The organism is Maricaulis sp., assembly GCF_048270265.1.
Lineage (GTDB): Bacteria > Pseudomonadota > Alphaproteobacteria > Caulobacterales > Maricaulaceae > Maricaulis.
Window position 1 is genome coordinate 1 of record NZ_JBLWTD010000014.1, and the last position, 55,433, is coordinate 55,433.

The window sequence follows — 55,433 nt, forward strand, 5'->3', positions numbered from 1 at the left end:
AGCTCGATGCGCCCGCCGATCCTGTCAGCGAGACGGTATCGTATTGATTGACGGTATTGGTCGGCTCGTCAGTGCGCACCGAGTTGGCGCTGTCGAAGTCCCAGCTCTCGCTGGCACCGGCGGCGGACCGGTTGCGTGTGTCCCGATTGTTTCAACCCTGCCTGTCCACCCCTTGCCGGGCTCGGCTATATTGGTGGCATCGGATGCGATGCGGGAGGTGCGGGTATCGTCAAAGCAGGGTCAAAGCCGGGTGAGGAATCGATATGCGATTGTTTTCACAGCGAGTTTTCAAGTGATTCGGGCGAATCTGCGGCAATGGAAGCGCACAGGAGGGCATCACCCGCGCCATATGAAGGTCATCCAGCAGCCACTCAAAGGCAGATCAGGGGCAACAGGGCGATCACTGCCGGCCGGCGCAGGCTCGATCACGCACGGCCGCTTGTGCAGCAGGTCCGGGACCGGTGCGGGGTGTCGAGATCGGGGATAGTGGCGGAGAGGAAGGGATTCGAACCCTCGGTACGCTTTTGGCGTACACTCCCTTAGCAGGGGAGCGCCTTCGACCACTCGGCCACCTCTCCACCTGCGGGTTTAGAATGCCCCGGCGGGGCTATCAAGCGCGAGTTGCGGCGATTTGCGATCCGATTGCAGGGGCGGGGTCCGCGAGACCCGCAATGGCTTGCCTGGCGACGGGCCTGGCGGCGCGCCGCCAGGGGCGGACGGGGTGGGGGCCGGACGGGTTCATCTTATTTTCGCCAGCTTTTGATTGACTCACACGCAAAGGTGGTGAAGCGTGGTTTTGTTCAATCTATGGGTAAAGGGGAAATGATATGATTTCAGGAAAATCGATACTCATCGCAGGCATTGCTGCCGCCCTCTCAATGGTCGCCGGGCCATCGGCGATTGCCGGCGCGGGCGATGCTGCGGCCATCCAGGATGTCGCCCAGCCGAGAATGCTCAGCGCGGCCGAGCTTGAGGCCTACCGCACGGGGCGGGTCCAGGAAGTGCCCGATGGCTGCTGGGTGTATTACAACCACTTCACGGGCGAATGCGGTGCAGTGATCTGCATTGCCCCCGGCGGCTGGCAATCAGTGCATGAATGCAGCGAGTTCGGCCTCTAGCCGAAGCCCCTGCCAGCCCGGCAAAAAGACACCCGGCTCGAGGATCGAGCCGGGTGTTTTCATTGATGGCCGGGACAGTCGCGGGAATTGATCCACGCCCGGCTCCTGCCGGGCCAGACCATCCCGCTTCCTGGCCTAGAAAAACGCCTGCAGACCGGTCTGGGCACGGCCCAGGATCAGGGCGTGGACGTCATGGGCGCCTTCATAGGTATTGACGGTTTCCAGATTGACCATGTGGCGCATGATCTGGAATTCCTCGGAAATGCCGTTGCCGCCGTGCATGTCGCGGGCCTGGCGGGCGATATCGAGGGCCTTGCCGCAATTATTGCGTTTGACGATCGAGATCATTTCCGGCGCGGCCTTGGCCTCATCCATCAGACGGCCAACGCGCAAGGAAGCCTGCAGGCCCAGCGCGATCTCGGTCTGCATGTCGGCGAGCTTTTTCTGGAACAGCTGGGTCTGGGCGAGGGGGCGTCCGAACTGCTTGCGGTCGAGCCCGTATTGCCGTGCCGCATGCCAGCAGAATTCCGCCGCCCCGAGCGCGCCCCAGGAAATGCCGTAACGGGCGCGGTTGAGACAGCCGAACGGGCCTTTCAGGCCGGAGACATTCGGCAGCAGCGCGTCTTCGGAGACCTCGACATTGTCCATCACGATCTCGCCGGTGATCGAGGCGCGCAGCGAGAGCTTGCCGCCGATCTTGGGGGCGGAGAGGCCCTTCATGCCCTTTTCCAGCACGAAGCCGCGGATCTTGCCGTCATGGGCATCCGATTTGGCCCAGACCACGAAGACATCGGCGATCGGCGAGTTGGAGATCCACATTTTCGAACCGTTGAGGCGATAGCCGTCAGCGGTCTTGGTGGCGCGGGTCTTCATGCCGCCGGGATCGGAGCCGGCATCGGGCTCGGTCAGGCCGAAACAGCCGATATATTCACCGCTGGCAAGCTTGGGCAGATATTTCATCCGCTGTTCTTCCGAGCCATAGGCATAGATCGGATACATCACCAGCGAGGACTGGACCGACATCATCGAGCGATAGCCCGAATCAACGCGCTCGACCTCGCGGGCGACCAGGCCATAGGCGACATAGCCCAGCTCGGCGCCGCCATAGGCTTCCGGAATGGTCGAGCCCAGCAGGCCCAGCTCGCCCATTTCGCGGAAAATGTCCGGATCGGTCCTTTCCTCGCGGAAGGCTTCGATGACGCGCGGCTGCAGCTTGTCCTGGGCATAGGAGCGGGCGGCATCGCGAACCAGGCGTTCTTCCTCGGTCAGCTGGTCGTCGAGGCGGAAGGCATCCTCCCAGTCGAAGGCTCCGAGATCCGGTGCATCCTTGGCTTTGAGCTTGGTCATTGATTGGTCGTCCCCGTGCCTGGTGCCGGATTGGCTTGCGTAAAATCCGGCTTCCGCTTGTCGAGAAAGGCGCGATAGCCTTCGTTGAAATCTGCGTGCGTGAAAGCCCCGGCGAACAGGGCCTTCGTGCTGTCATCGTCCGTGTCCTGGCCCGCCAGGACGCGCGCGATCATCTGTTTGGTGAATTCGGCCGAATGCGGTGACATGTCCAGCAATTGATCCACATATTCGTTGACCAGACGCTCGAGGCTGGCAGGCGCCGTGACCCGGTTGGCAAGGCCGCAGGCCAGCGCCTCGGCGGCGTCAAGCGTACGGGCCGAGAACAGCATGTCGCGGGCCATCGGCGCGCCGACCGTATCGACGAGGCGCTTGGTGTCGTTGAACGGGTAGATGAGCCCCATCTTGGCCGGCGTGATGGCGAAGCGGGCGCTTTCATCGGCAAAGCGCAGGTCGCAGGCCAGCGCCAGGCCGCAACCTCCGCCGACGCAGGCGCCGCGGACCATGGCCAGGGTCGGGTGCGGGAAGGCGGCCAGGGCGTCGAGCGCGGCAGCAATCTGGCGCGAATAGGCCTCGCCGCGTTCGGGGGTGGCGTAAACTTCTTCGAATTCCGAGATGTCCGCGCCCGAGGCAAAGGCATCGCCGGCGCCGCGCACGACCAGGACACGGCAGTCCTTGGCGATCCCGGCCAGCAGGCCGGGCAGGGCGGCCCACATCGCCTGGGTGAAGGCATTGCGCTTGTGCGGGCGATTGAGCACCAGTTCGGCAATGGCGCCGCGGCGTTGCAGCAGAAGCGTGTCGTCGAGCGGTTCGGTCATCGGCGCAAGATTTCTCATTCCGGAAGCGGTCAGACGCAGCGAGACATTGGTACCGCCGGGAAAACCAGCATAAACCTGTGGCATCGGTTGAGAGAAGCGCAGCGCTGCGTTTCTCGTGAAGACGGGCGGGGGAGAGCCTTATGAACCAGCAGACAGTCATCGTCCTGATCACGCTGGTGATCTATAATCTGGTTCTGGTCGGCGTTGGCGTCTGGGCCAGCCGCCGCAACAAGAATGAATCGGATTTCTTCGTCGCGAGCCAGGGGCTCGGCGCCTGGGTGGCCGGCCTGTCCTATGCCGCCTCGACGTCGTCGGCCTGGGTGCTGCTGGGCTTTACCGGCTTTGTCTACGCCACCGGCCTGTCGGCCCTGTGGATGGTGCCGGGGATCTGGGGCGGCTATGTCGCCGTCTGGCTCTGGTTCGGCAAGCGCCTGCGCGAGGAAACCGCGGCCGAGGGCCATGTCACCCTGACCGATTTCCTGGCCGCGAAATCGACTGGCCGCACGCGGGTCATGATCACGGGGCTGGCCTCGCTCTTCATCGTCTTCTGTTTCGTCTTCTATATCGCGGCCCAGTTCGGCGCCGCTGCCGCGGCCTTCGAAACCCAATTCCCCCTCAACCAGACCGAGGCGGTGATGATCGGCGCGGCGGTGATCCTGATCTATTCCCTGCTTGGCGGTTTCTGGGCGGTGAGCGTCACCGACATGCTGCAGGGCTTCATGATGGTGCTGGTGGCGCTGACCCTGCCGGTCGCCGCCCTGATCGCGGCCGGTGGTCCGGCGCAGGTCTTCGCCACCCTCGCGGCCGAGGCGCCGCCGGAATATCTCCAGTTCACCGGGGGGCGCGCCGGCCTGATGCTTGGCGGTTTCGTGCTCGGGGTCTGGGGCGTCGGCATCGGCGCGCTGGGACAGCCGCAATTGATGTCGCGCCTGATGGCGGTCAAGGACGAGGCGGCGCGCTATCGCGGCTTCGCCATCGCCATCGTCTGGGCCGTGATCATGTTCACCGGCATGACGGTTCTGGCCCTGGCCGGCCGCGCCCTGGTCGGCGGGGCAGAGAATGGCGAGAACCTCTTCTACCTCCTGGCCGGCGATCTCCTGCCGCCCATCCTGGCCGGCATCGTGCTCGCCGCCGTGCTGTCTGCGGTGATGTCGACGGTGGATTCCATCCTGCTCGTCGCCGCCGCCGCCATCGCCCATGATATGGGCCTGTCGCGGCGTTTTCCCGGCAGCGAGCTGACGGTGTCGCGTTTCGTGATGCTCGCCATCGCCCTGGTGGCGATCTGGATGACGCTGGCATTGCCGAGCACGATCTTCGCCCGCGTCCTGTTCGCCTGGGCGGCGCTGGGTGCCGCCTTTGGCCCGATCATCATCATGCGGGTGATGCGGCTGGAGCCGGGCGGCCGCGCCACGCTGGCGGCGATGGCGAGCGGCTTCGCCCTGACGGTTTTCTTCAACGCCATGGGTGCGGTCGATCCGGCGGGGCTGGATGGCGTGATGCTTGTGCTGTCCGACCTGTCTCGCCTGCCAGGCGACCCCTTCGAGCGCGTGGTGCCCTGGATACCGCCGCTGCTGATCCTGTGGCTGGGACGCCAGCGGGCCGGGTGAGGCGCGCCAGGCAGGCCCGGAGGCTGTGACGCGCTGCGTGGTGCGGTCGGTTTGCCATTCGCCTGCTACGCGAAACGCGGAACAAACAGCCCGTTTGGATTGTTGGTAAACCCGGCCAGTTTTATGGTTTTAGGGGGGATTTTTGTTTACCGGCTCGTTAACAACTGGTAATCGGTAAGGAAAGGTGCCGACTAATTACTGGTTTGTACAAGGCTAATTTTTATCAAAACGAAAGTTCCCAGGGGGCGTATATGTCATACCGATTTAAACTTCTTGCCGCGACGATTGTCAGCGGCACCTTGCTGGCAGGGGCTGCCGCGCCGGCATTCGCACAGTCGAGTGCCGATATGGCCCGCGAGCTGGCGAACGCCAATGCACGTATCCGTGACCTCGAGAATCAGATCAACAGCTCGGCCGATTATCCGCCGGCCCTGGCCGACGGCCAGTGCTTTGCGCGGGTTCTTGTCCCTGTTTCGACCCAGCCGGTGACCGAACAGGTCCTGATCCAGGCCGAAGCGACCCAGACTGTCGTGATCCCGGCGACCTATGAAACCGTGACCGACACGGTTCTGCTCGAGCCGGAGCGTGTTGAGCTGCGGATCATCCCGGCGACCTACACCACCGTCTATGACACCGTCGTCGTTGAGCCGGAACGCGTTACGCGCCGGATCATTCCTGCGACCTACCGCACGGTTACCGAAACGGTCGTGCTTGAGCCGGAACGCGTTGAGCGTCAGGTCATGCCGGTTGGCCGCCAGACGGTCACCGAAACGGTCGTCCTGCAGGCCGAGCGCATTGAACAGGTCGTTATCCCGGCCGTTTATGAGTCCTACACCGAACAGGTCCTGGTCCGTGATGCCTACACGACCTGGCATCCGTCGGCGCCGCTTTATGCGCGTGCCCGTGATGCCGGTGCCGCTCGTGCAGACGAGACTCCGGAAGAATATGCACGTCGCAACTTCTCCCGTTCGGAACTGCGCGAGCTGCCAACGGGTGAAATTCTCTGCCGGGTCGAAATTCCGGCTGAGTACGAAACCATTACCCGCCAGCGTCTGGTCCAGGCCGAGCGCGTCGAACAGCGCGTGATCCCTGCGGTCACCGAGCTGGTCGAAAAGAGCGTCTATGAGTCGACCATCCCGGGTGCACCAGGCACCGGCACCGGTACACGTGAAGATGCCTATTCGCGTGTTGTCGAGCGGGTCATTCCTGCCGTCACCGAGACGGTGACCCGTCAGGTCATCGATACGCCTGAACAGGTTGTCGAAGATGTCATCCCGGCGGTTACCCGCCAGGTCGCCCGCCAGGTTGTCGATACACCTGAGCAGGTGGTCGAGGATGTGATCCCGGCCCGTTATGAATCTGTCCGCGTCCAGCGCGTCGCCGTGCCGGGCCGCACCGAAACCCGCACCGTTCCGGCCGTGTACGAAACCCGTACCCGCCAGGTCGTTGTTGGTGGCGGCAATCTCGATTGGCGCGAAGTTCTCTGTGAGATCAACGCCACGCCTGAAGCCATCCGTCAGATCCAGATCGCGCTTCGCGATCGCGGTTACAACCCGGGTCCAATCGACGGCGTCATCAATGAGCGCACCTTCTCGGCGCTTGAGCGTTACCAGACCGACAACAACCTGATCGTTGGTCAGATCACCCGTGAATCGGTTGAGCATCTGGGCGTTCCTTACGCGCCTCTGACGGTCAATCTGTATTCGCCGGGCGTAGAATAAGACATTGGTCTCCGGTCGTATTTGCGGCCGGAGACCGATGACGGTTTGAAGAACACCGCTTTCGTGCGCCCCCGGGCGGCCGGGAGCGGTGTTTTTTTATGGGGTGAGGACGCGCGTGTTTCATCGAGGCATCATGATCGGGGCCAGACGCCCGCGTGCGGTGGCCGCGTTGTTGGGCCTGACCTTGAGCCTTCTGTCCGGCCTGCTGACTTCGCCGGCTGCGGCCGAGGATCCGGACCTCGTCTACGGCATCTATTTCCGCTCCGACTGGTGCCCCAATTGCGCGATCCTTGAACCCTCGCTCGAGCGCGCGCGGGCAAGGTCGCAGGGTCTCCCGCTGAAGCTTCTCGTTATCGACCTGTCGGCCAGCGAAGCGGACTTCCGGCTCGCCCTCGGCGAGGTGCTCGATCGGGGCCTGGCGCGCCATTACAACCAGTATTTCGGTCTGACCGGTTTTGTCCTCTATGCGGCTGCAGACACGGGCGAGGTGCTCGACTGTGTCACGCGGCTGCATGATGCCGACGCGATCGTTCGCGTGGAAAATCATGTTGTTGAGGCTGTTCGATCCCGGCCGCCCTATGATCGCGCGCCCGGCGGCGCCGCGCTGTGTCCCCCGCCCATGCGGGCGCCCCCGCCGCCGCTTCCCTGACCGGGTCACTCATCACTCCTCGCCAGCGCATTGCGGGGCGGGCCGTGTCTTGCCGGTGACGGGCCGCGCCGCTAGGATTGGTTTCATGAGCACGTTCATGCCTTTCCTGCGTCCGGCACGGCCAACAGGGCGAATTACGGGCCCGGTTCCGCATTGCGGACCGGGTGACCCGATTCCGTCCTGACCCGGGCGCGTGATGGCGTCCGTCACGCCATGGAGTGTTCATGCCTGCCCAACCGAAACTGCATCTCGTCTGCGGCAAGATAGCCGCCGGAAAATCGACCCTTTGCGAAGAACTGACCCGCGAGCCCGCCACGGTCCTCCTCCGCGAGGATGACTGGCTCTCGACCCTCTGGCCTGGCGAAGTCGCCTCGCTTGAGGACTATGCCCGCTGCTCGGCGCGGCTGCGCGCCGTGATTGGCCCGCACGTGGCGGAGCTGCTGCGTGCCGGTATCAGCGTGGTGCTGGACTTTCCGGCCAACACGCTCCCCGCACGGGCCTGGATGCGATCCATCATTGATGAGGCGGGCGCCGCCCATACGCTGCACTGGCTCGATCTCGACGACGAGACCTGCAAGGCGCGGCTGCGCCAGCGCAATGCGGCGGGCGAGCATGCCTACGCGGCCAGCGAGGCCGAGTTCGACCTGTTCACACGCTATTTCGTCCCGCCGGGACCGGAGGAGGGGTTTGATGTGGTGGTGCGTCGCGAGTGAGCGCCGCCCCCTGCGACACCCAGCCCCTTGACGTGGGGCTCGTCCCGTAACACCAAGCCGGAATGATCGCTGAACTCGGCCAGGCCGCCCTCATTCTCGCTTTTGTCGTCGCGCTGTTGCAGGCCGTGCTCGGTTTTACCGGCGTGGCGGTGCGTGACCCGGTGTTTCATCGCTTTGCGCGCTCAGGGGCGATTGTCCAGTTCGTGCTGGTGGCCTCGGCCTTTGCCTGTCTGACGGCGCTGTTTGCGGTGTCGGATTTCTCGGTTCTGGTGGTGGCGCAGAATTCGCACACGCTCAAACCGCTGATCTACAAGCTCTCCGGCGTCTGGGGCAATCATGAGGGCTCGATGCTGTTATGGGCCCTGATCCTGACGGCCTATACCGCTGCCCTGTCACTGTTTGCACGCCATGTGGCGCCGCGCCTGATCACGCTGACCTTTTCGGTGCAATCGCTGGTCACGGCCGCCTTCCTGGCTTTCCTGATCTTCACCTCCAATCCGTTTGCGCGGCTATGGCCGGTGCCGCTTGACGGTGCCGATCTCAATCCGCTGCTGCAGGACCCTGGCCTCGCGACGCATCCGCCCATGCTCTATGCCGGCTATGTCGGTTTCTCGATCACCTTCTCCTTTGCGGTTGCGGCGCTGATCGAGGGCCGCGTCGATGCGCGCTGGGCCCGGATCGTGCGGCCCTGGGCGCTGACCGCCTGGACCTTCCTCACCATCGGCATCGCGCTCGGTGCCAGCTGGGCCTATTACGAACTGGGCTGGGGTGGCTGGTGGGCCTGGGATCCGGTCGAAAACGCCTCCCTGATGCCCTGGCTGGCCGGCACCGCCTTCATCCATTCCCTGCGGGTGATGGAGAAGCGCGATACGCTCAAGGCCTGGACCATCCTGCTGGCGCTGGTCACCTTCTCGCTCTCGCTGGTGGGGACCTTCCTGGTGCGCTCCGGCGTCATCACATCGGTGCACGCCTTCGCCGTCGATCCGCAGCGCGGCGTGTTCATTCTCGGTATCCTGCTGCTGGTCATCGGCGGATCGCTGGCGCTGTACGGCCTGCGCGCCGGTCACCTCAAGCCGACCGGCGTGTTCGCCGAAGTCAGCCGCGAAAGCACCCTGCTGGTCAATAATCTCTTCCTTGCCGCAGCTTGCGCCCTGGTTTTCTTCGGCACTTTCTATCCGCTCTTCATCACCACGGTTTCGGATGAAACCATCTCGATCGGGGCGCCGTTTTACCACGCGACCTTCATCCCGATGATGGCGGTTCTGTTCGTCCTGATCCCGGTCAGCGCCATGCTGGCCTGGAAGCGCGGCAAGCTCGGGCCCATCGCGCGCAAGCTCACCCCCGCCTTCATCGCCGCCATTGCGGCCGGACTGATCGCGCTCTGGGTTGCCGAACGCGAGGCCGTGGCCGGCGCGATCGGCACGGCGCTCGCCGTCTGGGTCGGACTGGGCGTCCTGCTCGACCTGAAATCGCGGCTGAAACTGTTCGAGGTCGATTTCGCCGCCAGCTGGGCGCGCGCCAAACGCCTGCCAGCGGCGATCTGGGGCATGACCGTGGCCCATCTCGGCATCGCCGTCCTGATCTTTGCCGTGACCGGTGTGAGCGCCTGGAAGGATGAGGGCAGCGCCTTCCTGATGCCGGGCCAGTCGATGGAGCTGGACGGCTATGTGATCGAACTGGTCGATGTCGTGCGCAGCGACCGCGAGAATTTCGTCTCCCAGGCCGGCACGCTGGCCATTTCGCGCGACGGGCGCGAGCTGGGCCATATGGTCGCCGAACGGCGCTTCTATCCCGTGCGCGAGATGGCGACGACGGAATCGGCGATCCGCGCCCGGCTCGACGGCGACCTCTATGTCACGATCGGCGAGGGCGTCGAGGGCCGCGGCTGGGCCGTACACGCCTATATCTATCCCTTGGCCGTCTGGTTGTGGATTGGCGCCGCCTTGCTGGCGCTGGGCGGATTGCTGGCGCTCGGTGACCGTGGCCGCCGCGCCCTGAGCGCCCGCGCCCCGGTGGCGCGAGAGGCGGAGGCGCCGTGATGGGACGCTGGCTCGCCTTCATGCCGCTGGTCTTGTTTGCCGTCCTGGCCGTCTATTTCGGCCTGGGACTGCGCGAGGACCCCGGCGCGATCCCGTCACAGCTGATCGATGAACCGCTGCCGGCTTTCGAGCTTGCTCCGGTCGTCGGCGCCGAGGCGGGCCTGGCCAATACCGATCTGGCCGGTCATGTAAGCCTGCTCAATGTGTTCGGCTCCTGGTGTCCGCCCTGCGCCATCGAGCACCCGATGCTGATGCAGATCGCGCGCTCGGGCATCGTGCCCATCTACGGCATCGACTGGCGCGATACGCCGGAAGCCGGCGCCGCCTGGCTGGAACGGCATGGCAATCCCTACACCGCTGTCGGGCTTGATCCGGACAGTCATCTGGCGATCGATCTGGGTATTACCGGCGCGCCGGAGAGCTTTCTGATCGATCGCGACGGGCGTGTGCGCTATCGCCATGTCGGCATCATCACCGACACCGACTGGACGCAGACCCTGCTGCCCCTGATCCGGGAGCTGGAGGCCGAATGATGCGTATCCTGATCGCCTGCCTCGCCCTGGTGCTGACGCCCGCCGCATTGGCCGCGCCATCGCCCGACGAGGCCTATGCCGACGCGCAGATGGAACATCGCGCCCGCTCGCTTTACACGCAATTGCGCTGCGTGGTTTGTCAGAGCCAGAGCATTGACGAGTCCAATGCCTCGCTGGCGCAGGACATGCGGGTCGTGGTGCGTGAGCGGCTCGATGCCGGTGACAGCGATGCCGAAATTCTCGCCTATATGCAGGCGCGCTACGGCGATTACGTGCTGATGCTGCCGCCACTGCAAGCCAATACGCTGGTGCTCTGGGGACTGCCGATCTTCATCCTGCTGGCTGGTGGCCTGCTGGTGTTTGTCTTCATCCGGCGGCAAGCCCGTGCGCTGCCGGCCGAATTGACGTCCGAGGAAGAGGCGCAACTGGCCGCCCTGATGGAAGAGGAAGGCCAATGATGTTGTGGATCCTGATCGCGCTGATGGCCAGCCTCACGGTGGCGGCGCTGGTGATGCCCTTCATGCGCCGGTCCGGCGCGGAGGAAGGCGACGGGATGGGCGCGTTTTCCGGGCAGCTGGACGAATTGGCGCGTGACCGCGAACTCGGTCTGATCGATCCCGACCAGGCCCGCGCTGCCGAGATCGATATCAAGCGCCGCCGTCTGGCCGCTTCGGCGCGTGATGACCGGGAGGGCGAGGGCGCCGCGAACCCGCTGGTACGGCAGATGGCGATCATCGCCTGCGGGCTCGGCGGCATCGCGGCCGTCGCGATCTACATGGTCATCGGCAGCCCGCTCCTGACCGGCGCCGTCGAGCCGGAGCCTGTTGAAGTGTCCGAGGACATGCGCGCCGTGATCGACCAGGTCGAGACCCTGGCGGCGCAGATGGAGGCCAATCCCGGCAATGCCCAGGGCTGGGCCGTGCTGGGCCAGGCCTATCTTGGTCTTGGCCGATACGGGGAAGCGGCGGACGCTTTTGAGCAGGCGATCGATATCGTGCCGGATTCGGCTTTCCTCTTTGCCTCGCTCGGGCAGGCAATCCTGTTTGGCGAGAATGGCAATATGACGCCGGCGGCCCGCGAGGCCTTTGCGCGAGCCCTCGATATTGAACCGTCAGACGTGCGGGCGCGCTTCTTCATGGCGGAAGCGCAATATCAGGCTGGTGAGCGGGAGGCCGCGCTGTCGGCTTGGCAGGCCCTGCTGGCCGAGACGCCGGACGATGCGGCCTACAGGGCTATGATCGAGGCGCGGCTGGCGAGCTTGTCGCCGGAGCCGGAACCGTCTGAATAGGGGAGCAGGGCAGGGGCGAACCGGGATTCAGTCCGGATCGGGCTCTAGTCCAGATTGCGGCGGCCAAATTCAGGCCCCGGACGGGATGCGTCATCGCGGACCCAGCTGACGAACATGTCGACCTGGCGTTCGGCTTCAATCTGTACGGATTCAGGAATCTGGGTGTGTTGCACAACCCGATCGCGCAGGCTGGCCGGGCAGGCCGCTGCGATTGCTCCTGCGGTCGCGAAGACCGCAAACATCACGAGTGCGTTTTTCATCAAGCTTTCCCCAGCTGTGAATCAATCCGTCGGATGCATTACAGAAGCTTAATGAAGGCGGCAGGTCCATCCCGACTATCGATAACAAGGCGGATTTGTGGCCATCCGGTGGCCAAAATCCGCACTTTTCGCCGGTTGAGCCGGTTTCCCGCGTTGTGTCAGCGACAGTCCTGAAGGTATCGGCATGCAAGGGCCGGCGGTGCGGCCAGTCATAAAACATCCCGAAAATGGCGTTGGTGGCTTTGGAAAAGTGAAAGGGTGACGCTATACCCTCACCGCAAGACCGGCGCTGTTCAGGTGAGCTGCAGCCATAACTCGGATAGGCATTTGATGGTGGCAGATCAGAACAGGGGCGAGGCTCCAGGCCGATCACATGCCTATCAGACCGTGCTCGACCTGGTCCGACTGAGCTCGGTCGGCCACGCCGATCACGGGCGCGCCATTCTCGAGATCCTGCAGCGCGTCAAAGCCCATTTCGATTTGCCGCGTGCGGCGGTTTGCCAGATCCAGTCCGGGCGCTACTCGGTCGAGTATATCATTGACGATACGGGGCAATATGCGGTCGGGGACACGCTGGACCTGGCCGGGAGCTGGTGCCAGCAGGTTGTCGAACTCGACCAGACCATCATGGCCGCCTGTGCTGCCGGAAGTGAGTATGAGCGCTATCCGGGGTTCCGCACCGGAAACGCCCAGGCTTATGCCGGCGCGCGTATCCTGGTGGATGGCCAGCTTCACGGCACGCTCAACGTCACGGCTGACGCCGCGCGCCAGACCCCGTTCGATGCGGATGACCGCAATGTGCTGGAGACGGCCGCAGCCCTCGTGGGCCACCATGTTTCGCTGCAGCAGGCCGAAGCGCGATTTGACCTCGCCGTTCGTGGCTCGAGTGCCGGTTTGTGGGACTGGGACATGATCGGCAATTCGGTCTACTGGTCGCCGCGCTGTTACGAATTGCTGGGAATGGATCCGGCGACTCACACGCCGCAGGTCGGGGATTTCACCGACTTGCAGCACCCGGATGAGCGCGAGGCGATGGCCGAGGCGATCGAGCGCCATCTCAAGGATCGTGTGCCCTACAGGATCGAGCACCGCATCCGTCATGCCGACGGTCACTTTATCTGGGTGCATTCGCGCGGCCAGGCGGTGTGGGACCGGGCCGGTGTGCCGCAACGCATGGCCGGGTCGATCGAGGATATCACCGAGCGCAAGCGGGACAGTGAAGCGTTGCTCCGCAGCGAGGAGCGCTATGAGCTCGCCGTTCGTGGCACCGGTGTGGGAATCTGGGACTGGGATGTCGCGAGCGGATCCGTGTTCTGGTCGGAGCAACTCAAACGCATCCTCGCTCCGGGCATCGCGGAACCGGAATTGTCGATCGAGAAATTTGCCGCGCGCATCCATGAAGACGATCGTGACCGCGTCCTCGACATGCTGCAGCGGCACCTGGCGCGCGAAACCGAGTATCGCGTCGAGTACCGCAATCGCCTGCCGGACGGACGCGTGATCTGGGTGCACACGCGCGGCCAGGCCATCTGGAACGAAAATGGCGAGCCGGTGCGCATGGCCGGCTCCTGCCATGACATCACCGAGCGCAAGGAAGCCGAGATGCGCATGGCCTTGCAGGCCGATGAGCTGCGCCGCACCAATCGCGAGCTGGAGCAATATGCCTCGATCGCCTCGCATGACCTGCAGGAACCCCTGCGCAAGATCACCAGTTTCGGCGCCCTGCTGGCGCGGGACTATTCGGGCAGCATGGATGAGCGCGGCCGCATGCTGATTGACCGGATGGTCGACGGCGCGCAGCGCCTGCGCCAACTGATCCAGGACCTGTTGAGCTATTCGCGGTCCTCGAATGACGAGATGCAGTTCGCGGATGTGCCGCTGTCTGTGCTGGTCGAGGATGTGTGCAATGATTTCGAGCTCACCATCGCCGAAACCGGCGCGACGATCACCTGTGAGAGCGATGCGGTCCTGCGCGGCGATCCGCTCCTGCTGCGCCAGCTCTTCCACAACCTCTTGAGCAATTCACTCAAGTATCGCGGCGAGGCACCGCCACAGGTGAGCTTCGAGGCGAGGCAGACAGACGACGGTTCAAGCTGGCAAATCCTGGTCCGTGACAATGGCATCGGCTTCCCCAGCCGCTATGCCGAACGTGTCTTCGAGATGTTCAAGCGCCTGCACCCGCGCGATGCCTATCCGGGCACCGGGATCGGTCTGGCCCTGTGTCAGCGTGTCGTCGAGCGTCATGGCGGGCGCATCCGGGTGGAGAGTGAGCCGGGGGTGGGCACCGGCTTCCATATCGAGTGGCCGCTGGACCCGGCGGAGGAGGTCATGGGCATCGCGGCCGGTGCCGGTGAGACGCTCCCCTCGTAAACTATGATTTGACCTATGCAGTGAGATTGTCGACATTTCCTGCGACCCACCCCATGTTATCCATATCTGAAATCCAACAATGAGTTTGACCCTATGAAGCCTGACAGTCCTGTAATGACGCGATCCATGTCGATAATCCGAACTTGGGGTACGCTCAACTGGGCCAGTGTTTTCTCGGTTATTCTCTATCCGGTTCTGGGGGTTGCGCTGTTGGTGACCATGGTCGTGCTCGGCCTGGCGCTTGAGGGGCTGACCCTGCACTGGTGGTATGCACCGCTTGGCCTGGCTGTGATGGCTGCGACGATCTTCCTCTGCAATATGGGGATCGGTCCCTTGCACCGGATCTGGCAACACCGCGCCGGCGAGATCAAATGGCCGGCCCAGGTCATCTTCATGTTCAATTGCATCCTGGCGATGCAGGGTTCGCTGAAAGACTGGGTGAACTATCATTCCCAGCATCACCGCTTTGCCGACAATCCCGGCGACCCCCACAATCCCTTTGAGAGCAAGGTCTGGGCCTGGATGGGCTGGATCCTGTGGCGTGATTCTGCCGATCTCGAACGTCCGATGCCGGTCTGGCTGAAGGAAAACAAGGTCGTCCTGTTCGCTGACCGTTTTCACGTCTCGCTTTCGCTGGTGATGCATTTCCTGATTCCGGGCCTGGTCTATCTGGCTGTCGCCCTGAGCGGCGGGTCGCTGATCCTGCTCGCCCTGCTGCATGCCTGTGTGATCATTGGCCGTGGCATCCAGTTCCACGCCACCACGCTGGGTGTGAATGTCTTCGGCCATCTGGAAACGCCGAAATGGGTTGATTACCTGCTGGCCCTGCTGACCGGCGGCGAAGCCCTGCACGATCACCATCATGAATTCCCGCGCAGCGCATTGCATTTGCCCAAGCGCGGCATCTGGAACCGGATTGTCGATTATAACGGCACCATGCTTCTGGTCCTGCGCCGTCTCGGCCTGGCCAAGAATCTGGAAATCGCGCCACAATTCGCCTGATCCGGCCGCGGTCGCGTAACAATCAGCCCCGGCAATCCTGCCGGGGCTTTTGATTGTCTGCCCGTCGCGGCGTCGGGTGCGGGCCCGTTTTTCCGCGCGGGCAGGCGGTTCCGGGGCAGGTGCTGGCCAGTGGGCCGGATTTGCATCCCGTATATGCGAAAATGGAAGTTGAGGCCTGCCGTTGCCGGCACTGATTTTTCGCAGAAAAGGCTATGTTGAAGCATGGACCGGGTGGCGGATCGGCGTTAGCGTCTGCATCAAAGCTTCATACCGAATGTTCGATAATGACAAATAAGTCGCGACAGACTGGGGAGAAACATGCCGGATCTTGATACCTTCCGCGCCGAGACGCGCGCCTGGCTTGAAGCCAATTGCCCGGACGAAATGCGCCGCCCGATGAAAGCCGAAAGCGATGCGGTCTGGGGCGGCCGCAAGGCGGTCTTCCAGTCGGACGCGCAGAAAACCTGGCTCGATCGCATGGCCGCCAAGGGCTGGACTGTGCCGGAATGGCCGGTTGCCTATGGCGGCGGTGGTCTCTCGAAAGACGAAGCCAAGGTGCTGCGCGAGGAAATGGGACGCATCAAGGCGCGCTCGCCCCTGGTCTCCTTCGGCATCTGGATGCTTGGGCCGGCGCTGCTCAAATACGGCAATGAAGAGCAAAAGCTCGAACACCTGCCCAAGATCGCCCGCGGTGAAATCCGCTGGGCCCAGGGCTATTCCGAGCCGAATGCCGGCTCCGACCTCGCGGCCCTGATGACCAAGTGCGAGGACAAGGGCGATCATTACCTCGTCAATGGCCAGAAAATCTGGACCTCCTATGCCGACCAGGCTGACTGGATCTTCGTGCTGGTGCGCACCGATTTCGCCGCCAAGAAGCATGAAGGCATCAGCTTCATCCTCGTCGACATGGATCAGCCCGGCGTCACCACCAAGCCGATCAAGCTGATCTCCGGCAAATCGCCCTTCTGCGAGACCTTCTTTGATGATGCCCGCGCCGAGAAGAAAAATCTCGTCGGCGAAATCAACAAGGGCTGGAGCATCGCCAAATACCTGCTCACCCATGAGCGCGAGATGATTGGCGGCACGGGCGCCGGAACCGGCACCATGCGGCCGATGGGCGATGTCGCCATCCAGCAGGTCGGGCTCAATGAGCACGGCCAGCTGTCCGATCCGGTCCTGCGCACCGATGTCGCGCGCGCCGAGATCGATGGTCTGGCATTTCTGGCGACGATGGAGCGCGTCACCGAAGAGGCCAAGTCCGGCCAGGGCGTGGGCGCCAATTCCTCGATGCTGAAATATTACGGCACCGAGCTCAACAAGCGCCGGCTTGAATTGATGATGGACGGCTCGGGCCATGACGGTCTGGCGTGGGATGGCGATGGCGATGTGGCGCGGCACTGGTTGCGCACCAAGGCCAATTCGATCGAGGGCGGAACCTCCGAGGTTCAGCTCAACATCATCTCGAAACGCATTCTCGACCTGCCGAGCGCCTGAGGAGACATCACATGGCAATGCTGCTGAATGAAGAACAAGGCATGCTCAAGGATGCCGCCAAGGGGTATCTCAAGACGTCGGCTCCGATCAGCCAGTTGCGCAAGCTGCGCGACACGGAAAGCGCCGATGGTTTTGATCGCAAGACCTGGAAGGACATGGCCGAAATGGGCTGGGCCAGCGTGCTGGTGCCCGAAGACCATGGCGGTGTCGCCATGGGCCATGTCGCCGCCGGTGTGATTGCCGAGGAAATGGGCCGCACTCTGACCGCTTCGCCTTTCCTGTCGACCGCGATCCTGGGCGCCACGGCGCTGTCGCGTTTTGGCAGCGAGTCCCAGAAGGCGGAATTCCTGCCGCGTCTGGCCGCCGGTGATTTTCTCACGGCCCTGGCTGTCGACGAGACCCATAAACACAATCCCTCGACCGTAACCACGACGGCGCAGCGCTCGGGCAATGGCTTCAAGCTCGATGGCCGCAAATCCTTCGTCGCCGAAGGCCATGTCGCCGACATGCTGATCGTCTCGGCCCGCACGGCCGGCGCTGATGGCGAGCCGGAAGGCATCACGCTCTTCCTGGTGCCGCGTGAGGCCGCGGGCGTTTCGGTTGAACGCGCCTCAATGATCGATAGCCGTAACTCGGCTGCGATCACGCTTGAGGGCGTTGAGGTCACCGCCGATGCCGTCCTCGGCGAGGTCGATGGCGGCTATACGGCGCTGGAAGCCGTGCTTGATGCCGGACGCGCCGGTCTGGCGGCCGAAATGTCCGGTTCGGCGCAGGAATGCCTGGGCCAGACGCTCGGCTACCTGCGCGAACGCAAGCAGTTCGGCGAAATCATCGGCACCTACCAGGCGCTGCAACATCGCGCCGCGCATCTCTATACCGAGATCGAGCTGGGCAAATCCATCGTCCTCAAGGCGTTGCAGACTCTGGACATGGCGCCCGACCATGCTGCGATGATGGTCTCGGCGGCGAAGTCGAAACTGGGCCAGGTCGCCCAGCTTGCGGCCCGCGAGGCGATTCAGATGCATGGCGGTATCGGCATGACCGACGAATACGATATCGGCTTCTTCATCAAACGCGTCCGCGTCGCCGAAGCGATGTATGGTGATGCCAATTACCACACCGACAAGTTCGCACGTTTGCGCAAATACTAAGCCGGTCAAGGCCGGGGAGGGCCGATATGGATTACACAGGAAAAGTGGTCGCGATCACGGGCGGTGCCCGCGGGATCGGCCTGGCCATGGCCAAGGCCTTTCACGAACGCGGCGCGAAAGTCGCGATCGCCGATCTGGAGGGCGCTGAACAGGCGGCCAAACAGTTCGACGGCTATGGCGCCCGCGTCGATGTCACAAGGGAGGCCGATATTGCGGCTTTCCTGATCCAGACCGAGGACCGTCTCGGGCCTGTCGATGTCTATGTCTCCAATGCCGGCATCCTGCGCACCGACGAACCGAGCTGGGATGCGGCTGGAGCCGACGACAAGGCGTGGCATGACAGTTTCGAGGTCAATGTGATGGGCGCCGTGCGTGGTGCGCGTCAGGTCTGGCCGCGGATGAAACCGCGTGGCGGCGGCGTTTTCGTCCTGGTCGCTTCGGCGGCCGGCCTGCTGGCCCAGATCGGCGCCTCCTCCTACAGCGCCAGCAAGCACGCTGCCGTCTCCTTCGCGGAGAGCCTGGCGATTGCCCATGGCGATGAAGGTCTGCAGGTTGTCTGCGTCTGTCCGCAGGCGGTGCGCACTGATATGCTCGGCGGCAGCGAGGATGGCGGTATTGCCGGTGCTGACGGGATTGTCGAGCCGTCAGACGTCGCCGAGGCGATGCTGGCTGCGATCGAGAACAAGCATTTCCTGGCCTTTTCGCATCCGAAGGTCGCCGATTACGAAGCCTTGCGGGCCACCCAGCGGGATCGCTGGCTCGGCGGCATGCGCAAGTTCCGCCGCATGATGGTCAGCGAGCGCGGCCGGCCGGTCTAGGCTGACGCCGCGCCCACGAAACACACCAAACCAGATATTCACGGGAGAGATGAGATGGACTTAGGTATTTCAGAGCGGGTCAAGCCGCTGATCGAGCAGGTTCGGGCCATGGTGCGCGACGAAATCCTGCCGCTCGAGGATGAGTATCATGCCGAGGTTGGCAAGGCCGCCGGCGGCGAACGTTTTGCCTTTACCGACCGCCAGATCGAAATCCGTGAAACCCTGAAAGCCAAGGCCCGCGAACGCGGCCTGTGGAATTTCTGGCTCACCGGTTCCGATCGCGGCTATGGTCTGACGACGCTGGAATACGCCTATCTCGCCGAGGAAATGGGCTGGTCCTTTCTCGCACCGGAAGTCTTCAACTGTTCCGCGCCGGACACCGGCAATATGGAAGTCATCGAGCGCTATGGCTCGACGGCGCAAAAGGAACGCTGGCTCTCCGATCTGCTCGAGGGCAAGAAGCGCTCCGCCTATCTGATGACCGAGCCGGATGTGGCGTCGTCGGATGCGACCAATATCGCCTTCTCCGCCGTGCTTGATGGCGATGAGTGGGTCCTCAATGGCGAGAAATACTGGGCCTCGGGCGCCGGTGACCCGCGCTGCGCCGTCTATGTACTGATGGCCCGCACCGAAGGCGAAGAGGCCGGCCGCCATGGCCGTCATTCGCAATTCCTCGTCGACGCCGCCACACCGGGTATCGAGCTTCTGCGTCCGATGACCGTGTTCGGTCATGACGACGCGCCACACGGCCATATGCATATCCGTTTCACCAATGTGCGCATTCCCAAGGACGCGATCATTCTCGGCCGCGGCAAGGGTTTCGAAATTTCCCAGGGCCGGCTTGGACCTGGCCGCATCCACCACTGCATGCGCGCCATCGGCCAGTCGGAGCGGGCGATGGAACTGATGTGCCGCCGCGCTGTCTCGCGCACGGCCTTCGGCCAGAAGCTCGCGCGTCTCGGTGCCAACAAGGACATCATCGCCGAACGCCGCATGGCGATCGAACAGGCGCGTCTCCTGTGCCTGAAGGCGGCCTGGATGATGGACCAGGGCGATGCCCGCGCGGCAGCCCCCTACATCTCCCAGATCAAGGTCATCGCACCGCGCGTGGCGCTGGAGACGGTCGACGAGGCGATGCAGATGCATGGCGGTACCGGTGTCTCCCAGGATACGCCGCTGGCCAGCATGTGGGTCGGCCTGCGCACCCTGCGCTTTGCCGATGGTCCTGACGCCGTCCACCGCATGGTGATCGCGCGCCAGGAGCTCAAGCGCTATGTCAACGAGGCGATGGAGGGCTGAATGGCGGATCGCAAACCGGCCCCGTCGCGTGACCAGGTCGACAAGGTCGTCGAATTCATCGTCGCCAACGAACCCTTGTTCGCTGTTGGTGAAATCGAGAATTTCGGCGTCAAGCAACGCGGTTATGTCAATGCGCCGCCGGACCTTCGCTTCCTCCTCGCTACCGCGGCCGAGTTCAAGGACAAGACAGCGGTCGTGTTCGAGGACCAGCGCTGGACCTATGGCGAGCTGGTCGGCAAGGCCATCGCGGTCGCCAACGGGCTGATCGAGCGCCATGGCGTCACCCCGGGAACGCGCGTTGTCCTGGCAATGCGCAACTGCCCGGAATGGATGGCGTGTTTCCTCGGCATTATCGCCGCGGGCGGCGTTGTCGTGCCGATGAATGGCTGGTGGACCAGCGAAGAGGTCGGTTATGGCCTGCGCGACAGTGGCGCCAAGATCGTCATTGCCGGCTCGCGGCAGGCCGAGCGCATGCTGCCCCATCTCAAGAGCCTTGATCTCACCCTGATCGGCATTCGTGCCGGGGTTGAGGGCTGTACCGACAGTTTTGATGCCCTTGTCGCCGCGGGGGCCGGCAAGCCGGCACCGGAACTGACCATCGACACCGATTCCGACTTTGCGATCTTCTACACCTCCGGTTCGACCGGTGCGCCCAAGGGCGCGGTGTTGACGCATCGCGGTGCGGTGACGGCGGTTATGTCCTACGGCCTGCTCGGTGCAGCGATGAAGCATGCCATGGGCGGAACCGATCATTTTGGTGACAATCCTGGCGTCCTGGTCGCAGTGCCGCTTTTCCATTGCACCGGGTCGCACGCGGTCTTCATGACCTCGCTGCTCTCGGGCCGGAAAATGGTGCTGATGCGCAAATGGGATGCGGCCAATGCCGTCGATCTGATCGAACGCGAACAGCTCACCAATATGGTCGGTGTGCCGACCATGTCGCACGAGGTGACGCTGGAGGCGGAACGCCGCGGCGTGCATCTCGACAGTCTGATGGATATGGGTTCGGGCGGCGCCAAGCGGCCTGCAGCGCATGTCGAACGCCTCGCCAAGGTCTTCCCGCAGGCCTGGTCGAGTTCGGGCTACGGCCTGACCGAGACCAATGCCCTGGGCGCCTACAACAATATGGCGGAATACCAGGCCAAGCCGGGCTCCTGCGGCCGCGCCGTTCCGGCGGTGACCGAGATCAAGATCGTCCGGCCCGATGGCTCGACGGCGCCGGCCGGTGAGCCGGGCGAGGTCTGGATCAAGTCGCCATGCCTGTTCAAGGGTTATCTCAACCAGCCCGAGGCGACGGCAGAAGTGCTGACCGAGGATCGCTGGTTCAAGACCGGTGATGTCGGCGTGCTCGATGACGAGGGCTTCCTCTCCATCGTTGACCGGCTCAAGGACATGGTGATCCGCGGCGGCGAGAATATCTCCTGCCTGGAAGTGGAGGGCGCCCTGGCGGCCCATCCCGATATCATCGAGGCGGCCGTGATCGGTATTCCTGACGAACGGCTCGGCGAGCGCGTTGGCGCGGCGATCCTGCTGCGGGAGGGCGCGACGCTCCACAATGACGAGATCGACGAATTCCTGAAGCCGCATCTGGCGGCCTTCAAACGTCCCGCTCACTACTGGCGTCTCGACGCGCCACTGCCACGCGGCGGCACCGGCAAGGTCGACAAGCCGGGCTTGAGAAAACAGCTTCTGACCGACGGAGACATAGACTGATGGCCAGCACCAAACCTGCGGATCTCGCCAAGCATATCGGCCAGGAAATCGGCCTGTCCGACTGGATCGAGCTTGACCAGTCGCGCATCGACCAGTTCGCCGATGTCACCGAGGACCATCAATTCATCCACCTCGATCCCGAGCGCGCCGCGAAGGAAACCCCGTTTGGCGGCACGATCGCCCACGGCTTCCTCTCGCTCTCCATGCTCTCGCGCATGGCGATGGACATCGCCTTTACGCTCGAAGGCATGGCGATGGGGATCAATTACGGCTTCGACAAGGTGCGTTTTCTGGTGCCGGTCAGTTCCGGCAAGAAAATCCGGGGCCGTTTCGTGCTCGAGGACGCGGTTGAGAAGAATCCGGGCCAGTGGATGTTGCGCTTCGGCGTCACGGTCGAGATCGAAGGCGAGGACAAGCCCGCCCTTATTGCCCAATGGCTGACGATGCAGGTCGTCGCCTAACGCCCATTTTCGGAGACATGATATGAGTGAAATTCGTTTTGATGGCCGTGTCGCCGTCGTGACCGGCGCCGGCAATGGTCTCGGGCGTTCCCACGCCCTGGCACTCGCTTCGCGCGGTGCCAAGCTTGTCATCAATGACATGGGCGGGTCGGTCGACGGTGTCGGCTCCGGCTCGGCGGCCGAGGATGTCGCCGCGGAAATCCGCGCCGCTGGCGGCGAGGCGATCTCGCACACTGCCAATGTCACCAAGGAAGACGAAGTCGCCGACATGGTCGCCGAGGCGATGAAGGCCTTCGGCCAGGTCGATATCCTGGTCAATAATGCCGGCATCCTGCGCGACAAGAGTTTCGCCAAGATGGACATGGCGGATTTCAACGCCGTGACCGCCGTGCATCTCACCGGTTCGGCCATCTGCACCAAGGCGCTCTGGGATCACATGCGCGAGCGCCAGTATGGCCGCATCGTCATGACCTCGTCGTCGTCGGGCATTTACGGCAATTTCGGTCAGGCCAATTACGGCGCCGCCAAGATGGGCCTCGTCGGCTTCATGAACGTCCTCCACCTGGAAGGCGCCAAATACGGCATTCGCGTCAATGCCCTGTCGCCGACGGCCGCAACCCGCATGACCGAAGGCCTGATCCCGGACGAAGCGCTCAAGCTGATGACGGTTGAGAGCGTCTCGGCCGGCCTGGTCTATCTGGTCAGCCATGATGCGCCTTCGCGCCTGGTGCTGTGCGCCGGAGCCGGTGGCTATGCCGCGACGCGTGTCTACGAGACCGATGGCATCTATCTGCCGCCGGAGCAGCAGACACCGGAAAATGTCGCCGCCAATATCGACGCCATTATCGACCCGGCCGGCCAGCAAATGTTCGAGCAGGGCGGTCAGCAGACGATGAAATTCCTCGCCAAGGCTGCCGCTCATTTCGGCGTGAAACTGGGCTGATCCGTGCATCTTTTTGACCAATCCACGGCTTTGAAGCGAATCTCGGGCGATATGTCCGAGGTTCGTTTCGAAGGCATGGCGACCGAGCATTTCAAGAATATGATCGGCCCCTATGGTGGCTGGAGCGCCGCGGTCATGGCCAAGGGCCTGATCGAGGCGGCCGGTCCGGAGATGGAGCTGGTCTCGATCACCACCGATTTCCTCGCCGGGGCTCGCGAAGGCCCGATCACGCTGGATGTTGTCTGTGATCGTGGCGGCAAGAATACGCAATTCTGGAATGCCTCCCTGACCGCTCAGGGCGACAAGGGACCGTCCAACCGGGCGATGGGCATCCTGTCGCGTCGCCGCGAAACCCTCGCCTGGACCGAGGGCTCGCGCCCCGATGCGCCGCCGCCCGAGGATTGTGATCGCGCCATCCTGCCCATGGCCTGGTCACGCACGGTCGAGATGCGGCCGACGCAAAGCCCGCCCTTCGGCAAGGGGCTCGACCGGACCGATAACCTGGCCTGGATCCGCCTCGATCCGGACCGCCCGCTCGACCCGGTGGCGCTCGTAGCCCTGGCTGATTCGCCGACGCCACGCCTGTTCTTCGTCACGGGCGAACCCGGCATGGTCGCGACGGTCTCGATGACCGTCTATCTCCATGCCAGCCCCGAGGATTATGCCGCAGTCGGCACCGACTACATGCTCATCGAAACCCATGCCGCCCGCGGCGGACGCGGTTTCTACGACCAACATGCGCGGATCTGGAGCCGCGACGGACGCCTGCTGGCCACAACCCAGCAAATCGTCTGGTACAAACAACCCACAAGGAGTGAAACCCATGCGTGAAGCTGTCATCGTATCCACGGCGCGTACCCCGATCGGCAAGGCCTATCGCGGCGCCTTCAATGCCACCTCCGGCCCGACCCTGGGCGGTCACGCCATCGGCGAAGCGGTCAAGCGCTCCGGTGTTGATCCCAGCGAGATTGACGATGTCGTCATGGGCTGTGCCATGCAGATGGGCACCACGGGCCGCAATATCGCCCGCAACAGCCTGATCCGCGCCGGCCTGCCCGACACGGTCGCCGGCATGTCGATGGACCGTCAGTGTGCCTCGGGCATGATGGCGATCGCCACGGCGGCCAAGCAGATCATTACCGATGGCATGAAGGTCACCGTTGGCGGCGGGCTGGAGAGCATTTCCCTGGTCCAGACCGACAAGATGACCAAGAACTGGGATGTCGATCCCTGGATCATCGAGAACAAGCCCGACCTCTACATGTCGATGCTGGAAACGGCTGAAGTCGTCGCCGATCGCTATGGCATCAGCCGTGAGCGCCAGGACGAGTATGCCGCCCAGTCGCAGGCCCGCACCCATGCGGCCCAGCAGGCCGGCCGTTTCGATGCCGAGATCGTGCCGCTGCCGACGACGATGAAATTCATGAACAAGGAAACCGGCGAGGTCCAGGACATCGAGGTCACGCTGGAAAAGGACGAGGGCAATCGCCCGGGCACCTCGGCCGAGATGCTCGGTGGTCTCAAGCCGGTCTTCGCCAATGGCATGCGCATCAAGGAAGGCAAATACATCACGGCCGGCAATGCTTCCCAGCTCTCCGACGGCGCCTCTGCCGCGGTGATGATGGAAGCCAAGGACGCCGAGCGCCGCGGCATCGAGCCGCTCGGCATTTATCGCGGCATCGCGGTTGCCGGTACCAATCCGGACGAAATGGGCATCGGCCCGGTCTTCGCGATCCCGAAACTGCTCAAGGCCAATGGCCTCAAGATGGATGATATCGGCCTGTGGGAGCTCAATGAGGCTTTCGCTGTCCAGGTCCTCTATTGCCGCGACAAGCTGGGCATTCCTGACGAGCTCCTGAACGTCGATGGCGGCGCGATCTCGATCGGTCACCCCTACGGCATGTCCGGCGCCCGCATGGTCGGTCACGCCCTGATCGAGGGCAAGCGCCGCGGTGCCAAATATGTCGTCTGCACCATGTGTGTTGGTGGCGGCATGGGCGCAGCCGGCCTGTTTGAGGTGGCGTAATGCGCGCGCTGTACTGCCGGGAATTCGGACCGGAAGCCGGCATGAAGGTCGAGGAGATCGACACGCCGACCCTGCCGGCGGCGCATGTGATGATCGACGTCAAGGCGGCGGGGCTCAACTTCCCCGACCTCTTGTGCGTGCGCGGCGAATACCAGTTCAAACCGCCCCTGCCATTCGTGCCGGGCGGTGAGGGGGCGGGTATCGTCACCGCACTGGGCGAGGGCGTCACCAATGTCGCTGTCGGTGACCGCGTCTGTTTCAACGGGCTGACCGGCGCTTTCGCCGAACAGGTCGCGGCTCCGGCCGGTGCTGTCGTCAAGATCCCCGACAGCATGTCCTTCGAGGAGGGCGCTGGTCTGACGGTGGTCTATGCGACCTCCTATTACGCCCTGAAACAGCGCGCCAAACTCCAGCCGGGCGAAACCCTGCTGGTCCTCGGTGCGGCCGGCGGTGTCGGTCTGGCAACGGTCGAGCTCGGCAAGGCGATGGGCGCGAAAGTCATCGCCTGTGCCTCCAGCGACGAGAAACTCGCAGCCGCCAAGGCGCACGGCGCCGATGAAGGCATCAACTACACCAGCGAAGACCTGCGCGCCCGGATCAAGGAGATCACCGGCGGCAAGGGCGTTGATGTGATCTATGATCCGGTCGGCGGCGATTTCGCTGAAACCGCCTTCCGCTCCATCGCCTGGGAAGGCCGTCACCTGGTGATCGGTTTCGCCGCGGGGCCAATCCCCAAACTCCCGCTCAACCTGCCGCTCCTCAAGGGCGCGTCGGTTGTCGGCGTGTTCTGGGGGGCCTGGGCGATGCGCGATCCGGCGGCGCATTATCAGAACATGGCCGAGCTGTTCGAGATGTTCGAAGCCGGCAAGATCAAGCCGCATGTCGCCGGGCGATACAAGCTCGACGATTTCCTCGCCGCCTTCGGCGAGCTGTCCGGCCGCAAGGCGATCGGGAAAGTGGTTCTGGTTCCGTAGGGACCGGCGAGACAGACATGAAAAGGCCGGGCGATTGCCCGGCCTTTTTTGTTGCTCGCGGCTATTCCGCCGGTGCGGCCTCGGCCTCCGGCTTCGCCCGGATCAGCGGCCAGATCAGTTGTTCGCCGACACTGGTCGGCGGCAAATTCTCCACGCCCAACTTCTCCGGATAGCGCCGTGTGATCTTGGCCGTGCCGAACAATACGTCCCAGAAAAACAGCAGATTGCCGAAATTGCCCTTGTAGTGGGTGATGCCGTCATCGGCGTGCTTGCCATGATGGGCGCTGTGGGTGGCCGGCGTCGAGATGGTGCGTTCGACGACCCACATCAGCGGCGAGAGCCATTTGATCTTGTAGAGCGGTTCGTCCCAGCGGACATCGGAATGGGCGGCGAAGATCACGCTCATCTTGACCACAAGATAGGCGGCATAGACCCAGCCCAGCCCCAGATAGATCAACGCACCCGAGGCCCACAGCCCCGGCATAGCCAAGTAATAGAACAGGTTATTGCGGTAGACGACGCGGATGGAGAGATACTCCGCATTGTGGTGCGGCCGGTGCAGCTTGTAGAGCCAGGGGAAGCTGTGCGAGGCGCGGTGCCACCAGTATTGCGACAGATCGTCGAACACGAGCAGCAGGGCCAGCTGCGCCAGAACCGGCCAGCCTGACAGCATGCCCTGGGCTTGCGGCGCAACCAGGCTGGCGATCAGGCCGCCGCCAAACACCGCCAGGGGCTGGATCAGCAGGATCAGCCCGAAGCCGGAGACCAGTTCGACCCAGACATCATCGCGGGTCTGGCCGGGCTTGCGGAAGAAGCCGGTCAGCATGATTTCCAGCACAACGAAGGTGAAGAAGACGGCGAGGACGGCGAGATATTCCGGTTTCATGGCACAGCTCCACCGGGCCGATGATCAGCCCGTCTGATGGGGTTGATTTACCCTGCTCCTGACCGCAAGAATGCCAATAAGTTTGCAATTGGAGTCCGGATGGCCGACCTGCTCGATTTCGGAATGACGGCGCTGGGCGATCTGCTGACGCCGCGACTGGCGGCCCGCTTGCGTGAGAGCGGCACCCCGGTGCGCTATCCCGACCGCGCCCTGATCCACGCCCGCGGCGATATCAAGCCCGGCCTGTCCATGGTGCGCTCCGGATCGGTGCGCTTTGGCAATCCGGGCAGTGATGGCTCCTATATCGTCATCACCGTGATGGGGCCGGGCCAGTGTTTTGGCGAATTTTCCCTGTTTGCCGATTTGCCCCGCACCCATGATGCGGTCGCGATCGGCGAGACCGTGGTCGACCAGATCAGCCGTGCCGCCTTCGATGGCATCCTCGCCGAGGAGCCCGAACTGAGCCGGATCATGCTGACGGCGGTCACCGGTCGGCTGCACGCGGCGATGGAGTTGGTCGATGATATGCGCCGATTGCCGCTGCCCGTGCGCGCGGCCAAGCTGATCTGGCAAATGTCACGCGCGACTGAAAGGCCGGATCGCGTTCGCTGTACCCAGACGGAACTCGCCTTTGCGCTCGGCGTTTCGCGCGTATCCAGTGGCAAGGCGCTGGCAAAGCTGCAGGCGCACGGGCTGATCAGGCTGGGCTATGGGCGCATCGAGATCCCCGACCCGGCGGCGCTGGCCAGCTGGATCGGTGCCCGGGCGGCGCTCTCACCCTTGCAGGCCAGCGCCGCCGCCACCGGGTCGGCCTGATCCTGCGGCCTAAACGCGCGCCCGCCTTGACCGCGGCGGTCAGCGCGCGAAGACTGCGCCGCAGATATCGTCACGAGATCGGGGAAATATGATGCGCAGTCTTATCCTGTTGGGCACGACCCTTCTGGCCTCCACCGGCATCGCTGCGGCGCAGACGCCTGCACAGGCACCGCCGGCTGAAGTGCTCGCCGTGCATGATTATGTCGCCGCCGTTTCGCCTGACCGGATCGAAGCGGATATCCGCACGCTCGTCGGCTTCGGCACGCGTCACACCCTGTCGGAAACGCAAAGCGATACCCGCGGCATCGGCGCGGCGCGGCGCTGGATCCATGACGAGTTCGAGCGGATTTCCGCCGATTGCGGCGGCTGCCTGGAAGTCATGTACGTCTCCGACACCATCTCCGGCGAGACCCGCATTCCCGAACCGACCGAGGTTGTCAGCGTCGTCGCTATCCAGCGCGGCCGCATTGACCCGGACCGCTATGTGCTGATGTCCGGCGATATCGACAGCCGGGTCACCGATCCCCTCGACGGAACCTCCGACAGCCCCGGCGCCAATGACAATGCCTCCGGCATGGCCGGCGTTCTCGAAGCGGCCCGCGTCCTCAGCCAGCACGAGTTCGACGGCTCGATCATCTATACCGGCCTGTCGGGCGAGGAGCAGGGCCTGTTTGGTGGTCAGATCCTCGCGGCTCACGCGCTTGAAAATGGCTGGCGCATCAAGGCCGTGCTCAATAACGACATGATCGGCAATATCTCCGGGATCAATGGCGTCACCGACAATGCCACGGCCCGCGTCTTTTCCGAGGGCACGCGCGATGTCGAGACGCCCGAGGAGGCGAGGGCGCGCCGCTTTACCGGCGGCGAGGTCGACAGCCCGTCACGCAATCTGGCGCGCATGGTGGATCGCACCGCCGACCAGTACATCCCCAATCTTGATGTCATGATGGTCTACCGGCTCGACCGCTTTGGCCGCGGCGGCCATCACCGCCCGTTCAACGCCGTTGGCATTCCCGGTGTCCGTATCATGGAGACCAATGAGCACTACGACCGCCAGCACCAGGATCTGCGCACCGAGGATGGCCGCGTGTATGGCGATACGCTCGAAGGCGTTGATTTCGACTACGCGGCCAAGCTGACGGCCCTGAATATCGCCGTCATGGCCCAGATTGCCGGCGCACCGCCGATCCCGGCCAATGTCACGATCGAGGGCGCCGTTCAGCCCAGCACGCATCTCAGCTGGACGCTGGCGAGCGGGCCCGCCGCCGCCAATCTGGCCGGTTACCGCGTCCACTGGCGCCTGACCGATCAGCCGCAATGGACCTATAGCCGTTTCGTTGGACCGGTGGCTGAGTACACGCTCGAGAATGTCGTGATCGACAATTATTATTTCGGTGTTTCGGCCGTGGCGCTTGATGGTTCGGAAACGCCGGTGGTCTTCCCCGGTGCGGCGGGCTCTTTCGGCGACTAGTCTTTGCCGGAATGCAGGCATGAAAAACCCCGCGGATCCAGCGATCCGCGGGGCTTTTTCTGTCCGGATGGACCGGCTTATTTCTTCGCGAGCAGGTCGCGGATTTCGGTGAGCAGGACTTGCTCGGCAGGTGGAGCGGCGGGCTCGGCCGGAGCTTCCTCTTCCTTCTTCTTCATCGAGTTGATGCCCTTGATGATGAGGAAGAGGGCGAAGGCGACGATGATGAAGCTGATCACATTGTCGATGAAAATGCCGTAATTGATCGTGCCGGCGCCAGCTTCGTGTGCGGCTTCGATGCTGGCATAGGTCTGGTTATCCAGCGCAACGAACAGGCCGGAGAAATTGACCCCGCCCATCAGCATGCCGATGACCGGCATCAGGATATCGGTGACCAGCGATTTGACGATGGTCGAGAAGGCGCCACCGAGAATGAAGCCGACGGCGAGGTCGACGACATTGCCACGCATGGCGAAGTCTTTGAATTCTTTGAGCATGATGGCTCTCCTTTGGATTCAGGTTAATTAATTTTAACCATGAGACTTATTCGCATACGATGTCAAACGGTTGCTCCACGGCGCAAGATTGCTATGGGCCAACAAAAACCCCGGCCGCACGCGGCAGCCGGGGCATGGAATTTCGCATCGGACAGTCGACGCTAGTCGCGCGGGACAACCGTATAGGTCACGGTCATGCCGGTGGTCGGATTGACGCCTTCCCAGCTGTCGCCAAGCGCCAGCGTGTCGGCGACGGGCTGGCAGCCGCTCTCGCCGGTGCTGCGCACGACGCACATTTCGCCGTTGGTCACGGTCCAGGTGCCGGCAACGCCGATATCGGTCGTGTAGGTGCCGTCAGCGTTGAAGAAGGTGGTGTAGGTCATTTCGCCGGCCTGGATCTGCAATGCGTTCTCGACCAGGGTTTCGGTCGGTGTGGAGAACAGGGCGAAGGCCGCCGCGATCATGGTCAATGTCATTAATTCACTCCCCCGATATGACGCGTCCGGAATGGCGCGCCAATCACGATAATTCTAGCGCGCCAATACGCCTGTCTCAAGGGAAATGCTGGGGCCTGCTCGCCCCGGAGGCGAAAATTTTGCCCGCCTTGCGATCACTGGGCCGAAGCAAGCTCGATGGCCGGCAGGCGGGGCAGGGTGCAGCGGTGGGCGTCCGTGGTGATCGCGGGGGCTGCGTAACCATGGGGACCGTCGGCATTGACAAGTTCGGCCTCGCCATTGTCGAGACACAGGCGCAAACCGTCCGGCATGACCCCGTCCACCAGCTTGGCCTCATCGCGATAGCCGTCCCAGAACACGTCCGGCAGGCGTCCCAGGGGACCGCCAATCAGCAGTCTGAGCGCCTGAAGCTCCATTCCGTCGGGATTGTCGCCGCCACCGGAAAAACGGTTGGAATGGATGAAGATGCCTTCCGGATAGGGGTCGAAATCCGCCTGCACGGAATAGCTTGAATAGCCGGTCGAATGCAGGCTGGAGACAATGATATTGGCCGTGCGATTGTCGGAAATGTCATTGTCGAAGATCTCGACCTGATCATTGGAATTGACCACCACGCCCGAGCCGGCCGGAATGCTGGCGACCGGCGTGCCGGCATGGCCGAAATTGCCGGTATTGTTGGCAAAGACGTGATTGCTGAAGACCCGCGTCTGATAGCCGGGCTGCGGCAGGTTGGGCATGTTGAAGACCAGGATGCCGCCGGTATTTTCCGTCGCGACATTCTCGTAGACATCGGCGCCGATCGTGTTCTCGATCTCGATGCCGGCGACGTTGCGCTCGGCGCGATTGCGGCGCAGGACGACATTGCGTGACTGGCCGACATAGATGCCGGCATCGGAGGCGCCGATGGCGATCGAATTCTCGATCAGCACATTGCGGGTCTGCACCGGATAGATCCCATAGGCGCCGTTTTCGGTGCGCGGACCGGCGGTCCATTCGACGCGAACGCCTCGAATAATAATATTCTCGCCGTTATTGACCTTCAGCCCATCGCCGATCGTGTCCTCGATCGCGAGGTTTTCGATGGTGAAATCATTGGCGGTGACCAGCAGGCCCTCGGCGCCCTGGACCTGGCCCTGGAAGCTCAGGATCGTGCGGTCGGGACCCTGGCCGCGCAGGGTGACGCCATCGACATTGAGGCTGAGGGAGCGGTCGAAGGCGAACACGCCTTCAGGGATCTCGATCACATCGCCGGGGCGGGCATCAATCAGGCGTTCGATCAGCAGGTTCTGATAGGTGCGGTCGGCTCCGGCAGTATTGCGCTCCTGCGCAGCGCCACAGCCCGTCAGATTGGCCGCCAGCGCCATCAACGCCATCATCATTGCCCTCAGAACCGCACCCATGAATCATCCCTCCGGAAACCCGTTCGAGAATAGGCGGAGCGCGGCGTTGATGTCGATGGTTTCTACGCTGGCGCGCAGCGAGGTCAGTTGCAGCCGCGTCCGGCGCGCAGCGGCACGGCAGCCGGACTGTCGGGGGCGGCACCGAGATCGTGACGGGTCACCGGGATGCCGCTTTCATTGGCGACGGCCAACGGTGCCAGTTTTTCGCCGGTGCGTGTATCGATCAGTTCCACCGGCCGTGGTTTCTCACCATAGACCCACTGATCGCCCCATTGCTGCATGGCAATCAGGATCGGGAACAGCGCTTCGCCGCGCTCGGTGAGGATGTATTCCTGGCGGTGACCGCGCACGCCGACTTCCTCGCGCGCCATGATCTTGTTTTCAACCAGCTTGTTGAGCCGGTCCGTCAGGATATTCTTTGCGATGCCGGTGCTGTCGTGAAAATCGCTGAAGCGGCGGGCGCCCTTCATGGCGTCCCGGACGATCAGCAAGGTCCACCAATCTCCGACCTGATTGAGCGTTTGCGCGATGGCGCACGGCATTTCGTCAAATCTTTTGCGTCCCATGAACAGTCCCCCAAAGACCGTGATATGCGGGTTCAGTTGTAGCGCACACGAATTGCCCAAGACTCAGTGAAGCCGTGAGAGCCCGCTGCCCAACGGGTCTCGCGCGAACATGTTCTCACCCGCCGCGCAGACCTCTATCTGTGTGCGGAGGGACGATAGGCGACACATCCCGGCTTGGCGACCCTTTTTGTACGTGGAAATATTACAGGACCGTAAGGCTGGCTGACTTCGGCGTTTGCCGCCCGGGCGTTTCCCTGCACACTGCCAGCTCAACGGGAAACGGGGGGCGGCACGAATGGAATCTGTAGCGATCGACGATCTGCGCGTTGTCCTCAATGACGAGATTCGCGGCGCCATTGCCCTGATCCTGATCGGGATGATGTTTACGGTCGCCCTGTCCCTGCGTCTGGAGGATTTTGACGCGGTGCGGCGCCAGCCGGTGCGCATCCTCGGCGGGGTCGCGGCGCAGATCCTCGGCCTGCCGCTGGTGACGATGGGTCTGATCCTGATCATCTCGCCGCCGGCCAGCGTGGCGCTGGGCATGATCATCGTGGCCAGCTGTCCGGGTGGCAATGTGTCCAACATCCTGACCCATTTCGCGCGCGGCAATACCGCCTATTCGGTGTCCCTGACGGCGATTTCCAGCGTCAGCTCGGCGGTCGCGACACCGGTTTCCATCCTGTTCTGGTCGAGCCTGTATCCGCCGACAGCCGCGCTGGTTCACACGCTGCATGTCGATGCTGTGCCCTTCCTGGTCCAGACGCTGTCGCTGCTGGCCCTGCCGCTGGCGGTGGGCATGCTGGTGGCCGCCAAATTCCCGACCACGGCAGCGCGGATGCGAACCGTGCTCTCGCCGCTCTCGCTCCTGTCGCTGGTCGCGCTGGTGGCGGTGGGCGTGCAGCAGAACTGGAATGTCCTCATTGCCGCCGGCGCGATCGTTGTGCCGATCGCCATCATTCACAATGCCAGCGCCTTCGCGCTTGGCGCCGGATCGGCGCGGCTCTTGCGCCTGGATGTGGCCAGGCGGCGGGCCCTGACCTTCGAGGTCGGGATCCAGAATAGCGGCCTGGGCCTGTTGATCCTGCTCAGTCAGTTCGACGGCATTGGCGGCGCGGCGGCCATCACCGCGATGTGGAGTATCTGGCACCTGGTTTCCGGCGGAGCCCTTGCGGGCTTGTTCCGGACGCTCGATTGGGTGCACAAGGGTGACAAGCAAAAAACGTCATAATCGACGCGGAAAACAGAATAACAGGGGAGATAGAGCGATGTTCGATCTGAAAATCGAAGGCGGACTGGTATTTGACGGCACCGGCGGACCGGGCGTGTGGACCGATATCGGGGTTTCCGGCGGGCGCATCGTGGCCATCGGCAGTGATATCGGCGCGGCGAAACGCACCATCGACGCCAAGGGCCAGATCGTCACGCCGGGCTTTATCGACGTCCACACCCATTATGACGGCCAGGCCAGCTGGGACAGCGATCTGCGCCCCTCGATCGATCATGGTGTCACCACCGCCGTGATGGGCAATTGCGGCGTCGGCTTCGCGCCGGTTCATGAGGGCGACCACGAGAAGCTGATCAAGCTGATGGAAGGCGTCGAGGACATTCCCGGCACCGCCCTGGCCGAAGGCCTCACCTGGAACTGGGAAAGCTTCCCCGATTATCTCGATGCCCTGGCCGCCGTGCCGCGCACGATCGACATCGCTGCCATGCTGCCGCACGATCCGCTGCGAGTCTATGTGATGGGCGACCGGGCGATCCATTCCGAGCCGGCCAATGATGCCGACATCGCCGAGATGCAGCGCCTGACGCGCGAGGCGCTGGAAGCCGGAGCGATCGGCTTCGCCACCGGCCGTTCCGACGTCCACAAGAGCGCCGATGGCGACTGGACACCGTCGTCCGAAGCCACGCGCGCCGAACTGACCGGCATCGCGAAAGCCTTCAACGGCCTCGATTACGGCGTCGTCCAGGCGGTCAGCGACTTCAACCTGGAACGCGGCGAGCAGGACTTCGACGAGGAATGGTCGATCATTGCCGATTACGCCAAAGCCTCGGGCCGGCCTTTCTCCTTCTCGCTGATGCAGCGCGATTTTGCGCCCGATCAATGGCTCAAACTGATCGCGCGCACCGAAAAGCTGAAGGAAGAGGGCGTCGACGCCCGCATGCAGGTGGCGCCGCGCGCCATTGGCGTCTTCCTCGGCTTCAATTGCACCTTCCACCCCTTCATGGGCTATCCCAGCTACAAGACCATCGCCGACCTGCCGCTCGAGGAGCGCGTCAAGCGGATGAAGGATCCCGCCTTCAAGGCGAAGATCCTCAGCGAAAAGACCGAAAAGCTCGCCGGCCCGGGCTCCTCCGTGCCGCCGCTCGCCGACATGCTGATGGAGCATATCGATTTCGTCGCCGAGAAATTCTTCCAGCTCGGCAATCCGCCGGACTATGAGCAGGGCCCGGAAAGCTCACTCGCCGCCAAGGCGCGGGCCAAGGGCGTCTCCCTGATGGAGATGGTCTATGACACCCTGCTCGAGCGCGACGGCCATGAGCTGATCTATCTGCCGCTGTATAATTACACCGAGATGAATTACGACAATGTCCTCAAGATGATGCAGCATCCCCAGGCGCTCTATGGCCTGTCAGACGGCGGCGCCCATGTCGGCACCGTCTGCGATGCCTCCATGCCCACCTATATGCTCACCCACTGGACCCGCGACCGCAAACGCGGCGACAAGCTCTCACTGCCCCGCGTCGTGCGCATGCTCACCGGCGCCCAGGCCGACTATATGGGCATGTCCGATCGCGGCTATATCCGCGAGGGCCTGAAAGCCGATATCAACGTCATCGATCTCGACAATCTCCAGATGGAACCACCCCACATGGTCAAGGACCTCCCCGCCGGCGGCCAGCGCCTGCTGCAGGGCGCGAACGGCTATACCGCGACGATTGTCGCCGGTGAGGTGGTGATCGAGAATGGCAAGCTGACGGGGGCGAAGCCGGGAACGGTCTATCGCGCCGGGCGGCAGCTGGCGGCGGCGGAGTAGGGGATGTGTTGGTTCGCCTTGCGTGGAAGTGGGCGTTGGCAGTTGCCTACCTAATCCTTGGCATCGCGGCTTTTCCCGCGGCGATCATTATCTGGAACGAGGGCTGGCCGGAGTCCCGTGAAAAGCTCGCGGATGCCGCCCTATTTCTCGGACTCATGGCGCTTGCTCTATGGGCGTTGGGCATGGTCGGTGGCGTCGTGTACAAGGTGCTGGATATGCTGGAGACGCGGCGGATTAATGCGATTGACCGGACGATTGGGGATGAATCTCGACCGATCATGCGTCCCTTCCGGGAATGATTTCGTGGTGATTGATGCTTGGCCCGCCGGGCAGACCCGTCCCTGAATCCCTTGCCAAGCAGGGCGCCAGACTGGACTTGTCTCGTCAAGGGCGCGAAGCGCCGCTGCGCGGTCAGGACCCTTGACGAGACAAGTCCAGTCTGGCCGGATCCCGGCATGGGTTTCAGGGGGCGGTGTGGCCGCTGGCCACTCCTCGACCAAACACAACATATCCCTTCCCCCGGACTTGTTCCGGGGTCTGCCGGAGGGGAATCCAGCCAGGCTGTCAACGAGTGGCAGGCCCCGGAATAAATCCGGGGGAAGATGGTTCATTGTTGAGAAAAGGCGGGCTGACGCCCGCCTTGTGCGTCTCTAGCGCTTTCTGTTTTTCCGCGCGGCATAGCGCGCATCGCGTTCGGCCTTCTTGGCGGCTTCTTCGGCGATATGGCGTTCAAGCTCGAGCTGCTCTTCGGCTTCGCGGGCAGCGGCTTCGGCCGCCTCGGCGGCGAGGGCAGCGGCTTCACGTTCGGCGCGTTCGGCGGCCTTGCGGGCCTTGGTTTCTTCCTTCACGCGCTCACGCTCGATACGGCGCGCTTCGCGGGCCTTGGCAATGGCTTCGCGTTCGGCGCGCTTGGCAGCGAGTTCCGGGTCGTCGAGTTTCGGGGCTGTCTTGAATTTTTCCAGAAGCTTTTTCTTGGCCTCCGCAGCGTGCTGGGCGCGGTCGGCGAATGTCGGGTGTGCTGTATTTTTCAAGCTGTCATTGTCCTTGGTTGGGTGGATCGCCGGCATGGCGCACCGCCAGCAGCGGTGATCAGGGCCCTGTTTGCGCCCATGGACGTGCCAGCACAACCCCAACCGGGCTCATCTCGCATGAATTTCGCGGCGCGATGCCGGGTTTATCCCCGACCACAGCCCATAAATCCCCGTCACCCTGACGAAGGTCAGGGCCCAGTTCGCAGAGCGGCAACGCACGAAAAACTGGCGTCAATTCTATGCCCGTCGCATTTGAAACCGGGTCCTGACCTTCGTCAGGATGACGTTTTTTTGGGCGATGTTATCCCCACCCCCCAAACCTGCGCGCATAATCCCCCCCGTTCCGGTCGCACGGGAGGCGTGAGCTCAGTCACTTGCGGCGATCGGGAGCGTGGAGCCCATCCGCACGGAGGCGTGACAGCCCGAGTTCCGGTGGGGCCATGATCGGGGAAGTGAGGCATTAGGGCTCGACCAATCTTCCACGGTCATTTCGAGGCAGGACCCGCGAGGGGCCTGAGTAAATCTCCACGTGCGGGACGTCTCGAATGTCTCAACTATTTATTGCGCTAACCGGCATTCGTCGGCGTCCCGCACACCTCCCAATCCGGGGAGGACACAGCAAACCTCCAGCGGCAAGCCGCGTGGAGATTTTCGTGCAGGCGAAACCGGCTCGCTAGACGACGCGTTCGTGGAACTGCCCGTGGCGACGATAGGGGACCAGGTAGTCGGGCACGATGGCTTCGATGGTTTCACCGTCAATGCCGAGATCGGCCAGGGTCTTGGCGCCATCGCTGACGACATTGTCCTGGCGCAGCTGGATCAGCTGGTCGCGCGTCAGCGCAGGCTGGACGAAGGGCAGGATGGCCGCCATTTCCGACAGGAAGGCAATCGAGTTCGCCAGCATGAAGGGCAATGGCACCAGGAAGCGCCGCCGGTCGATGGCATCAAGCGTGAAGCGCATCAGCTCTTCGAAGGTATAGACCCCCGGCCCGCCCAGCTCATAGGTCTCGCCGCGCGCCGCTTCGCTGGTCAGCGCCGTCAGCACGGCCTGGGCGACATCGCCGGCATAGACCGGCTGGAAGCGCGATTTGCCGCCACCGAACAGCGGCAGGGCCGGCAGGAATTGCGCCATCGAGGCAAAGCGATTGAAGAAACCGTCGCCATTGCCGAAAATGATCGAGGGACGCAGGATCGTCGCGCTTGGCAGCGCCGCCTTCACAAAGGCCTCGCCCTCGGCCTTCGAACGCGCATAGCGCGAGGCACTGGCGACATCGGCACCGATCGCGGAGATGTGGACCATCGCGGTGATACCGGCGCTGGCAGCGGCTTCAGAAATCGTTTTCGCGCCCTGGGCATGCAGGCGGCTGAAGGTCTGGCGGCCACTCTCGCTCAGCACACCGACCAGATTGACGACGCCGCTGGCGCCCTCAACCGCACGCTCGACCGATGACGGGACGCGCACATTCGCCTGTACCAGCTGCACCTGACCGACCACACCGGTGACGCGCAAATCCTGGGCCAGGTGCGGTCGCCGCGTTGCAACGCGGACCCGGTAACCGGCCTTCGAGAGGGCGCGAACCACATGACGGCCGACAAAGCCGGAGCCGCCGAATACGGTGATGATTTCGTCACGAAGCATGGTTTCATCCTTGCGGAAGCTGAGCCTGATCCGGGTAGACCAAAAATCGCGCATTCTGTCCATGAGGCAATGCGCCTGTAGGCCCGGAGGCCCCGATCCCGCCCGCCTTGTGCAGTCCACTGAGCGCACGGCGTTGACACGGGGCCGGGGCTTCTTTACCTACCCGCTTCCACACCTGCCCAGGTGGCGGAATTGGTAGACGCGCTAGCTTCAGGTGCTAGTTTCCGAAAGGAAGTGGAAGTTCGAGTCTTCTCCTGGGCACCACTGGACCTCCTGCATGACTGACAGCCGCAACCTGCCTCCTACCGGGGCAGGCCGCATGGCGGCGTCATTGCGGGTCAGCGGGCCAGCTTTTCGAGTGCCTTGAGATCGAGCAGGGCGGCGGTTTTTTCGTCGACGCGCGAACCGAAGATGTTGACCATCAGCATGCTGTCGTCCTCCGGCGGTGGCTGGCAGATCTGGAACAGCAGTTCGGGCATGTCGGTGGAAACATTCAGCCCCATCGCCTTGGCCTCCTGCGGCATGATCGGGGCCTGGTGATTGCGGCCGCTGCCGATGAGCTCATTGGTCAGGGCGCAGCTCTCATTGCCGCCATTATGCACCGGATTGACGTAATCACAGGCAAAGGCCTTGGATTCCTTGACCGCCTGTCTCGCCATTTTCGCGATCACCAGCATCTGGTCATTGATATGATCCGGGCCCTTGTCGTCGAGCAGCTCGGCCAGCAGCGGGGCCGGCAGGCCGCCATATTGCGGGTCAATCGGACCGATCACGGCACTGGACCCGAGCACGATCTCGTCACAGGCCAGGGCGATCATCGTGCCTGCCGACCAGGCACTGTAGGGGATGAAGGCCGTCTTGCGGCCGCGGTGATGCTTGAGGGCGTGCAGGATTTGCTGCGCCGCGTGCAGGGCCCCGCCCGGCGTGTGCAGGATGATGTCGACGGGCGCATCGGGACCGGCCTTGCGCAGGGCGTCGATGACCTCGATCGCGGTGTATTCGTCGACATACTCATAATTCAGGTGATGCACGATGCGCACGACGACGCTGCCGCGGGCTTCACGGAAGGCCTCGGTGCCGGCCTCGACGCGGGCGCGATGCACATCGGCCGGGCTCATGCCGGGCGGCAGGCCGCCATCATCACGCTGCAGGGCCGTGGCGGTCGAGGCCGAGCGGGAGCGGAAGGTCCGGCCTCCGGCGGGGCGGACCTTGTCCCGGCGCTGCGGCCGGGCGGCGAGCTTGAGCGCGCCAAGAATGACCACCGCGACCGTGGCGATCCCGAGCCATCCGGCCGGGCCAATGCTTCCAAGAATGTCCTGCATGGCGTCTTCCCCCTGAGAATCTGCGTCCCCGACAAGCACGCCAGCACCAACAGTGCGGCACGGTCGCCCCGGCCCCCGCCGCATCACGACACTATCGGGGTCCCGTCCCGGATCTTACAGGCGACTCTCCACTGACGCGAGTGACGCATGCCGGATTGCACGCAGAAGGCGCAACGCCCGGCCGGGCCTCGCGCCACGGGGGACTGCCGGGACAGGGCCGGGCGCGTAGCGGGCGGCGGTATGCGCCCGTCAGCCGATTGACAGCTGCGGCCTCCCCGGGCTTAGCTGCCCTGCTGGCGCTGCCCCGCCGCTTGATTGAATGCCGGATCCTGCCATGCCGCACCCGCAATTGAGCGCTGCCGCGCCGACCCTGACCACGCCCCGCCTGATCCTGCGGCCCCACAGTCTCGATGATTTCGAGGCCAGCCTGGCCCTGTGGAGCGATCCGGTTGTCACGCAATCGATGGGCGGCCTTGCCTTCCGCGAAAGCGATATCTGGCAACGCCTGCTGCGCTATGGCGGCCTGTGGGCGATCCTGGGCTTTGGCTATTGGGCCATTACCGATCGCAGCGATGGCCGTTTCATCGGCGAGGCCGGACTGGCCGACTGGCGGCGCGACATGGTGCCGTCGCTCGGGCCGGTCCCGGAATCGGGCTGGGCGCTGTTGTCAGACTTTCACGGCCGCGGCCTCGCGCTGGAAGCCATGCAGGCCGTGCTCGACTGGTCTGACCGGAAGCTCGCCAGCGACGAGACCTGTTGCATCATCAGCCCGTCCAACACCGCCTCGCTGAAACTGGCCGACAAGCTGGGCTATCAGCCCGGCGGGACGGGCCAGCTGGGCGAGAATTGCGTCACGATCTTCAAGCGCCCGCGGGCGGCAACAGCGCGACAGACGCTCGCAACGGCCCGATAGGGCAGCCACGCCCGCGAAACCCGGCCGGGCGCGACCGGGAGGCCGCAGCGTGCAGCCTCAACTTGCCGTGGCCGGTGCGCCCCGCTAGCGTCGCGCCAACGGGGGACGGGCACCGGATTCCTGATTTTGTCCCTGACCTTGCCCAAGGCTGATCGCATGAAGCATTACGCCAGAACATTGCTGATCACCCTGTTCGCCATCTTGCTGGGCTTTGCGGCCTTCAATGCGGCGATCGATCCGTTCGCGGTGACCGGCGCGCCGGACATTCCCGGCCTCACGGTGCGCGACACGCGGCTCTACGATGATGGTGGCCGGGTCCATGTCGCCGACCGGCTGGCGCGCGGCGGTGATGCCTCGATCCTGCTGGGCTCCTCGCGCACGGTTGACGGCTTCCCGCACGATCCCGCCGGCTGGCCGGGCGGCATCTACAATGCCGGCATGCGCGGCACCAATATTTTCGAGCTTTCCCAGGCCATGGTGCTGGCGGCGCGCAATCCGCAACTGCGCTGCGTGGTGATCGGTCTCGATCTCGACGAGTTCGGCACCCATTCCAGGGCCAAGGCCACCTATTGGCTCTCGGCGCTCAATGACGGCAATCGCACGCTCTCCATGGCGCGCGTCTCGCTCTCGCCCAATACATTCGGTGCCTCGTTGCAATTGATGGCCGACAATCTCGGCGGCGGCGCGCCGCGCGTGCCCTGGGCCGACAGCTACCCGGCTGGCGCCCAGCGCGAGCGCTATGAAAGCGGCGTGCGCGGGATTTACGGCTTCTATCTGGGCTATAATTTCGACCCGGACCGTGTCGCCCTGTTCGAACGGGCGCTTGAGGCACTGACATCGAATGGCATCCAGGTGGTCGGATTCATCCACCCGCTGCATGCCTGGCGCGAGGAAGCCCTGTTCCGCTCCGGCCGCAGCGAGACCTATTTCGAGATGCGCCGGACGCTGACGGATGTGTTCGCGCGCCATGCCGCCGCCCCCGGTGCCGATGCCTGCATCGAGGGCGGTTCAGCCATGCTGTGGGATTTTTCCGGCTATCGCGATTTTGCGGCACTGCCGGCACCCGGCCCCGAACAGAGCCTGGCGCATCCGGCTTTCTACGAGCCCTCCCACTACCTGCCCTATATCGGCCAGGCGATGCTGGACACGATGCGCGGCGAGACCGGCGGCGTTGACGGGCTGACGGGCCTGCGCCTGACCGCGGACAATATCGAGACCAGCGCCGGTGAGATCCGGCAACGGCGGCAGCGCTGGCTGGAAACGGCCGACGGGCAGGCCGCGAGCGAAGTGTTCGATTTGCTTGAGGCCGCCGGCCCCGTCGCGGAAGTCGAAACACCGCAATATCTCAACCGGGACGACTGGATCAGCCTGGACGACAAGATCAGCCGCATTGCGCGGGACCGCGCTGGGCGTTAGGACGCGTGCCAGAGATTGAGGATTGACCGATGACTGTACATTACCACCGCGGCGACCTGCCCGCCGATATCGACCTGGGCCCGCTGGTGGCCATCGACACCGAAACCCTGGGCCTGTCGCTCACCCGCGACGCCCTGTGCGTTGTGCAGCTGTCCTCAGGAGACGGCGATGCGCATGTCGTGCAGCTCATTCGTCCGGAATATGACTGCCCCAATCTGAAAGCCCTGCTGGGCGATCCGGCGGTCGAGAAAATCCTCCACTTCGCCCGCTTTGACGTCGCCATGGTCGAGCGCAGCCTCGGTGTCACCATGGCGCCGATCTTCTGCACCAAGATCGCCTCCAAGCTGTGCCGCACCTATACCGACCGTCACGGACTGAAGGACGTGACGCGCGAGCTGGTCGGCATCGACATGAACAAGCAGCAGCAAAGCTCCGACTGGGGTGCCGACGAATTGTCGAAGGCGCAGCTGGAATATGCCGCCTCAGACGTGCTCTACCTGCACCAGTTGCGCGAGCGTATGACGGTGATGCTCGAGCGTGAAGGCCGGATGGAGATGGCGAAAGCCTGCTTCGATTTCCTGCCCATGCGCGCGAAACTCGATCTCGCAGGCTGGCCGGATACCGATATTTTCGCCCACGCCTGAGCGGGTATGCCTTGAAAAGGCCTGCAAAGGCTGGTCTTTGTTGCGCGGTCAGGCTGTGCCTGCCGTTTGCGAGATGATGATCTGTCGATGAGTACGACCGCAACCCCCGGCCTCGAGCTGCTCCAGCCCACAATGCACGGCAATTGGGAACCACGCCGCGCATTGACGCTGAGCGCCGCCCGGCGCCGGACAGCCTTCGTCCGCATGCTGCGCTTCGCCTTCATCGCCGCGATCATCGCCCTGCTGGCTTTGCTGGCCGTGCAATTATACATCGGATCCTCAGGCGCGCCGACCGTGCCGGCCGAGGCTGTGAGCACTGATGTGCGCATGGTCAATCCGCGCATTACCGGCCGCGACGAGAACCTGACCCCCTACGCCCTTACCGCCGATGTCGCCGTGCGCCGCCGTGACAATCCCACCGGGCTGACGGAGCTGGAACGCCCCCGGCTGGACTATGACTTCCTCAATACCGGGCCGAATCCGTCCGAGGTTCTGGCCCAGACGGGCACATTCGATCCTGCCAACCGGATTCTCGACCTGTATTCAGACGTCAATCTGAATACGGATAACGGCTATAGCTTCGCATCCCAGCACGCCCGCATATTCCTGCGCGAGGAACGTGTGACCGGCGAACTGCCCGTCACCGGCTCTGGTCCGGTCGGTACGATTACCGCCGACCGCTACGAGATTCACGAAGGCGGAAATCGCGTCATTTTTGAAGGCAATGTACATGCGCGTATTGTACAGGCCCGAACCGCCCCCAGCGAAGGAGAGGATCAATGATCCGCCTGCTTGTCCGACTGACCGCCCTGTCCTGCCTCCTGCTGGCACCGCTTGCGGGTGCCCACGCCCAGATCGGGGATTCCTCACAACCGCTCGACACCATCGCCGACCGGATTGAAAATCTCGACAGCGAGGGTCGCACCATCCTGACCGGGCATGTCGATATCACCCAGGGCGACCGCCGCATCATGGCCGACCGGGTCGAGCTGGTCTGGACCCAGCCCGAAGACGGAAGCCGTGGCGATATCGAGCGTGTCGTGGCGACCGGCCATGTGCGTTATTTCTCACCGCTGCAAAATGCCACCGGCGATCTCGGGGTCTATGAAATGGGTCAGGACACCATCACCCTGACCGGCGATGTCGTCATCACCCAGGGCGAGAATGTCATCACCACCACGCGTTTTGTCTCCAACCTGACCTCCGGGAATTCCAATTTCGGTGAAGAGGGCAATGGCGCCCCGGTCCGGGCCGTGATCTATCCCCGCGGCAGCGAGCAGGCACCCGCCAACGGCAATGGCGGCGGCGCCGGCGGCCGCTAGAATTCGGATCGAGAGCAGGTTGAGCATGACAATGACCGAAGACGTCGCCGCGGCCCCGTCCGCGCTGAGCACGGGACTGGTGGTCGAAGCCATCGGCAAGACCTATCGCAAGCGTCCGGTCGTGAAGGGCGTGTCGCTGTCACTGCAACGCGGTGAAGTCGCGGGCCTGCTGGGGCCGAACGGCGCCGGCAAGACGACCTGCTTCTACATGATCACCGGCCTCGTCGATGTCGATTACGGCCGCATCCTGCTCGATGGCGAGGATATCACCCGCCTGCCCATGTATCAGCGGGCGCGTCTGGGCATTGGCTATCTGCCGCAGGAAAAGTCGATCTTCCAGGGCATGAGCGTGCGCGAGAATGTGCTCGCTGTCGCCGAAGTCGTCGAGAAGGATCGCAAGCAGCGCCACGAGCTGGTCGATCAATTGCTCGAGGAATTGCGCATTTCCCACCTCGCAAACGCACCGGCGCCCTCGCTGTCGGGTGGCGAACGCCGCCGGGTTGAAATCGCCCGCGCGCTGGCGACTCGCCCCTCCTTCATGCTGCTCGATGAGCCTTTCGCCGGCATCGACCCGCTGGCGATTGCCGATATTCGCGATCTGATCCGCTTCCTGAAAGACCGGGGAATCGGCATCCTGATTACCGACCACAATGTCCGTGAAACGCTTGAAATCACTGACCGCGCGACGATTATCCATGAGGGCGAGGTTCTGTTCGAGGGCTCACCGGAGGCCATTCGCGCCGATCCCGATGTGCGCCGCGTTTATCTCGGAGAAAGCTTTGCCTGATTAACTTCTGCCGTAAACCACCACGCAGAGGCGTTCATGGCCGGACTGATGCAAAAGCTGGAGATGCGCCAGGGTCAATCCCTGGTGATGACGCCCCAGCTACAACAAGCCATCAAGCTGTTGCAGCTCTCGAATATCGAGCTTGCCGAGTTCGTTGAACGCGAACTTGAACAGAACCCCCTGCTTGAGCGTGATGACCGCAGCGAGAGCGCCGAATCAACGCGCCAGGAAAGCGACAACGAACCCCGCGAACTCGAATTCACGGCCGCCAATGGCGATGCCGCCGATGCGATTGATGCTGATTCGGACATGTTGCACGGGGAGGACTCCAAGTCCGACCTGTCCGGCGTCGAGACGGCGCAGGCCGGTGATTCGGTTGGCATGGGCGCCAGCACCTGGTCGTCCACCGGCAGCGCCGGCGGCTCCTTCAGTGGCGAGGAATACGACGCGATTGCCAATTCCTCACGTGATATTTCGCTGGCCGAACACCTGCACGAACAATTGTCGACCGCCACCTCCGATCCGATCGACCGCCTGATCGGCGCCCATCTGATCGATCTGGCCGATGAGGACGGGTATCTGCGTACCGATCTCGACGAGATCGCCGAACGCCTCGGGCTCGACCGGGCCCGCATCGAAGCCGTGCTCAGCCTGACCCAGACCTTCGAACCGGCCGGCGTCATGGCGCGCGACCTGGCCGAATGCCTGGCCCTGCAGCTGAAAGAGATGGACCGGCTCGACCCGGCGATGGCGACCCTGCTCGACAATCTCGAGCGACTGGCCAAGCATGATTACCCGGCGCTGAAAGCCCTGTGCGGCGTTGATGGCGAAGACCTCGACGACATGATCTCCGAGATCAAGGCCCTGACACCCAAGCCGGGCCTCGCCTTTGGAATCGAATCAACGCGCGCCGTCGAGCCCGACGTCTATATTCGTCAGGCCCCCGATGGCGGCTGGCATGTGGAACTGAATTCGGAAACCCTGCCGCGGGTCCTGGTCAACAACCGGTATTACAACGAGATCAACGCCGCAGCCCGCAATGAGTCGGAGCGCAGCTTCATTACCGAGTGCAGCCAGAATGCCAGCTGGCTGGTCAAAAGCCTCGACCAGCGCGCGCGCACCATTCTCAAGGTTTCCAGCGAGATCGTCCGCCAGCAGGACCTGTTCCTGGTCCACGGCGTCGCCTATCTGCGCCCGCTCAACCTGAAGACCGTCGCCGATGCGATCGGGATGCACGAATCAACGGTCAGCCGGGTGACGTCGAACAAATACGTCTCGACACCGCGCGGCATGTTCGAGCTGAAATACTTCTTCACCTCCTCCATTCCCTCGGCCGGCGGTGGCGAATCGCACTCGGCAGAGGCTGTCCGCCACAAGATCAAGCTCCTCATCCAGCAGGAAACCGCTGACGATGTCCTGTCCGATGACAAGCTTGTCGAGCTCTTGCACGACGAGGGCATTGAAATCGCCCGCCGGACTGTGGCCAAATACCGTGAGGCGTTGAATATCCCCTCATCGGTTCAACGCCGTCGCATGTTGAAACGCGCCAGCTGAAATCGGGCACGATCTTGCATGACAGTACCCGCCAGCCCACCTATGATGGGGCTGCGGGGCAACCGGCGACGGCGATTGACTCCCGACACGGCCCGCGACTAGGTTCCGCCCGCAATCCGGGGGGAGGCGGAGTGGTTTAATGGACGCCTCACAAGCTGGTGTATGGCCAGCGGGAAGGAGCGCATGCACATTCAAATCGTAAGCAAGGGCATCGATGTCAGCGATAGCCTGAGAGCCAGAATCCTGGAACGGGTCGAAGACGGCGTGGCGAAATACTTCAACCGCCCCGGCGAGGCCTATATCTCGATCGCGCGCGAGGGTGTCGGTTTCCGTATCGACTGCTCCCTGCACCTGCCATCCGGTATGATGCTGCAGGCCCATGACAGTGCCGAGGATGCCTACAAGGCGGCCGAAGGCACCATGGACAAGCTTGAGAAGCGGCTGCGCCGCTACAAGCGCAAACTCAAGAATCACCGCCGCGACAACAAGTCCGACCTGCCGGCGGAGGCGATGCCGATTGTCGTCCTCAAGAGTATGCGCGACGCCTATTCCGAAGAAGACGAGGATCATACCGATGAGGTCCTGGCCGACGCGCCCGAACCCATCGTCATCGCAGAGCATGCCGGCGAGTTCCGCACCCTGACGGTCGGAATGGCCTCGCTGGAGCTTGATGCCGCAGATTCGCCTTTCCTGATGTTCCGCAATGCCGCAAATGGCGGGCTGAACATCGTGTATCGGCGCCCTGACGGCCATATTGGCTGGCTGGACCCTGCCCGTGTGGCTCCGGCCTGACAGACCAAAACAGAGTTGTTTTATCATGGCATTAGCAGATCTGATACCCGATGGCGGCGCCAGCGTTGATTTTGGCGCGTCCAGCCGCAAGCAGGCCCTGCAAGCGATGTCGGAAACGGCCGCGCTTGCGACCGGGCTGAATGCGCGCGTCATTTTCGAGGCGGTGCTGCAGCGTGAACGCCTCGGTTCGACCGGTGTCGGCCAGGGCGTCGCGATCCCGCACGCCCGCCTGGCGGGGCTCGATCGGGTCCTCGGCTTTTTCATGCGGCTGCGCGCGCCGGTCGATTTCGAATCGATCGACGGCCAGCCCGCCGACCTGATCTTCCTGCTGCTGGCACCGGAAGATGCCGGTGCCGAGCACCTCAAGGCCCTGGCCCGCGTCTCACGCATGCTGCGCCGTGAAGATGTGCGTCAACGCCTGCGCGCTGCGCCCGACGCCGATGCCGTCTATGCGGTGCTGGCGGGAGAGCCCGCCACCGACGCCGCCTGACGCGGCCAGCCCTGTCCCAGACCTGATCGCCGCCGCCTGCGGCAAATCGCATCAGCCGGTCGCTGCTGCGATTTATGTGTATGCTTGACCTCCTGGAACAACCTGCAGCCGGAGACCGTCATGCGCACCCAGATCAATGAGTTGCTGGAAAAGATCCGTGTGCTCGAAGGCGAGCTGGAGGAACAGCTGGCGGAACGGCGGCGCAGCTATGGCTACAAGCTCGAACAGGGCCGCCTCTTCATCACGCGTGAGGCGCGTGAGCGCCAGACAGCGCTGAAGCTGGGACTGCGGCGCTATCTCCTCGACAGCGGCATCCTGACGATCCTCACAGCCCCCTTCATCTATGCCGTCGCGATCCCGGTCTTCCTGCTGGATGTGGTGGCGAGCCTCTACCAGGCTGTCTGCTTCCGGGTTTATGAGATCAAACAGGTCAAGCGGCGCGACTATGTCGTGTTCGACCGCCACCGGCTGCCCTATCTGAACATGATCCAGAAGGTGAACTGCTTCTATTGCTCCTACGCCAATGGCGTGATCGCCTATGTCCACGAGATTGCCTCGCGCACCGAGCAATACTGGTGCCCGATCAAGCACGCCGCCCGCCTGGCGGGAACGCACCGGCGCTATGGCGAGTTTCTCGAATACGGGGATGTCACGGATTATCCGAACAGCCTCAACGACCAGCGCCACCGCCTGCGCGAGGAAGGCGATTTGCCGCCTGATCCTGAAGACAAGCCACAATAGGTACAGCAAATCCCGGCGACGCAGATAGCGTGTGCCGGGCGTCTGCCTGACATGGGAAATTTCGGGGTGTCCGCCTGCGCCTGCGGCTACGGCGTGACATCCTTCGCCCGGAAAAGCGTTGGGCCTGCCTGGCCGGAACTCGCGCAGCGAGCGAAGGATGGTGGAGCCAGACGGAATCGAACCGACGACCTCTTGCATGCCATGCAAGCGCTCTCCCAACTGAGCTATGGCCCCATTATCCTGTCTGCCGCGATGGGGTGCGGCGAGAGGCGCGGAAACTAGTCCCGCTTTTCATACGGATCAAGCCTCAACGCAGCGCCATGTGCAGCGCCTTGGCGGCGGCGTCAACTGTCCTCGTCATCACCCGTGGTGAATTCGGCGAAATCATCGTCTTCATCGTCGTCGAGCAGGACCGTATTGTCATCCTCATCGACCGGATCTTCGCCGTCATCTTCCTCGAAGCCATCAGGAATATCGTCGCTGAGGCCCGAACCCTCATCGTCGTCATCATCATCGACCACGATTTCATCGCCGCCCTCGCCGACTTCCGGCGTGTCATCGACCTCATCCTCGAAACCGTCGGCCTCGACGACTGCTGCCTTGGCAGGCGCCTCGTCGTCATCGACAGAATCGGGAACAGGCTTCAACGGCAGCGGGACGAGCTCGGGATCGAACTCGTTCTCGCATTTCGGACAACGCGCCGGGCGGCGGCCCAGATCGTAGAATTTGGCGGCGCACTTCGGGCATGTGCGCTTGGAACCCAGTTCATGTTTGGCCATGACATCCCTTCACAACCGGTTTTTGTTTTTCGGCGCGACCCGTTGCCACGATCACCGCGCTCTGTCAAAACCTGATCGCCGTCTTCCCACCCCAATCGTTGAATTTTAGTTGATGACCCAGCTTGCCCCTCATTTGCAAGGTCCGTTTCTGGCTCGCCAGAGCGGTGCCCTGACCGGCACCCTTGCCGCGCCCGCCGACAAGTCGGTCTCTCACCGCGCCCTGATTTTCGCAGCACTGGCCCATGGCGAGAGCCGCATTGACGGCCTGCTCGAGAGCGAGGACGTGCTGAACACCGCCAAGGCGGCCGCAGCGCTCGGCGCGGAGGTGGAACGCCTCGGACCCGGCAGCTGGCGTGTCACAGGCACAGGCGGCCGCTTCACGACGCCTGAGGCACCGCTCGACTTCGGCAATTCCGGTACCGGCGTGCGTCTGATGATGGGAGCGATCGCCGGCAGCGGGGCCGGGGCCGTCTTCACCGGCGATGCCAGCCTGTCGACCCGGCCGATGCGCCGCGTCACCGATCCACTCGAAATGATGGGCGCCCGTTTTGCCTGCACCGAGGGGCGCCTGCCCGCCACACTGACGCCGTCATCCCTGCGCGGCATCGCCTACGCGCCGCCGATCGCCTCGGCCCAGGTGAAGTCAGCCGTGCTGCTGGCCGGGCTCGGAGCCGAGGGCGAGACCGTCGTCACCGAACACCATGCGACGCGGGACCATACCGAGACCATGCTGCGGGCCTTCGGCGTCACACTCGACATCGCTTCCACACCGGACGGCATCCGCATCAGCCTGCCCGGACCGCAGACCCTGCAGGCGCGCGACGTGACCGTGCCGGGGGATCCGTCCTCGATCGGGTTTGCGCTGGTCGCGGCCCTGATCATCCCCGGTTCGAACATCCGCATCACCGGCGTTATGGACAACCCGGCACGCACGGGCCTGATCGAGACGCTCCGGGAGATGGGTGCCGATCTGGAAATCAGCCCCGGACCGGAAATGGCGGGCGAGCGCACGATGGATATCATCGCCCGCGCATCGCAGCTGCATGGCGTCAATGTGCCGGCGGAACGCGCGCCCTCGATGATCGACGAATACCCGATCCTCGGCGTCGCCGCCGCCTTTGCCGAAGGCACGACGCACATGGCCGGCCTCGCCGAGCTGCGCGCCAAGGAAAGCGACCGGCTCGCCGGCACCGCCGACCTGCTCAGCCGCAATGGCGTCGAGGTCGAGGCCGGAGAGGACAGTCTGACGGTGCACGGCAAGGGATCGGGCCAGGTCGCCGGCGGCGGCATGGTGGCGACCCATCACGACCACCGCCTGGCCATGAGCGCGCTCGTGCTCGGCCTGGCAGCACAGCAGGCGGTGAGCATTGATGATGCCGCCATGATCGCGACCAGCTATCCCGGCTTCGCCGAAGACATGAAGGCGCTCGGCGCCATACTGGAGCCCGTGTGAAATGATTATCGCCGTTGATGGACCACTCGCCTCGGGCAAGGGCACGATCGCCAAGGCGCTGGCCCGGCATTTCGGCCTGCCGCATCTGGATACCGGCTCGCTTTACCGCGCCACGGCCATTGCCGTTCTCGATGCCGGGATCGAACCGGAAGACGAAGCGGCCGCCGCCGCAGCGGCGCGCGCGCTGGATATTGCCGCCATTGACGAGACGCGGATCCGCACGGCGCAGGCCGGCGCCGTGGCCTCACGCGTTGCCGCCCTGCCCGCCGTGCGCGCCGCGCTGTACGAACTGCAGCGCGATTTCGCCCTGCAGCCCGGCGGCGCCATTCTGGACGGACGCGATATCGGCACGGTGATCTGCCCCGATGCCGATGTGAAACTCTATGTCACCGCCAATGCCGAGACCCGGGCCGACCGGCGCTGGCGCGAACTGGCGGCGAAGGGCGATCCGATCAGCTATGAAACCGTACTCGCCCAGACGCGCGAACGTGACGAGCGCGATACAGGCCGCACCGACGCACCGATGCGGCCCGCCGATGACGCAACCTTGCTTGATACCTCGTCCTTGAGTATAGACGCGGCGATTGCTGCGGCCATTGATATTGTGGAAAACGCCCATAAAGCGTGACCCACAAGGGCTTTGGCGATCTCGAAACCGGGCTTACCGACTTCAAAACGCGCGCGATTTCAGTATCGCAGCGGGTTTGGTTCTTGGCGTCCATGGAAAAACCCCTTGCCGGGCCATCTTGGCCCAGCGGTGTGAACCACCCCGCTTTTGCGGCTCGCATCGCATTCTGGAGCAACCTCTTACATGTCTACCGAAACCCTTTCCCCGACGACCGACGATTTTGCCGCCATGCTGGAAGCCAGCCTGGCCGGCCGTGACCTTGCCGAAGGCCAGGTCATCAAGGGCATTGTCACCGCAATTGAAAATGATGCCGTCGTCGTCGACGTAGGTCTCAAGACCGAAGGCCGTATTCCGGTCCGTGAATTCACCGGCCCCGGTTCCAAGGCCCCTGTCGTGGGTGATGAAGTCGAAGTCTTCCTCGAGCGCATCGAAAACGCCCTCGGTGAAGCCATGCTGTCGCGCGACAAGGCTCGCCGCGAAGAAAGCTGGGATCGCCTCGAGCAGTCCTTCGAGAAGAAAGAACCTGTCAACGGTGCCATCGTCGGCCGCGTCAAGGGTGGTTTCACGGTGGATCTGGGCGGCGCAAGCGCCTTCCTGCCAGGCTCGCAAGTCGATATCCGCCCTGTGCGCGATGTCGGCCCGCTGATGAACCAGGAACAGCCTTTCGCCGTTCTCAAAATGGACCGTCCGCGCGGCAATATCGTCGTTTCGCGCCGTGCCGTGCTTGAAGAATCGCGTGCCGAACAGCGTGCGGAACTCGTCGGCCAGCTGGCCGAGGGCGAAGCCCGTGACGGTATCGTCAAGAACATCACCGATTACGGCGCATTCGTCGATCTCGGCGGTATTGACGGCCTGCTGCACGTCACCGACATGTCCTGGAGCCGCGTTGGCCACCCATCGGAAGTCGTTGAAGTCGGTCAGAACGTCAAAGTCCAGATCATCAAGATCAATAAAGAGACCCAGCGTATCTCGCTCGGCATGAAGCAGCTGATGTCCGACCCATGGGAAGGCGTTGCCGCCAAATACCCTGTCGGCGCCACCTTCAAGGGCCGCGTGACCAATATCGCCGAATACGGTGCCTTCGTTGAACTCGAAGAAGGCGTTGAAGGCCTGGTCCACGTGTCCGAAATGAGCTGGACCAAGAAGAACATCCACCCGGGCAAGATCCTTTCGACCTCCCAGGAAGTCGAAGTCATGGTTCTCGATGTCGACGCCGACAAGCGCCGCATCTCGCTTGGTGTCAAACAGACCCAGCGCAATCCATGGGAAGTCTTCGCCGAAAACTATCCGGCGGGCTCGCAGATCCAGGGCGAAGTCAAGAACATCACCGAATTCGGTCTGTTCGTTGGCCTGGAAGGCGAAATCGACGGCATGGTCCACCTCTCCGACATCTCCTGGGATCAGTCGGGCGAGCAAGCCATCGAAGCCTTCAAGAAGGGCGACCTGGTTGACGCGAAAGTTCTCGATGTCGACATCGACAAGGAACGCGTCTCCCTCGGCATCAAGCAACTGGCTGGCGATCCGATGGATTCCTCCGGTGCCAACCGCGGTGACACCGTGACCTGTACGGTCACTGAAATCACCTCCGGCGGTATCGAAGTCACCTTCGGCGATGATGCCGGTGTCAAAGCCTTCATCCGCAAGTCCGACCTGTCGCGCGATCGCGCCGAGCAGCGTCCGGAACGCTTTGCGGTCGGCGACAAGGTTGATGCCCGCATCACCAATATCGACAAGGCCTCGCGCCGTGTGTCGCTCTCGGTCAAGGCGCTTGAAATCGCCGACGAGCGTGACGCTGTCGAACAGTACGGCTCGTCTGATGCCGGTGCCTCGCTTGGCGATATTCTCGGTGCAGCAATGCGCGAGAAAGATGCCGACAAGGGCGAATAAACGCGTTTGACCCCCAGGGGTTGATCAGGAAAGGCGGTCAGGGCTTGTTGCCCTGGCCGCCTTTTTTGAATCTGACGCATTGACGCGAGCGGTCGCAAAGGTCAGGTTTGAACTTTCAGGCGTGGAGTTGTCGCATGATAAAATCCGAGCTGATCGACAAATTGGCGGAAGCAAATCCGCATCTTTACCACCGCGATGTCGAGCGGGTGGTCAACACCATTCTCGACGGTATCACCGAATCCCTGGCGCGCGGCGAGCGCGTTGAATTGCGCGGGTTCGGAGCCTTTTCCGTTCGTCACCGCCCCGCCCGCGTCGGCCGCAATCCGCGCACGGGTGACAGCGTTGCCGTCAAGGAAAAGCACGTTCCCTTCTTCAAGACCGGCAAGGAATTGCGCGAACGTGTCGATGCCTCGCGGGCGTCGAAGCTGACGCCAGCCTGACCAGGCTGGCATCCGGCGCCGCATTAAGCGCCCCTTCAGGATATTTCACGTCGCATTCGCGGCTGTGATCGCGGATTCATGCCGGCTTAACTTGCGGGCCGAATACTCCTGAAATGTCGTCCATTTCCGCCTATTCGACCTATACACCGCAGGCCCGGCTCGCCACGCCGGCACAGGCCGGCACGGCCATGGGCGCCGCTGGTGGACGCGAGGCTGACACGGCATCGAAATTTGCGGCGGCGAGCTCGCTGTCCGATGCCGAAGCAAAACAGGTTTCCGAACTCAAGGCGCGTGATCGCGATGTGAAAGCCCATGAGGCCGCCCACAAGGCGGCCGGCGGGCCATATGCGGGTTCGGCCAGCTTCACCTATCAAAGCGGCCCTGATGGCGGCCAGTATGCGATTGGCGGCGAAGTCCCGATTGATGCCGGCGCGATTGCCGGCGATCCCGATGCGACGATCCGGAAAATGGAACAGGTCCGCGCCGCCGCCCTGGCTCCGGCCGAGCCTTCGGCGCAGGATCGCTCCGTCGCCGCCATGGCGACAGCCGCAATCGCCAAGGCCCGCAGCGAGACGCCTGCGCAAGAGGCGAATGCGGCGGGCGAGCCGGCCATGGCCGATGGCCCGCTGAATGGTTCGCTGGCTCAAACCCTGGCCGAGATCGGACCAGGAGAAAATGAACCCTCCGACGACGGAAGCTTTCCATCCCCCGACCTCTCCGCCTACGCGGCGAAGGCCTATCGGCATCAGGCCTCGCCGGGATTTGGGGTCAGCGCCTAGAATTTGCGGTGATAGTCAACGTGCTCGCCGAGCCAGGCCAGCCGGCGCTCCAACCATCCAAACCAGCCACCACCGAGTTTCCACTGCAGCGCCCTGGCATCCAGGGGGCGGACCGGTTGGCGTTCATGCATCAATTCATACAGTGTCATATCGACCTCCATCACAAGCATGAGCTTGCTATAGCGGGAGAAAAGGGCCATTGACCAATTGGTATTCAATGGTCTGACACAAGCTGTATTTATGCCTAAACACCTTCGCCTGCCCCCGATCAACGCCATCCGCGTCTTCGAAACGGCGGCCCGGCTCGGCAATTTCACACGCACAGGCGATGCCCTGGGCATGACCCAGGCCGCTGTCAGCTATCAAATAAAACAGCTGGAGGACCGGCTCGGCTTCGCCCTGTTCGAACGCAAGCCGCGCCATGTCGAGCTGACACCGCGCGGCGCACAGCTCGCCAAGGGCACATCCGAGGCCTTCCGTCTGCTGGAGCGGACGTTTCGGGATGTGCGCGAAGCCCGCGATTCGGTGCTGACCATCACCGCCCTGCCGACTTTCTGCTCCAACTGGCTGGTGCCGCGCATCGGCTCTTTCCAGATGGACAATCCCGAACTTGCCGTGCGGATCGACAGCCGTTCGGACCTGGTCGATATCAGGGCCGGCGATGCCGATATCGGAATCCGCCTGGGCGATGGCCACTGGCCCGGCCTTGAGGCGCGCCGGCTCTTCGCAGATACGGCAACGCCGCTTGTCCCGGCCCGCACCGCCAAGCGCTATGGCCCCTTCACCACGCCGGATGATCTGTTGCGCCTGCGCCTGATCGGACCGATTGGCTGGTGGCGCGACTGGTTTGAGGGCGTGGGGGGCGATGTCTCCCGCCTGCCCGAACGCCCTCACCTTGAGCTCGAAACGCAGACAATGGAGGTGGCCGCAGCGATCGCCGCGGGCGATGCCGCCGTGATGGTCTCACCGCTGTATTTCGCCGAACAGGTCGCGGCCGGCAGCCTGATCCAGCCCTTCCCGCACGAAACCGGTCACGGCGCGGGCTACTGGCTGGTGTTTGACAAGACCCGCGCCCGGGAGCCGAAAATCGCCGCCTTCGTGCAATGGATGCTGTTCCAGCCGATGGCCTTCTGTCTCAACCGGCCACAACCCGCTTTCCCTCAGGACGGTGAGGCGCTAACTCCTGCACCATGACCGAGATCAAATTCTGTGGCCTGAAGACCGGGCGCGATGTCGCCGCCGCCGTGCAGGCCGGCGCACGCTGGACCGGCTATGTCATTTTCCCGGCCAGCCCGCGCCATGTCTCTCCGGCCCTGGCGGGTGAACTGGCCCATCTGGCGGGAGGCACC

At 63.4% G+C, this 55,433-nt stretch carries 56 protein-coding genes and 3 tRNA genes (1 of these 59 running past the window's edge); 44 read left to right on the forward strand and 15 right to left on the reverse strand.

The genetic code is table 11. The annotated features are described in order from the left end of the window. Nucleotides 1–487: 487 nt before the first annotated feature. Nucleotides 488–578, reverse strand: a tRNA-Ser gene (locus tag ACN0YF_RS08965). Nucleotides 579–827: 249 nt separating this feature from the next. Between ACN0YF_RS08965 and ACN0YF_RS08970 the strand changes: the two genes are divergently transcribed. Further along, the gene (locus ACN0YF_RS08970; RefSeq protein WP_417482107.1) at nt 828–1,118 is read left to right on the forward strand and encodes a hypothetical protein; all 291 of its coding nucleotides are present in this window, start codon (nt 828–830) and stop codon (nt 1,116–1,118) included. A gap of 135 nt (nt 1,119–1,253) precedes the next feature. Here the strand turns inward: ACN0YF_RS08970 and ACN0YF_RS08975 are convergent, their stop codons facing one another. Both ACN0YF_RS08975 and ACN0YF_RS08980 read right to left on the reverse strand, forming a co-directional pair. Beyond that, nucleotides 1,254–2,465, reverse strand: coding sequence for an acyl-CoA dehydrogenase (locus ACN0YF_RS08975; RefSeq protein WP_417494118.1), 1,212 nt, complete (start codon nt 2,463–2,465; stop codon nt 1,254–1,256). Continuing rightward, nucleotides 2,462–3,280: an enoyl-CoA hydratase-related protein gene (locus tag ACN0YF_RS08980; RefSeq protein ID WP_417494119.1), complete on the reverse strand. Its 819-nt coding sequence runs from the start codon at nt 3,278–3,280 to the stop codon at nt 2,462–2,464. The genes ACN0YF_RS08975 and ACN0YF_RS08980 overlap by 4 nt, the downstream gene beginning before the upstream one ends. A gap of 140 nt (nt 3,281–3,420) precedes the next feature. Here ACN0YF_RS08980 and ACN0YF_RS08985 point away from each other — a divergent pair, with 140 nt between their 5' ends. The 8 genes from ACN0YF_RS08985 to ccmI all read left to right on the forward strand — a co-directional run bounded on the left by ACN0YF_RS08985 (nt 3,421) and on the right by ccmI (nt 11,830). Then, nucleotides 3,421–4,887: a sodium/proline symporter gene (locus tag ACN0YF_RS08985; RefSeq protein WP_417482110.1), complete on the forward strand. Its 1,467-nt coding sequence runs from the start codon at nt 3,421–3,423 to the stop codon at nt 4,885–4,887. A 251-nt stretch (nt 4,888–5,138) separates the two neighbouring features. Further along, nucleotides 5,139–6,608 carry a peptidoglycan-binding protein gene (locus tag ACN0YF_RS08990; protein ID WP_417482111.1) on the forward strand — a complete coding sequence of 490 codons (1,470 nt, stop codon included), beginning with the start codon at nt 5,139–5,141 and terminating at the stop codon, nt 6,606–6,608. 160 nt (nt 6,609–6,768) lie between these two features. Beyond that, entirely contained in the window at nt 6,769–7,257 is a 489-nt protein-coding gene (locus ACN0YF_RS08995; RefSeq protein WP_417494120.1) for a hypothetical protein, read from the forward strand. 224 nt (nt 7,258–7,481) lie between these two features. Continuing rightward, on the forward strand, nt 7,482–7,970 hold the full coding sequence (locus tag ACN0YF_RS09000; RefSeq protein ID WP_417494121.1) for an AAA family ATPase: 489 nt from the start codon (nt 7,482–7,484) through the stop codon (nt 7,968–7,970). A gap of 62 nt (nt 7,971–8,032) precedes the next feature. Further along, nucleotides 8,033–10,009, forward strand: a complete 1,977-nt coding sequence (locus tag ACN0YF_RS09005; RefSeq protein ID WP_417482114.1) for a heme lyase CcmF/NrfE family subunit — start codon at nt 8,033–8,035, stop codon at nt 10,007–10,009. Further along, the gene (locus tag ACN0YF_RS09010; RefSeq protein ID WP_417494122.1) at nt 10,009–10,542 is read left to right on the forward strand and encodes a DsbE family thiol:disulfide interchange protein; all 534 of its coding nucleotides are present in this window, start codon (nt 10,009–10,011) and stop codon (nt 10,540–10,542) included. The genes ACN0YF_RS09005 and ACN0YF_RS09010 overlap by 1 nt, the downstream gene beginning before the upstream one ends. Continuing rightward, on the forward strand, nt 10,539–11,000 hold the full coding sequence (locus ACN0YF_RS09015) for a cytochrome c-type biogenesis protein CcmH (protein ID WP_417494123.1): 462 nt from the start codon (nt 10,539–10,541) through the stop codon (nt 10,998–11,000). Before ACN0YF_RS09010 ends, ACN0YF_RS09015 begins: the two co-directional genes overlap by 4 nt. After that, the gene (gene ccmI / locus ACN0YF_RS09020; protein ID WP_417482117.1) at nt 10,997–11,830 is read left to right on the forward strand and encodes a c-type cytochrome biogenesis protein CcmI; all 834 of its coding nucleotides are present in this window, start codon (nt 10,997–10,999) and stop codon (nt 11,828–11,830) included. Before ACN0YF_RS09015 ends, ccmI begins: the two co-directional genes overlap by 4 nt. A 44-nt stretch (nt 11,831–11,874) precedes the next feature. On the opposite strand, the gene ACN0YF_RS09025 is transcribed toward ccmI, so the two are convergent. Then, nucleotides 11,875–12,090, reverse strand: a complete 216-nt coding sequence (locus tag ACN0YF_RS09025) for a hypothetical protein (RefSeq protein WP_417494124.1) — start codon at nt 12,088–12,090, stop codon at nt 11,875–11,877. A gap of 330 nt (nt 12,091–12,420) precedes the next feature. Between ACN0YF_RS09025 and ACN0YF_RS09030 the strand changes: the two genes are divergently transcribed. The 12 genes from ACN0YF_RS09030 to ACN0YF_RS09085 all read left to right on the forward strand — a co-directional run bounded on the left by ACN0YF_RS09030 (nt 12,421) and on the right by ACN0YF_RS09085 (nt 26,341). Beyond that, nucleotides 12,421–14,460 (forward strand): PAS domain-containing protein, encoded by a 2,040-nt coding sequence (locus ACN0YF_RS09030; RefSeq protein WP_417494125.1) that lies wholly within the window; start codon nt 12,421–12,423, stop codon nt 14,458–14,460. 126 nt (nt 14,461–14,586) lie between these two features. Beyond that, nucleotides 14,587–15,462, forward strand: coding sequence for an acyl-CoA desaturase (locus tag ACN0YF_RS09035; RefSeq protein WP_417494126.1), 876 nt, complete (start codon nt 14,587–14,589; stop codon nt 15,460–15,462). A gap of 318 nt (nt 15,463–15,780) precedes the next feature. Next, nucleotides 15,781–16,956, forward strand: a complete 1,176-nt coding sequence (locus ACN0YF_RS09040; RefSeq protein ID WP_417482121.1) for an acyl-CoA dehydrogenase family protein — start codon at nt 15,781–15,783, stop codon at nt 16,954–16,956. A gap of 11 nt (nt 16,957–16,967) precedes the next feature. Further along, nucleotides 16,968–18,107 carry an acyl-CoA dehydrogenase family protein gene (locus tag ACN0YF_RS09045; protein ID WP_417494127.1) on the forward strand — a complete coding sequence of 380 codons (1,140 nt, stop codon included), beginning with the start codon at nt 16,968–16,970 and terminating at the stop codon, nt 18,105–18,107. Nucleotides 18,108–18,133: 26 nt separating this feature from the next. Continuing rightward, entirely contained in the window at nt 18,134–18,925 is a 792-nt protein-coding gene (locus ACN0YF_RS09050; protein WP_417494128.1) for an SDR family oxidoreductase, read from the forward strand. 54 nt (nt 18,926–18,979) lie between these two features. Beyond that, complete coding sequence (locus ACN0YF_RS09055; protein ID WP_417482124.1) at nt 18,980–20,224, forward strand: acyl-CoA dehydrogenase family protein; 1,245 nt, start codon at nt 18,980–18,982, stop codon at nt 20,222–20,224. Then, the gene (locus ACN0YF_RS09060) at nt 20,225–21,937 is read left to right on the forward strand and encodes a class I adenylate-forming enzyme family protein (RefSeq protein ID WP_417482125.1); all 1,713 of its coding nucleotides are present in this window, start codon (nt 20,225–20,227) and stop codon (nt 21,935–21,937) included. Then, nucleotides 21,937–22,398, forward strand: a complete 462-nt coding sequence (locus tag ACN0YF_RS09065; protein WP_417482126.1) for a MaoC family dehydratase — start codon at nt 21,937–21,939, stop codon at nt 22,396–22,398. Before ACN0YF_RS09060 ends, ACN0YF_RS09065 begins: the two co-directional genes overlap by 1 nt. A 22-nt stretch (nt 22,399–22,420) precedes the next feature. After that, nucleotides 22,421–23,341 (forward strand): SDR family NAD(P)-dependent oxidoreductase, encoded by a 921-nt coding sequence (locus ACN0YF_RS09070; protein WP_417482127.1) that lies wholly within the window; start codon nt 22,421–22,423, stop codon nt 23,339–23,341. A gap of 51 nt (nt 23,342–23,392) precedes the next feature. Continuing rightward, nucleotides 23,393–24,172 carry an acyl-CoA thioesterase gene (locus tag ACN0YF_RS09075; RefSeq protein ID WP_417482128.1) on the forward strand — a complete coding sequence of 260 codons (780 nt, stop codon included), beginning with the start codon at nt 23,393–23,395 and terminating at the stop codon, nt 24,170–24,172. After that, the gene (locus tag ACN0YF_RS09080) at nt 24,165–25,367 is read left to right on the forward strand and encodes an acetyl-CoA C-acyltransferase (protein ID WP_417494129.1); all 1,203 of its coding nucleotides are present in this window, start codon (nt 24,165–24,167) and stop codon (nt 25,365–25,367) included. Before ACN0YF_RS09075 ends, ACN0YF_RS09080 begins: the two co-directional genes overlap by 8 nt. Then, nucleotides 25,367–26,341, forward strand: coding sequence for an NADPH:quinone oxidoreductase family protein (locus ACN0YF_RS09085; RefSeq protein WP_417494130.1), 975 nt, complete (start codon nt 25,367–25,369; stop codon nt 26,339–26,341). The genes ACN0YF_RS09080 and ACN0YF_RS09085 overlap by 1 nt, the downstream gene beginning before the upstream one ends. Nucleotides 26,342–26,402: 61 nt before the next feature. Here ACN0YF_RS09085 and ACN0YF_RS09090 read toward each other — a convergent pair whose 3' ends face one another. Further along, nucleotides 26,403–27,227, reverse strand: coding sequence for a sterol desaturase family protein (locus ACN0YF_RS09090; protein ID WP_417482131.1), 825 nt, complete (start codon nt 27,225–27,227; stop codon nt 26,403–26,405). A 99-nt stretch (nt 27,228–27,326) separates the two neighbouring features. On the opposite strand from ACN0YF_RS09090, the gene ACN0YF_RS09095 reads away from it, so the two are divergent. Beyond that, nucleotides 27,327–28,043 carry a Crp/Fnr family transcriptional regulator gene (locus ACN0YF_RS09095; RefSeq protein WP_417494131.1) on the forward strand — a complete coding sequence of 239 codons (717 nt, stop codon included), beginning with the start codon at nt 27,327–27,329 and terminating at the stop codon, nt 28,041–28,043. A gap of 91 nt (nt 28,044–28,134) precedes the next feature. Continuing rightward, nucleotides 28,135–29,514, forward strand: a complete 1,380-nt coding sequence (locus tag ACN0YF_RS09100; RefSeq protein WP_417494160.1) for a M28 family metallopeptidase — start codon at nt 28,135–28,137, stop codon at nt 29,512–29,514. A gap of 77 nt (nt 29,515–29,591) precedes the next feature. Here ACN0YF_RS09100 and mscL read toward each other — a convergent pair whose 3' ends face one another. From mscL to ACN0YF_RS09120, 4 genes are all read right to left on the reverse strand, one after another. Further along, on the reverse strand, nt 29,592–30,008 hold the full coding sequence (gene mscL, locus ACN0YF_RS09105) for a large conductance mechanosensitive channel protein MscL (protein ID WP_417494132.1): 417 nt from the start codon (nt 30,006–30,008) through the stop codon (nt 29,592–29,594). Between the two features lie 161 nt (nt 30,009–30,169). Further along, the gene (locus tag ACN0YF_RS09110; RefSeq protein ID WP_417482135.1) at nt 30,170–30,484 is read right to left on the reverse strand and encodes a hypothetical protein; all 315 of its coding nucleotides are present in this window, start codon (nt 30,482–30,484) and stop codon (nt 30,170–30,172) included. Nucleotides 30,485–30,618: 134 nt separating this feature from the next. Further along, nucleotides 30,619–31,863 carry a parallel beta-helix domain-containing protein gene (locus ACN0YF_RS09115; protein ID WP_417494133.1) on the reverse strand — a complete coding sequence of 415 codons (1,245 nt, stop codon included), beginning with the start codon at nt 31,861–31,863 and terminating at the stop codon, nt 30,619–30,621. 83 nt (nt 31,864–31,946) lie between these two features. Continuing rightward, nucleotides 31,947–32,429, reverse strand: a complete 483-nt coding sequence (locus ACN0YF_RS09120) for a winged helix-turn-helix transcriptional regulator (protein ID WP_417482137.1) — start codon at nt 32,427–32,429, stop codon at nt 31,947–31,949. A gap of 295 nt (nt 32,430–32,724) precedes the next feature. Here ACN0YF_RS09120 and ACN0YF_RS09125 point away from each other — a divergent pair, with 295 nt between their 5' ends. From ACN0YF_RS09125 to ACN0YF_RS09135, 3 genes are read left to right on the forward strand one after another with little or no spacing between them, the layout of a single operon-like run. Further along, nucleotides 32,725–33,657 (forward strand): bile acid:sodium symporter family protein, encoded by a 933-nt coding sequence (locus ACN0YF_RS09125; protein WP_417482138.1) that lies wholly within the window; start codon nt 32,725–32,727, stop codon nt 33,655–33,657. Between the two features lie 37 nt (nt 33,658–33,694). Next, on the forward strand, nt 33,695–35,467 hold the full coding sequence (locus tag ACN0YF_RS09130; RefSeq protein WP_417494134.1) for an N-acyl-D-amino-acid deacylase family protein: 1,773 nt from the start codon (nt 33,695–33,697) through the stop codon (nt 35,465–35,467). Between the two features lie 5 nt (nt 35,468–35,472). Then, complete coding sequence (locus ACN0YF_RS09135; protein ID WP_417494135.1) at nt 35,473–35,766, forward strand: hypothetical protein; 294 nt, start codon at nt 35,473–35,475, stop codon at nt 35,764–35,766. A gap of 351 nt (nt 35,767–36,117) precedes the next feature. On the opposite strand, the gene ACN0YF_RS09140 is transcribed toward ACN0YF_RS09135, so the two are convergent. Further along, on the reverse strand, nt 36,118–36,498 hold the full coding sequence (locus ACN0YF_RS09140) for a DUF6481 family protein (protein ID WP_417494136.1): 381 nt from the start codon (nt 36,496–36,498) through the stop codon (nt 36,118–36,120). Between the two features lie 673 nt (nt 36,499–37,171). Then, on the reverse strand, nt 37,172–38,137 hold the full coding sequence (locus ACN0YF_RS09145) for a complex I NDUFA9 subunit family protein (RefSeq protein WP_417494137.1): 966 nt from the start codon (nt 38,135–38,137) through the stop codon (nt 37,172–37,174). A 177-nt stretch (nt 38,138–38,314) separates the two neighbouring features. Between ACN0YF_RS09145 and ACN0YF_RS09150 the strand changes: the two genes are divergently transcribed. Further along, nucleotides 38,315–38,401, forward strand: a tRNA-Leu gene (locus ACN0YF_RS09150). Between the two features lie 74 nt (nt 38,402–38,475). Here ACN0YF_RS09150 and ACN0YF_RS09155 read toward each other — a convergent pair. Continuing rightward, entirely contained in the window at nt 38,476–39,459 is a 984-nt protein-coding gene (locus ACN0YF_RS09155; RefSeq protein WP_417494138.1) for an SDH family Clp fold serine proteinase, read from the reverse strand. A gap of 319 nt (nt 39,460–39,778) precedes the next feature. Here ACN0YF_RS09155 and ACN0YF_RS09160 point away from each other — a divergent pair, with 319 nt between their 5' ends. The 10 genes from ACN0YF_RS09160 to ACN0YF_RS09205 all read left to right on the forward strand — a co-directional run bounded on the left by ACN0YF_RS09160 (nt 39,779) and on the right by ACN0YF_RS09205 (nt 48,118). Then, nucleotides 39,779–40,372, forward strand: coding sequence for a GNAT family N-acetyltransferase (locus tag ACN0YF_RS09160; protein WP_417494139.1), 594 nt, complete (start codon nt 39,779–39,781; stop codon nt 40,370–40,372). Between the two features lie 156 nt (nt 40,373–40,528). Next, a complete protein-coding gene (locus ACN0YF_RS09165; RefSeq protein ID WP_417494140.1) occupies nt 40,529–41,788 on the forward strand; it encodes a hypothetical protein in 1,260 nt (419 codons plus the stop codon). A 29-nt stretch (nt 41,789–41,817) separates the two neighbouring features. Beyond that, nucleotides 41,818–42,432 carry a ribonuclease D gene (locus tag ACN0YF_RS09170; protein WP_417494141.1) on the forward strand — a complete coding sequence of 205 codons (615 nt, stop codon included), beginning with the start codon at nt 41,818–41,820 and terminating at the stop codon, nt 42,430–42,432. Between the two features lie 87 nt (nt 42,433–42,519). Continuing rightward, nucleotides 42,520–43,215 carry an LPS export ABC transporter periplasmic protein LptC gene (gene lptC, locus ACN0YF_RS09175; protein ID WP_417483539.1) on the forward strand — a complete coding sequence of 232 codons (696 nt, stop codon included), beginning with the start codon at nt 42,520–42,522 and terminating at the stop codon, nt 43,213–43,215. Further along, nucleotides 43,212–43,754, forward strand: coding sequence for an LptA/OstA family protein (locus ACN0YF_RS09180; RefSeq protein WP_417483540.1), 543 nt, complete (start codon nt 43,212–43,214; stop codon nt 43,752–43,754). The genes lptC and ACN0YF_RS09180 overlap by 4 nt, the downstream gene beginning before the upstream one ends. Before the next feature lie 25 nt (nt 43,755–43,779). After that, the gene (lptB, locus tag ACN0YF_RS09185) at nt 43,780–44,541 is read left to right on the forward strand and encodes an LPS export ABC transporter ATP-binding protein (protein ID WP_417483541.1); all 762 of its coding nucleotides are present in this window, start codon (nt 43,780–43,782) and stop codon (nt 44,539–44,541) included. A 36-nt stretch (nt 44,542–44,577) separates the two neighbouring features. Continuing rightward, nucleotides 44,578–46,095 carry an RNA polymerase factor sigma-54 gene (gene rpoN, locus ACN0YF_RS09190; protein ID WP_417483542.1) on the forward strand — a complete coding sequence of 506 codons (1,518 nt, stop codon included), beginning with the start codon at nt 44,578–44,580 and terminating at the stop codon, nt 46,093–46,095. Between the two features lie 183 nt (nt 46,096–46,278). After that, complete coding sequence (hpf, locus tag ACN0YF_RS09195; RefSeq protein ID WP_417483543.1) at nt 46,279–46,887, forward strand: ribosome hibernation-promoting factor, HPF/YfiA family; 609 nt, start codon at nt 46,279–46,281, stop codon at nt 46,885–46,887. Nucleotides 46,888–46,912: 25 nt separating this feature from the next. Next, nucleotides 46,913–47,377 carry a PTS IIA-like nitrogen regulatory protein PtsN gene (ptsN, locus tag ACN0YF_RS09200; protein WP_417483544.1) on the forward strand — a complete coding sequence of 155 codons (465 nt, stop codon included), beginning with the start codon at nt 46,913–46,915 and terminating at the stop codon, nt 47,375–47,377. A 120-nt stretch (nt 47,378–47,497) separates the two neighbouring features. Then, the gene (locus ACN0YF_RS09205; RefSeq protein WP_417483545.1) at nt 47,498–48,118 is read left to right on the forward strand and encodes a hypothetical protein; all 621 of its coding nucleotides are present in this window, start codon (nt 47,498–47,500) and stop codon (nt 48,116–48,118) included. 158 nt (nt 48,119–48,276) lie between these two features. Here the strand turns inward: ACN0YF_RS09205 and ACN0YF_RS09210 are convergent. Next, nucleotides 48,277–48,352: transfer RNA gene (locus tag ACN0YF_RS09210), tRNA-Ala, on the reverse strand. Between the two features lie 110 nt (nt 48,353–48,462). Next, nucleotides 48,463–48,897: a TIGR02300 family protein gene (locus ACN0YF_RS09215; protein ID WP_417483546.1), complete on the reverse strand. Its 435-nt coding sequence runs from the start codon at nt 48,895–48,897 to the stop codon at nt 48,463–48,465. Nucleotides 48,898–49,009: 112 nt separating this feature from the next. Between ACN0YF_RS09215 and aroA the strand changes: the two genes are divergently transcribed. The 5 genes from aroA (at nt 49,010) to ACN0YF_RS09240 (ending at nt 54,084) form a co-directional block, all read left to right on the forward strand. Beyond that, nucleotides 49,010–50,350 carry a 3-phosphoshikimate 1-carboxyvinyltransferase gene (aroA, locus tag ACN0YF_RS09220; RefSeq protein ID WP_417494142.1) on the forward strand — a complete coding sequence of 447 codons (1,341 nt, stop codon included), beginning with the start codon at nt 49,010–49,012 and terminating at the stop codon, nt 50,348–50,350. 1 nt (nt 50,351) lies between these two features. Further along, the gene (gene cmk / locus ACN0YF_RS09225; protein WP_417483548.1) at nt 50,352–50,978 is read left to right on the forward strand and encodes a (d)CMP kinase; all 627 of its coding nucleotides are present in this window, start codon (nt 50,352–50,354) and stop codon (nt 50,976–50,978) included. A gap of 183 nt (nt 50,979–51,161) precedes the next feature. After that, nucleotides 51,162–52,865, forward strand: a complete 1,704-nt coding sequence (gene rpsA / locus ACN0YF_RS09230) for a 30S ribosomal protein S1 (RefSeq protein ID WP_417494143.1) — start codon at nt 51,162–51,164, stop codon at nt 52,863–52,865. Nucleotides 52,866–52,999: 134 nt separating this feature from the next. Further along, complete coding sequence (locus tag ACN0YF_RS09235) at nt 53,000–53,305, forward strand: integration host factor subunit beta (RefSeq protein WP_417483098.1); 306 nt, start codon at nt 53,000–53,002, stop codon at nt 53,303–53,305. Nucleotides 53,306–53,418: 113 nt separating this feature from the next. Further along, complete coding sequence (locus ACN0YF_RS09240) at nt 53,419–54,084, forward strand: putative metalloprotease CJM1_0395 family protein (protein WP_417494144.1); 666 nt, start codon at nt 53,419–53,421, stop codon at nt 54,082–54,084. On the opposite strand, the gene ACN0YF_RS09245 is transcribed toward ACN0YF_RS09240, so the two are convergent. Next, nucleotides 54,081–54,284 carry a hypothetical protein gene (locus ACN0YF_RS09245; protein ID WP_417494145.1) on the reverse strand — a complete coding sequence of 68 codons (204 nt, stop codon included), beginning with the start codon at nt 54,282–54,284 and terminating at the stop codon, nt 54,081–54,083. The genes ACN0YF_RS09240 and ACN0YF_RS09245 overlap by 4 nt on opposite strands. 40 nt (nt 54,285–54,324) lie before the next feature. Between ACN0YF_RS09245 and ACN0YF_RS09250 the strand changes: the two genes are divergently transcribed. Together ACN0YF_RS09250 and ACN0YF_RS09255 are read left to right on the forward strand one after the other, a co-directional pair. Further along, nucleotides 54,325–55,278, forward strand: a complete 954-nt coding sequence (locus tag ACN0YF_RS09250) for a LysR substrate-binding domain-containing protein (RefSeq protein WP_417494146.1) — start codon at nt 54,325–54,327, stop codon at nt 55,276–55,278. Further along, a protein-coding gene (locus ACN0YF_RS09255; RefSeq protein ID WP_417494147.1) for a phosphoribosylanthranilate isomerase crosses the window boundary here: on the forward strand, nt 55,275–55,433 show its start. 486 nt of this gene lie beyond the right edge of the window; the window shows 159 of its 645 coding nt (coding positions 1–159); the start codon lies at nt 55,275–55,277; its stop codon lies beyond the right edge, outside the window. Before ACN0YF_RS09250 ends, ACN0YF_RS09255 begins: the two co-directional genes overlap by 4 nt.

Coding starts and splice junctions, on each gene's coding strand:
- ACN0YF_RS08970 (WP_417482107.1), top strand. CDS start 828: ATGATTTCAGGAAAATCGATACTCATCGCAGGCATTGCTGCCGCCCTC.
- ACN0YF_RS08975 (WP_417494118.1), bottom strand. CDS start 2,465: ATGACCAAGCTCAAAGCCAAGGATGCACCGGATCTCGGAGCCTTCGAC.
- ACN0YF_RS08980 (WP_417494119.1), bottom strand. CDS start 3,280: ATGACCGAACCGCTCGACGACACGCTTCTGCTGCAACGCCGCGGCGCC.
- ACN0YF_RS08985 (WP_417482110.1), top strand. CDS start 3,421: ATGAACCAGCAGACAGTCATCGTCCTGATCACGCTGGTGATCTATAAT.
- ACN0YF_RS08990 (WP_417482111.1), top strand. CDS start 5,139: ATGTCATACCGATTTAAACTTCTTGCCGCGACGATTGTCAGCGGCACC.
- ACN0YF_RS09000 (WP_417494121.1), top strand. CDS start 7,482: ATGCCTGCCCAACCGAAACTGCATCTCGTCTGCGGCAAGATAGCCGCC.
- ACN0YF_RS09005 (WP_417482114.1), top strand. CDS start 8,033: ATGATCGCTGAACTCGGCCAGGCCGCCCTCATTCTCGCTTTTGTCGTC.
- ACN0YF_RS09010 (WP_417494122.1), top strand. CDS start 10,009: ATGGGACGCTGGCTCGCCTTCATGCCGCTGGTCTTGTTTGCCGTCCTG.
- ACN0YF_RS09015 (WP_417494123.1), top strand. CDS start 10,539: ATGATGCGTATCCTGATCGCCTGCCTCGCCCTGGTGCTGACGCCCGCC.
- ccmI (WP_417482117.1), top strand. CDS start 10,997: ATGATGTTGTGGATCCTGATCGCGCTGATGGCCAGCCTCACGGTGGCG.
- ACN0YF_RS09025 (WP_417494124.1), bottom strand. CDS start 12,090: ATGAAAAACGCACTCGTGATGTTTGCGGTCTTCGCGACCGCAGGAGCA.
- ACN0YF_RS09030 (WP_417494125.1), top strand. CDS start 12,421: ATGGTGGCAGATCAGAACAGGGGCGAGGCTCCAGGCCGATCACATGCC.
- ACN0YF_RS09035 (WP_417494126.1), top strand. CDS start 14,587: ATGTCGATAATCCGAACTTGGGGTACGCTCAACTGGGCCAGTGTTTTC.
- ACN0YF_RS09040 (WP_417482121.1), top strand. CDS start 15,781: ATGCCGGATCTTGATACCTTCCGCGCCGAGACGCGCGCCTGGCTTGAA.
- ACN0YF_RS09045 (WP_417494127.1), top strand. CDS start 16,968: ATGGCAATGCTGCTGAATGAAGAACAAGGCATGCTCAAGGATGCCGCC.
- ACN0YF_RS09050 (WP_417494128.1), top strand. CDS start 18,134: ATGGATTACACAGGAAAAGTGGTCGCGATCACGGGCGGTGCCCGCGGG.
- ACN0YF_RS09055 (WP_417482124.1), top strand. CDS start 18,980: ATGGACTTAGGTATTTCAGAGCGGGTCAAGCCGCTGATCGAGCAGGTT.
- ACN0YF_RS09060 (WP_417482125.1), top strand. CDS start 20,225: ATGGCGGATCGCAAACCGGCCCCGTCGCGTGACCAGGTCGACAAGGTC.
- ACN0YF_RS09065 (WP_417482126.1), top strand. CDS start 21,937: ATGGCCAGCACCAAACCTGCGGATCTCGCCAAGCATATCGGCCAGGAA.
- ACN0YF_RS09070 (WP_417482127.1), top strand. CDS start 22,421: ATGAGTGAAATTCGTTTTGATGGCCGTGTCGCCGTCGTGACCGGCGCC.
- ACN0YF_RS09075 (WP_417482128.1), top strand. CDS start 23,393: ATGTCCGAGGTTCGTTTCGAAGGCATGGCGACCGAGCATTTCAAGAAT.
- ACN0YF_RS09080 (WP_417494129.1), top strand. CDS start 24,165: ATGCGTGAAGCTGTCATCGTATCCACGGCGCGTACCCCGATCGGCAAG.
- ACN0YF_RS09085 (WP_417494130.1), top strand. CDS start 25,367: ATGCGCGCGCTGTACTGCCGGGAATTCGGACCGGAAGCCGGCATGAAG.
- ACN0YF_RS09090 (WP_417482131.1), bottom strand. CDS start 27,227: ATGAAACCGGAATATCTCGCCGTCCTCGCCGTCTTCTTCACCTTCGTT.
- ACN0YF_RS09095 (WP_417494131.1), top strand. CDS start 27,327: ATGGCCGACCTGCTCGATTTCGGAATGACGGCGCTGGGCGATCTGCTG.
- ACN0YF_RS09100 (WP_417494160.1), top strand. CDS start 28,135: ATGCGCAGTCTTATCCTGTTGGGCACGACCCTTCTGGCCTCCACCGGC.
- mscL (WP_417494132.1), bottom strand. CDS start 30,008: ATGCTCAAAGAATTCAAAGACTTCGCCATGCGTGGCAATGTCGTCGAC.
- ACN0YF_RS09110 (WP_417482135.1), bottom strand. CDS start 30,484: ATGACATTGACCATGATCGCGGCGGCCTTCGCCCTGTTCTCCACACCG.
- ACN0YF_RS09115 (WP_417494133.1), bottom strand. CDS start 31,863: ATGGGTGCGGTTCTGAGGGCAATGATGATGGCGTTGATGGCGCTGGCG.
- ACN0YF_RS09120 (WP_417482137.1), bottom strand. CDS start 32,429: ATGGGACGCAAAAGATTTGACGAAATGCCGTGCGCCATCGCGCAAACG.
- ACN0YF_RS09125 (WP_417482138.1), top strand. CDS start 32,725: ATGGAATCTGTAGCGATCGACGATCTGCGCGTTGTCCTCAATGACGAG.
- ACN0YF_RS09130 (WP_417494134.1), top strand. CDS start 33,695: ATGTTCGATCTGAAAATCGAAGGCGGACTGGTATTTGACGGCACCGGC.
- ACN0YF_RS09145 (WP_417494137.1), bottom strand. CDS start 38,137: ATGCTTCGTGACGAAATCATCACCGTATTCGGCGGCTCCGGCTTTGTC.
- ACN0YF_RS09155 (WP_417494138.1), bottom strand. CDS start 39,459: ATGCAGGACATTCTTGGAAGCATTGGCCCGGCCGGATGGCTCGGGATC.
- ACN0YF_RS09160 (WP_417494139.1), top strand. CDS start 39,779: ATGCCGGATCCTGCCATGCCGCACCCGCAATTGAGCGCTGCCGCGCCG.
- ACN0YF_RS09165 (WP_417494140.1), top strand. CDS start 40,529: ATGAAGCATTACGCCAGAACATTGCTGATCACCCTGTTCGCCATCTTG.
- ACN0YF_RS09170 (WP_417494141.1), top strand. CDS start 41,818: ATGACTGTACATTACCACCGCGGCGACCTGCCCGCCGATATCGACCTG.
- lptC (WP_417483539.1), top strand. CDS start 42,520: ATGAGTACGACCGCAACCCCCGGCCTCGAGCTGCTCCAGCCCACAATG.
- ACN0YF_RS09180 (WP_417483540.1), top strand. CDS start 43,212: ATGATCCGCCTGCTTGTCCGACTGACCGCCCTGTCCTGCCTCCTGCTG.
- lptB (WP_417483541.1), top strand. CDS start 43,780: ATGACAATGACCGAAGACGTCGCCGCGGCCCCGTCCGCGCTGAGCACG.
- rpoN (WP_417483542.1), top strand. CDS start 44,578: ATGGCCGGACTGATGCAAAAGCTGGAGATGCGCCAGGGTCAATCCCTG.
- hpf (WP_417483543.1), top strand. CDS start 46,279: ATGCACATTCAAATCGTAAGCAAGGGCATCGATGTCAGCGATAGCCTG.
- ptsN (WP_417483544.1), top strand. CDS start 46,913: ATGGCATTAGCAGATCTGATACCCGATGGCGGCGCCAGCGTTGATTTT.
- ACN0YF_RS09205 (WP_417483545.1), top strand. CDS start 47,498: ATGCGCACCCAGATCAATGAGTTGCTGGAAAAGATCCGTGTGCTCGAA.
- ACN0YF_RS09215 (WP_417483546.1), bottom strand. CDS start 48,897: ATGGCCAAACATGAACTGGGTTCCAAGCGCACATGCCCGAAGTGCGCC.
- aroA (WP_417494142.1), top strand. CDS start 49,010: ATGACCCAGCTTGCCCCTCATTTGCAAGGTCCGTTTCTGGCTCGCCAG.
- cmk (WP_417483548.1), top strand. CDS start 50,352: ATGATTATCGCCGTTGATGGACCACTCGCCTCGGGCAAGGGCACGATC.
- rpsA (WP_417494143.1), top strand. CDS start 51,162: ATGTCTACCGAAACCCTTTCCCCGACGACCGACGATTTTGCCGCCATG.
- ACN0YF_RS09235 (WP_417483098.1), top strand. CDS start 53,000: ATGATAAAATCCGAGCTGATCGACAAATTGGCGGAAGCAAATCCGCAT.
- ACN0YF_RS09240 (WP_417494144.1), top strand. CDS start 53,419: ATGTCGTCCATTTCCGCCTATTCGACCTATACACCGCAGGCCCGGCTC.
- ACN0YF_RS09245 (WP_417494145.1), bottom strand. CDS start 54,284: ATGGCCCTTTTCTCCCGCTATAGCAAGCTCATGCTTGTGATGGAGGTC.
- ACN0YF_RS09250 (WP_417494146.1), top strand. CDS start 54,325: ATGCCTAAACACCTTCGCCTGCCCCCGATCAACGCCATCCGCGTCTTC.